The organism is Bacillus sp. FSL W7-1346, from assembly GCF_038593335.1.
In the GTDB taxonomy this organism is placed as follows: domain Bacteria; phylum Bacillota; class Bacilli; order Bacillales; family Bacillaceae; genus Bacillus; species Bacillus altitudinis.
Genome location: NZ_CP151988.1, coordinates 2,651,743 through 2,709,413, shown reverse-complemented (window position 1 = coordinate 2,709,413; position 57,671 = coordinate 2,651,743). Strand labels below are relative to the sequence as shown.

57 protein-coding genes and 1 other annotated feature (1 of these 58 running past the window's edge) are annotated in these 57,671 nt (G+C 41.9%); of the genes, 39 read left to right on the top strand and 18 right to left on the bottom strand.

Features of this window, described 5'->3' with window-relative positions; translation table 11 throughout:
• On the top strand, nt 1-600 hold the 3' portion of the coding sequence (locus NST09_RS13925; RefSeq protein WP_236810031.1) for an ABC transporter ATP-binding protein. 99 nt of this gene lie to the left of the window's left edge; only the last 600 of its 699 coding nucleotides appear in the window; its start codon lies off the left edge, out of view; it ends in the stop codon at nt 598-600.
• Nucleotides 590-1,900 carry an ABC transporter permease gene (locus NST09_RS13920; protein WP_007501887.1) on the top strand — a complete coding sequence of 437 codons (1,311 nt, stop codon included), beginning with the start codon at nt 590-592 and terminating at the stop codon, nt 1,898-1,900. The genes NST09_RS13925 and NST09_RS13920 overlap by 11 nt, the downstream gene beginning before the upstream one ends.
• 60 nt (nt 1,901-1,960) lie before the next feature.
• Here NST09_RS13920 and NST09_RS13915 read toward each other — a convergent pair whose 3' ends face one another.
• Nucleotides 1,961-2,659: a m protein repeat family protein gene (locus tag NST09_RS13915; protein WP_048001445.1), complete on the bottom strand. Its 699-nt coding sequence runs from the start codon at nt 2,657-2,659 to the stop codon at nt 1,961-1,963.
• An 84-nt stretch (nt 2,660-2,743) separates the two neighbouring features.
• Nucleotides 2,744-3,547, bottom strand: coding sequence for an STAS domain-containing protein (locus NST09_RS13910; protein ID WP_050827596.1), 804 nt, complete (start codon nt 3,545-3,547; stop codon nt 2,744-2,746).
• 425 nt (nt 3,548-3,972) lie between these two features.
• Between NST09_RS13910 and NST09_RS13905 the strand changes: the two genes are divergently transcribed.
• The 6 genes from NST09_RS13905 to NST09_RS13880 all read left to right on the top strand — a co-directional run bounded on the left by NST09_RS13905 (nt 3,973) and on the right by NST09_RS13880 (nt 11,580).
• The gene (locus NST09_RS13905) at nt 3,973-4,302 is read left to right on the top strand and encodes a DUF4257 domain-containing protein (RefSeq protein ID WP_008343006.1); all 330 of its coding nucleotides are present in this window, start codon (nt 3,973-3,975) and stop codon (nt 4,300-4,302) included.
• A gap of 102 nt (nt 4,303-4,404) precedes the next feature.
• Nucleotides 4,405-4,626 (top strand) — a binding site (T-box leader).
• Between the two features lie 97 nt (nt 4,627-4,723).
• On the top strand, nt 4,724-7,138 hold the full coding sequence (gene leuS / locus NST09_RS13900) for a leucine--tRNA ligase (protein ID WP_048003423.1): 2,415 nt from the start codon (nt 4,724-4,726) through the stop codon (nt 7,136-7,138).
• Between the two features lie 130 nt (nt 7,139-7,268).
• Nucleotides 7,269-8,171: a dienelactone hydrolase family protein gene (locus NST09_RS13895; protein ID WP_007501875.1), complete on the top strand. Its 903-nt coding sequence runs from the start codon at nt 7,269-7,271 to the stop codon at nt 8,169-8,171.
• 52 nt (nt 8,172-8,223) lie between these two features.
• The gene (locus NST09_RS13890; protein WP_342493062.1) at nt 8,224-8,976 is read left to right on the top strand and encodes an NAD(P)-dependent oxidoreductase; all 753 of its coding nucleotides are present in this window, start codon (nt 8,224-8,226) and stop codon (nt 8,974-8,976) included.
• Between the two features lie 218 nt (nt 8,977-9,194).
• A complete protein-coding gene (locus NST09_RS13885; RefSeq protein WP_098680761.1) occupies nt 9,195-10,055 on the top strand; it encodes a carbohydrate ABC transporter permease in 861 nt (286 codons plus the stop codon).
• A gap of 25 nt (nt 10,056-10,080) precedes the next feature.
• A complete protein-coding gene (locus NST09_RS13880) occupies nt 10,081-11,580 on the top strand; it encodes an extracellular solute-binding protein (RefSeq protein WP_052320997.1) in 1,500 nt (499 codons plus the stop codon).
• Nucleotides 11,581-11,624: 44 nt separating this feature from the next.
• Here the strand turns inward: NST09_RS13880 and NST09_RS13875 are convergent, their stop codons facing one another.
• Together NST09_RS13875 and NST09_RS13870 are read right to left on the bottom strand one after the other, a co-directional pair.
• Nucleotides 11,625-12,464, bottom strand: a complete 840-nt coding sequence (locus NST09_RS13875) for an aldo/keto reductase (protein WP_342493061.1) — start codon at nt 12,462-12,464, stop codon at nt 11,625-11,627.
• Nucleotides 12,465-12,477: 13 nt separating this feature from the next.
• Nucleotides 12,478-13,665 carry an MFS transporter gene (locus NST09_RS13870; protein ID WP_050827584.1) on the bottom strand — a complete coding sequence of 396 codons (1,188 nt, stop codon included), beginning with the start codon at nt 13,663-13,665 and terminating at the stop codon, nt 12,478-12,480.
• Between the two features lie 154 nt (nt 13,666-13,819).
• On the opposite strand from NST09_RS13870, the gene NST09_RS13865 reads away from it, so the two are divergent.
• On the top strand, nt 13,820-14,191 hold the full coding sequence (locus NST09_RS13865) for a helix-turn-helix domain-containing protein (RefSeq protein WP_008343017.1): 372 nt from the start codon (nt 13,820-13,822) through the stop codon (nt 14,189-14,191).
• 35 nt (nt 14,192-14,226) lie between these two features.
• Here the strand turns inward: NST09_RS13865 and NST09_RS13860 are convergent, their stop codons facing one another.
• Nucleotides 14,227-16,527, bottom strand: a complete 2,301-nt coding sequence (locus NST09_RS13860; protein WP_342493060.1) for a helix-turn-helix domain-containing protein — start codon at nt 16,525-16,527, stop codon at nt 14,227-14,229.
• 232 nt (nt 16,528-16,759) lie between these two features.
• Between NST09_RS13860 and NST09_RS13855 the strand changes: the two genes are divergently transcribed.
• From NST09_RS13855 to NST09_RS13825, 7 genes are all read left to right on the top strand, one after another.
• Complete coding sequence (locus NST09_RS13855; protein WP_008343019.1) at nt 16,760-17,725, top strand: sugar ABC transporter permease; 966 nt, start codon at nt 16,760-16,762, stop codon at nt 17,723-17,725.
• A gap of 18 nt (nt 17,726-17,743) precedes the next feature.
• Nucleotides 17,744-18,856, top strand: coding sequence for a glycoside hydrolase family 105 protein (locus tag NST09_RS13850; protein ID WP_039168377.1), 1,113 nt, complete (start codon nt 17,744-17,746; stop codon nt 18,854-18,856).
• Complete coding sequence (locus NST09_RS13845) at nt 18,853-19,377, top strand: hypothetical protein (protein WP_052320999.1); 525 nt, start codon at nt 18,853-18,855, stop codon at nt 19,375-19,377. Before NST09_RS13850 ends, NST09_RS13845 begins: the two co-directional genes overlap by 4 nt.
• Nucleotides 19,378-19,394: 17 nt before the next feature.
• Nucleotides 19,395-20,684 (top strand): Gfo/Idh/MocA family oxidoreductase, encoded by a 1,290-nt coding sequence (locus NST09_RS13840; RefSeq protein WP_045034175.1) that lies wholly within the window; start codon nt 19,395-19,397, stop codon nt 20,682-20,684.
• 24 nt (nt 20,685-20,708) lie between these two features.
• A complete protein-coding gene (locus tag NST09_RS13835) occupies nt 20,709-21,392 on the top strand; it encodes a YesL family protein (protein WP_046527550.1) in 684 nt (227 codons plus the stop codon).
• Between the two features lie 54 nt (nt 21,393-21,446).
• The gene (locus NST09_RS13830) at nt 21,447-21,758 is read left to right on the top strand and encodes a rhodanese-like domain-containing protein (RefSeq protein ID WP_017358336.1); all 312 of its coding nucleotides are present in this window, start codon (nt 21,447-21,449) and stop codon (nt 21,756-21,758) included.
• Between the two features lie 101 nt (nt 21,759-21,859).
• Nucleotides 21,860-22,042 carry a sporulation protein Cse60 gene (locus NST09_RS13825; RefSeq protein ID WP_003217582.1) on the top strand — a complete coding sequence of 61 codons (183 nt, stop codon included), beginning with the start codon at nt 21,860-21,862 and terminating at the stop codon, nt 22,040-22,042.
• Nucleotides 22,043-22,073: 31 nt separating this feature from the next.
• On the opposite strand, the gene NST09_RS13820 is transcribed toward NST09_RS13825, so the two are convergent.
• The 4 genes from NST09_RS13820 to NST09_RS13805 form a co-directional block, all read right to left on the bottom strand.
• Complete coding sequence (locus NST09_RS13820) at nt 22,074-22,598, bottom strand: CbrC family protein (RefSeq protein ID WP_017358334.1); 525 nt, start codon at nt 22,596-22,598, stop codon at nt 22,074-22,076.
• 133 nt (nt 22,599-22,731) lie between these two features.
• A complete protein-coding gene (locus NST09_RS13815) occupies nt 22,732-24,264 on the bottom strand; it encodes a BCCT family transporter (protein ID WP_048002544.1) in 1,533 nt (510 codons plus the stop codon).
• 140 nt (nt 24,265-24,404) lie between these two features.
• Nucleotides 24,405-24,602, bottom strand: coding sequence for a hypothetical protein (locus tag NST09_RS13810; RefSeq protein ID WP_008343027.1), 198 nt, complete (start codon nt 24,600-24,602; stop codon nt 24,405-24,407).
• Nucleotides 24,599-25,870: an NAD(P)/FAD-dependent oxidoreductase gene (locus NST09_RS13805; protein WP_217816476.1), complete on the bottom strand. Its 1,272-nt coding sequence runs from the start codon at nt 25,868-25,870 to the stop codon at nt 24,599-24,601. Before NST09_RS13805 ends, NST09_RS13810 begins: the two co-directional genes overlap by 4 nt.
• 175 nt (nt 25,871-26,045) lie before the next feature.
• Between NST09_RS13805 and NST09_RS13800 the strand changes: the two genes are divergently transcribed.
• Nucleotides 26,046-27,668, top strand: coding sequence for a polysaccharide biosynthesis protein (locus NST09_RS13800; protein ID WP_342493059.1), 1,623 nt, complete (start codon nt 26,046-26,048; stop codon nt 27,666-27,668).
• A gap of 16 nt (nt 27,669-27,684) precedes the next feature.
• Nucleotides 27,685-28,401, top strand: coding sequence for a pseudouridine synthase (locus NST09_RS13795; protein WP_041093418.1), 717 nt, complete (start codon nt 27,685-27,687; stop codon nt 28,399-28,401).
• A gap of 121 nt (nt 28,402-28,522) precedes the next feature.
• Here NST09_RS13795 and NST09_RS13790 read toward each other — a convergent pair whose 3' ends face one another.
• Both NST09_RS13790 and NST09_RS13785 read right to left on the bottom strand, forming a co-directional pair.
• On the bottom strand, nt 28,523-28,744 hold the full coding sequence (locus NST09_RS13790; protein ID WP_008356419.1) for a DeoR family transcriptional regulator: 222 nt from the start codon (nt 28,742-28,744) through the stop codon (nt 28,523-28,525).
• 369 nt (nt 28,745-29,113) lie between these two features.
• Complete coding sequence (locus NST09_RS13785) at nt 29,114-30,412, bottom strand: NCS2 family permease (protein WP_046526516.1); 1,299 nt, start codon at nt 30,410-30,412, stop codon at nt 29,114-29,116.
• A 94-nt stretch (nt 30,413-30,506) separates the two neighbouring features.
• Here NST09_RS13785 and pepV point away from each other — a divergent pair, with 94 nt between their 5' ends.
• Nucleotides 30,507-31,907, top strand: a complete 1,401-nt coding sequence (pepV, locus tag NST09_RS13780; protein WP_144680021.1) for a dipeptidase PepV — start codon at nt 30,507-30,509, stop codon at nt 31,905-31,907.
• A 27-nt stretch (nt 31,908-31,934) separates the two neighbouring features.
• Nucleotides 31,935-32,552 (top strand): Type 1 glutamine amidotransferase-like domain-containing protein, encoded by a 618-nt coding sequence (locus tag NST09_RS13775; RefSeq protein WP_342493058.1) that lies wholly within the window; start codon nt 31,935-31,937, stop codon nt 32,550-32,552.
• A 219-nt stretch (nt 32,553-32,771) separates the two neighbouring features.
• Here NST09_RS13775 and cysK read toward each other — a convergent pair whose 3' ends face one another.
• A complete protein-coding gene (gene cysK, locus NST09_RS13770) occupies nt 32,772-33,704 on the bottom strand; it encodes a cysteine synthase A (protein ID WP_170916851.1) in 933 nt (310 codons plus the stop codon).
• Between the two features lie 90 nt (nt 33,705-33,794).
• Here cysK and thpR point away from each other — a divergent pair, with 90 nt between their 5' ends.
• The 4 genes from thpR (at nt 33,795) to NST09_RS13750 (ending at nt 37,370) form a co-directional block, all read left to right on the top strand.
• Entirely contained in the window at nt 33,795-34,346 is a 552-nt protein-coding gene (gene thpR, locus NST09_RS13765) for an RNA 2',3'-cyclic phosphodiesterase (protein ID WP_081114430.1), read from the top strand.
• Between the two features lie 25 nt (nt 34,347-34,371).
• The gene (locus NST09_RS13760; RefSeq protein ID WP_017367870.1) at nt 34,372-35,307 is read left to right on the top strand and encodes a hypothetical protein; all 936 of its coding nucleotides are present in this window, start codon (nt 34,372-34,374) and stop codon (nt 35,305-35,307) included.
• Nucleotides 35,308-35,355: 48 nt separating this feature from the next.
• On the top strand, nt 35,356-36,285 hold the full coding sequence (locus NST09_RS13755) for a YegS/Rv2252/BmrU family lipid kinase (RefSeq protein ID WP_046344241.1): 930 nt from the start codon (nt 35,356-35,358) through the stop codon (nt 36,283-36,285).
• A 284-nt stretch (nt 36,286-36,569) separates the two neighbouring features.
• Nucleotides 36,570-37,370 (top strand): phosphotransferase family protein, encoded by an 801-nt coding sequence (locus NST09_RS13750; RefSeq protein ID WP_170916852.1) that lies wholly within the window; start codon nt 36,570-36,572, stop codon nt 37,368-37,370.
• Here the strand turns inward: NST09_RS13750 and NST09_RS13745 are convergent.
• Complete coding sequence (locus NST09_RS13745; protein ID WP_017358323.1) at nt 37,367-37,642, bottom strand: YtzH-like family protein; 276 nt, start codon at nt 37,640-37,642, stop codon at nt 37,367-37,369. The two genes, NST09_RS13750 and NST09_RS13745, sit on opposite strands and share 4 nt — an antisense overlap.
• Nucleotides 37,643-37,831: 189 nt before the next feature.
• On the opposite strand from NST09_RS13745, the gene trmB reads away from it, so the two are divergent.
• The 3 genes from trmB to NST09_RS13730 all read left to right on the top strand — a co-directional run bounded on the left by trmB (nt 37,832) and on the right by NST09_RS13730 (nt 41,208).
• On the top strand, nt 37,832-38,473 hold the full coding sequence (gene trmB, locus NST09_RS13740) for a tRNA (guanosine(46)-N7)-methyltransferase TrmB (protein WP_146270750.1): 642 nt from the start codon (nt 37,832-37,834) through the stop codon (nt 38,471-38,473).
• Between the two features lie 115 nt (nt 38,474-38,588).
• Nucleotides 38,589-39,437 (top strand): MBL fold metallo-hydrolase, encoded by an 849-nt coding sequence (locus tag NST09_RS13735; RefSeq protein WP_008343041.1) that lies wholly within the window; start codon nt 38,589-38,591, stop codon nt 39,435-39,437.
• Between the two features lie 73 nt (nt 39,438-39,510).
• Entirely contained in the window at nt 39,511-41,208 is a 1,698-nt protein-coding gene (locus NST09_RS13730; protein WP_035391093.1) for an NAD-dependent malic enzyme, read from the top strand.
• A 40-nt stretch (nt 41,209-41,248) separates the two neighbouring features.
• Here NST09_RS13730 and NST09_RS13725 read toward each other — a convergent pair whose 3' ends face one another.
• Complete coding sequence (locus tag NST09_RS13725) at nt 41,249-41,563, bottom strand: PepSY domain-containing protein (protein WP_003217759.1); 315 nt, start codon at nt 41,561-41,563, stop codon at nt 41,249-41,251.
• A gap of 199 nt (nt 41,564-41,762) precedes the next feature.
• Between NST09_RS13725 and NST09_RS13720 the strand changes: the two genes are divergently transcribed.
• The gene (locus NST09_RS13720; protein ID WP_008343043.1) at nt 41,763-42,836 is read left to right on the top strand and encodes a M42 family metallopeptidase; all 1,074 of its coding nucleotides are present in this window, start codon (nt 41,763-41,765) and stop codon (nt 42,834-42,836) included.
• A 43-nt stretch (nt 42,837-42,879) separates the two neighbouring features.
• On the opposite strand, the gene NST09_RS13715 is transcribed toward NST09_RS13720, so the two are convergent.
• The gene (locus NST09_RS13715; protein ID WP_007501817.1) at nt 42,880-43,326 is read right to left on the bottom strand and encodes a YtoQ family protein; all 447 of its coding nucleotides are present in this window, start codon (nt 43,324-43,326) and stop codon (nt 42,880-42,882) included.
• Nucleotides 43,327-43,526: 200 nt separating this feature from the next.
• Here NST09_RS13715 and NST09_RS13710 point away from each other — a divergent pair, with 200 nt between their 5' ends.
• The 11 genes from NST09_RS13710 (at nt 43,527) to ccpA (ending at nt 55,118) form a co-directional block, all read left to right on the top strand.
• Nucleotides 43,527-44,555, top strand: a complete 1,029-nt coding sequence (locus tag NST09_RS13710) for a PTS sugar transporter subunit IIC (protein ID WP_019743715.1) — start codon at nt 43,527-43,529, stop codon at nt 44,553-44,555.
• The gene (locus NST09_RS13705; protein ID WP_003217665.1) at nt 44,542-44,862 is read left to right on the top strand and encodes a thioredoxin family protein; all 321 of its coding nucleotides are present in this window, start codon (nt 44,542-44,544) and stop codon (nt 44,860-44,862) included. Before NST09_RS13710 ends, NST09_RS13705 begins: the two co-directional genes overlap by 14 nt.
• Nucleotides 44,863-44,880: 18 nt before the next feature.
• On the top strand, nt 44,881-45,693 hold the full coding sequence (locus NST09_RS13700) for a DUF1444 domain-containing protein (protein WP_008343044.1): 813 nt from the start codon (nt 44,881-44,883) through the stop codon (nt 45,691-45,693).
• 16 nt (nt 45,694-45,709) lie between these two features.
• Nucleotides 45,710-46,315 carry a YtpR family tRNA-binding protein gene (gene ytpR, locus NST09_RS13695; protein ID WP_035702057.1) on the top strand — a complete coding sequence of 202 codons (606 nt, stop codon included), beginning with the start codon at nt 45,710-45,712 and terminating at the stop codon, nt 46,313-46,315.
• Between the two features lie 196 nt (nt 46,316-46,511).
• Entirely contained in the window at nt 46,512-49,280 is a 2,769-nt protein-coding gene (locus NST09_RS13690; RefSeq protein WP_342493057.1) for a DNA translocase FtsK, read from the top strand.
• A gap of 302 nt (nt 49,281-49,582) precedes the next feature.
• Nucleotides 49,583-50,881 (top strand): UDP-N-acetylmuramate--L-alanine ligase, encoded by a 1,299-nt coding sequence (gene murC, locus NST09_RS13685; RefSeq protein WP_008343047.1) that lies wholly within the window; start codon nt 49,583-49,585, stop codon nt 50,879-50,881.
• A 223-nt stretch (nt 50,882-51,104) separates the two neighbouring features.
• Nucleotides 51,105-51,521, top strand: coding sequence for a DUF948 domain-containing protein (locus NST09_RS13680; protein WP_017367864.1), 417 nt, complete (start codon nt 51,105-51,107; stop codon nt 51,519-51,521).
• A 29-nt stretch (nt 51,522-51,550) separates the two neighbouring features.
• Nucleotides 51,551-52,021 (top strand): YtxH domain-containing protein, encoded by a 471-nt coding sequence (locus tag NST09_RS13675; protein WP_007501807.1) that lies wholly within the window; start codon nt 51,551-51,553, stop codon nt 52,019-52,021.
• 30 nt (nt 52,022-52,051) lie between these two features.
• The gene (gene ytxJ / locus NST09_RS13670; RefSeq protein ID WP_007501805.1) at nt 52,052-52,375 is read left to right on the top strand and encodes a bacillithiol system redox-active protein YtxJ; all 324 of its coding nucleotides are present in this window, start codon (nt 52,052-52,054) and stop codon (nt 52,373-52,375) included.
• 214 nt (nt 52,376-52,589) lie between these two features.
• Nucleotides 52,590-53,666, top strand: a complete 1,077-nt coding sequence (locus NST09_RS13665; protein WP_017358315.1) for a bifunctional 3-deoxy-7-phosphoheptulonate synthase/chorismate mutase — start codon at nt 52,590-52,592, stop codon at nt 53,664-53,666.
• 450 nt (nt 53,667-54,116) lie between these two features.
• Nucleotides 54,117-55,118 carry a catabolite control protein A gene (gene ccpA, locus NST09_RS13660; RefSeq protein WP_008343056.1) on the top strand — a complete coding sequence of 334 codons (1,002 nt, stop codon included), beginning with the start codon at nt 54,117-54,119 and terminating at the stop codon, nt 55,116-55,118.
• A gap of 43 nt (nt 55,119-55,161) precedes the next feature.
• Here the strand turns inward: ccpA and NST09_RS13655 are convergent, their stop codons facing one another.
• From NST09_RS13655 to NST09_RS13645, 3 genes are read right to left on the bottom strand one after another with little or no spacing between them, the layout of a single operon-like run.
• Nucleotides 55,162-56,322, bottom strand: a complete 1,161-nt coding sequence (locus tag NST09_RS13655) for an acetoin utilization protein AcuC (RefSeq protein ID WP_024718705.1) — start codon at nt 56,320-56,322, stop codon at nt 55,162-55,164.
• Nucleotides 56,319-56,960 (bottom strand): CBS and ACT domain-containing protein, encoded by a 642-nt coding sequence (locus NST09_RS13650; RefSeq protein ID WP_008343059.1) that lies wholly within the window; start codon nt 56,958-56,960, stop codon nt 56,319-56,321. Before NST09_RS13650 ends, NST09_RS13655 begins: the two co-directional genes overlap by 4 nt.
• 38 nt (nt 56,961-56,998) lie before the next feature.
• A complete protein-coding gene (locus NST09_RS13645; RefSeq protein ID WP_008343062.1) occupies nt 56,999-57,631 on the bottom strand; it encodes a GNAT family N-acetyltransferase in 633 nt (210 codons plus the stop codon).
• Between the last annotated feature and the right edge of the window lie 40 nt (nt 57,632-57,671).

The window sequence follows — 57,671 nt, the reverse complement described above, 5'->3', positions numbered from 1 at the left end:
AGAGGCGAAATTGCATGTATCGTCGGACGAAGCGGTTCGGGGAAATCAACTTTACTGAATTTAATATCGGGATATATTACGCCAACAAGCGGACAAATTATGGTTGATGGCACCAATGTGACTGGCTTTAATGAGAAAGAATGGGCAGACTTTCGGTTAGATCATTTTGGCTTTATCTTTCAAAGCTTTCAATTGATCGGGAGTTTAACAACATATGAGAACGTTGAACTTCCGCTCACTTTAAAAGGTGTGAAACCGTCTGAGCGAAAAGTGAAAGTAAAGGAAATGCTGAAACGAGTTGGTCTTGAACATCACGCAGGACATTATCCTAATGAACTGTCAGGTGGACAGCAGCAGCGTGTGAGTATTGCAAGAGCCTTGATCCTTAATCCGTCTATTATTTTAGCGGATGAGCCAACAGGCAGTCTGGATTCAGAAACTGAAGGCGAAATTCTAGCCTTTATCCAGCAGCTTAATCGTGAAAAAGGAATTACATTTGTCATCATTACACATGACGATGAAGTCGCTTTAATCGCAGACACAACGTTCCAGCTTCATGATGGTGTATTAAAGAAAGGGGATCAGTCCATTGAAATTTAGAGATCAGGTCAAATTCATCAGAAGAAATATGAAGAAAAATAGATTGCGTGTGTTTATGACCATACTTGCAACGACAATGGCATGCTCTTTCTTAATCGTTCTAGCGTCGGTTGGTTTTGGTCTGCAAAAATCGGCTCAAGATGAAATCATGAAACAACAAATCATCACAGAAATTAAAGTGTTAGGCAAAGAAAAAGGGGACGTCAAGGTCGACGATCTAAAGAAATATGATCATGCGAAATCTGTCGTTGCAAGAACGTCAATCATTCCATCGGTTCACGTCGAGCTCGATAATCGCTCAAGTGATACGCAGGCTGTACTGACAGATATGAAAGAAGAAAAAGAGGCAGGCCTTGAACTAGACCGTGGAAAAGTCCCAACATCGGCGAATGAAATTGTGGTTGGGTATCATATGGCAGAACAACTTTGGACGGAAAAAGAACGAAAAGACTATGAAAAAGAAATGAATCAGACATCAAATGGTGAGGAGACACCGGAAGAGCCAAAAGGCTATACGAAGGAAATTTTAAACAAAGTCATTCAAATCAAGGTGCCAAAACTGAATGAAGAAAATGAAGTGGTGAAAGAAAAGACGTTCGATTTCCGTGTCGTCGGTGTATTGAAGAAACCGAATTTGGAGTGGCAGCAGGATCATAAAATTCTTATTCCGAATGCTTATGAAAAAGAATTTAGTCAAGTGCTCGATCTGTCTCCTGATGCTGGAAATGTCGAAAAAATGACGTCTGTCTATGCTGATAAGTTCGACAATGTCGGTGCGCTCACAGATAAGCTGACAGATGACGGCTATCAAGTCATCTCTGTGACGAATCAGCTTGAAGGAATGGATATGTTCTTTACAGTCTTTAAAATTGGACTCATCTTTGTTGGATGTATTGCGGTCATTATTTCGGCGATCGGCATTTTCAATACGATGACAATGGCCGTAACAGAGCGGACACAAGAGATTGGGATCATGAAAGCCATTGGTGCGAATCCTTCCATTATTAAGCGAATGTTCCTCATGGAAAGTGCTTATATTGGAGTGATTGGATCGATCATCGGGATCATCATCTCGTACATCGTTAGTTTTGCAGTGAATTTAATCATTCCAGCGATTTTGTCTTCCATGTCTGAGGGAGCATCAAGCGATCAATTCTCGATCACCTTCTCCTATATACCGCTAAGCCTTGTGGTCACAGCAACAGTGATTAGTGCAGGAGTTGCCATTATTTCTGGACTCAATCCAGCACGTAAGGCGACAAAAACGAATGTATTAACAGCATTAAGAAGAGAAATTTAAAGAAGAACCTCCTGTACCTATATTGGGCTGACAGGAGGTTTTTTTATCGTCAAAAGATGTCTATTGCTTTGGTGCCCGGTACCCTGCACGCTCAGCTTCTTCTACGGAGCAGAACATTTTGGTCACGTTTTTTGTCCGTGAGTAGTATCTGCTGCTCGGTGTGTGATAGATGCCGTTGACACTTCCTTTAATATTACAGGCGGCAGATTCTTTTTTTGTTTCTTTTTGTGACTCATGACCGCCAGTATTCGCCCCATCATCTTTAGGAGCAGATCGCTGGGCCGATGACGTGGTGTCTTTGTTTACTTTCTGGTGTTCTTTTTTGAGTGTTTCGTTTGTAGAGGTGAGCTTGTCTATTTTCTCTTCAAGCTCATGGATGGTTTTTTCTTGCTGTTTGACTGTCTTCTTTTCGGAGGTGATGTTTTCTAATTTCTTGGATAGCTTTTCTTTTTCTTTGGTCACGTCTTCTAAAGAGGCCGTCAGCGTTTCTTTGTCTTCCTTTAGACGAGAAATGTCAGATGCTAATTGTTTTTGCTCTTTCAGCAGCTGTTCAGAAGATGGATCTGCTTGTGCCTTCGGAGCACCTGTGCCGGCAAACGGTAATGACATAATAGAAAAAACAAGACCAATGGTCAAAAAAGGATAGAAGAGTTTTTTTGAAAAGATTTGTTGATTTTGGTGTTTAAGTAATAAGAAATTGACGGCATATCCTATGGCGAAACAAATACATAAAAGACCTATGATGAGTAACATCATCATCTGGCAGCCCCCCTATATCGCTATTTATACCTATCATACCTCATTTTTCCATTTTGGGGAGCGGTTCAATTAAAAAAACCCTGTTTAAACAGGGTTTTCAGCTAATGGCAATCCTTTGATTGCTTCTTTTACTGTTAAATAAGTGATCGTATTCTGGAAGTCTGTATCTAAGTCTTTCATTTTCATCGCAAGCTGTGGTTTGATCCCAGTGATGATGAGTTCAGTTCCAGTTAAGTTCAGCAGGTGATGCAGTTTGAAAATTCGCGCTGCAACGGAATCATCGACATCAATTAAACCAGAAAGATCGACAATTAAATAATCATCCTTTGAATCTTCTAATATACAAGTTAACTTCGCGACGATGGCATCAAAGCGTTCTTCTGATAATTTTCCGATGAGTGGAAGAGCGGAAACACCATTTTTGATTGGGACAATTGGCGTCGACAGAGAGGTGACTTCCTGTAAGGAATCTTCTAGGAGTTGTTCATATTCTTTCTGCTTTGTAATGTCCTTTTGAAAGCCAATAAAAAATGTTTTGTCATCTTGTTCAATGTATAGAGGATCTATATTGAGTTCATTCCAAAAAAAAGTACCGTCTTTTTTATAATTTTTGAGCTGTGTGGTAATAGGTGTTTTGTGTTGAATTCCGTGACGTATTAAGTCAAGTTGCTCTTGATTTGTGTCTTTTCCTTGGAGGAATCGACAATTACGTCCAAGAATCTCATCTGGTTTGTATCCAGTCATTTGTGTAAAGCCATGATTCACATAAACAATAGGGTTATCCTCTAAAGAAGGGTCTGTAATGACAACACCAATCCGCGCATGATCCAGCGCTTTTTTTATGAGTTCAAGCTGTTTTTGCAAGCCGAAGATGTTCGAGCTGACCATATTACCCTCCTTTGCTGCTACTATCAGACATTTAAGATGGTTTTTTTAAAACCAAATGAATTCTTTTTAAACGTAACATAACATATGTTCTGTTTCAATGATTGCAATCGTTTTGTTAAATTTGTCATCATAGTTTGTCCTCCATTAGAATAGAGTAAGTAAGGAGACTTTTCATTAGAAAAAGAAGGGATCATTTGAGGAAAATTCATAAAATGACAAAAATAGTTAATATGGATTAGGTAAAAATGATTCCAATGCATCAAGATTGTTTTTGGGTCATTCACATATAATGGAAGAAACAAGCTTTTTTTCTTCGTTAGAGAGAATAGACCTTTTACATGGATTATGACGGAACAGCAGAATGGCATTACAGGGGGCTGGACAGCCTGAAGTCGCTTTACTATTCTAAGGGCTTTAGGAAGGTGATGAAAATGCTGCAACAAGTCATTATTGCTTGCGCCATTGGAGGGGTCATGGGCATTCTCGGTCACGTAAAGAAAAAAGGCAGGCTAGAGAAGCCCAGAATGACAAAGAAGTTTATTTATCTAGGGTTTATTGAAGATTGGCTCGTTGGGATGATTGCTGCTACACTGCTTGTCTTATCCTCAAATCCCGAATCTAGTCTGCACTTGATCATCTTATCCATTATTTCAGGTTACGGAGGAGAAGCAGTTCTGCGAAGCTTCGATTTTGTGAGAGAAGAACGTTCACAGGATGCAGGCTCCAACCGTCATAACCGATCTCCACACGAATAATATCCTCACTTTACCCTAGTCTAGGGTACATTCCCATTGTATACAAACCTGCTTGCACTTATGATCATAATTCTATAAAATACTACTTAGATGACGGTTACGATAAGAACAGTGAAGAGGAGTAGTAGGAAAGCAGCATTTGTCTTTAGAGAATTGACGGCTGGTGAAAGTCAATCAAATCTGCTTCTGAACTCGCCTCAGAGTTGCAGTTGCGTTAAAGCTTCTGTCGCATGTCTGCGTTAAAGATATTAAGTGAGCGTATGAACAGTTCATGACGCTAACAAGGGTGGTACCGCGGGAACCAAAAAATCTCTCGTCCCTTTCCAGGGATGAGGGTTTTTTGTTGATTTTAGAAAAATCTGAATTCTTGCAGTGGTCATCTGAGCAGATAAAGCCGTACATATTAAAGGAGGTTTTCACATTGAGTTTTCAGCATCGGGAAATTGAAAAGAAGTGGCAGGATTATTGGCTGACACATAAAACATTCGCCACATCTGACTCGGAAGATAAACCAAAGTTTTATGCGCTAGATATGTTTCCTTATCCATCAGGAGCAGGGCTTCATGTAGGGCATCCTGAAGGATACACAGCAACGGATATTTTATCACGTATGAAACGTATGCAGGGATACGATGTTCTTCATCCAATGGGATGGGACGCATTTGGTCTTCCAGCGGAACAATATGCGCTGGATACAGGAAATGATCCAGCTGCATTTACAGAAGAGAACATTAATAATTTCCGCCGCCAAATTCAATCATTGGGCTTCTCGTATGATTGGGATCGAGAAATTAACACGACAGATCCGAATTATTATAAATGGACGCAGTGGATTTTCTTGAAATTGTACGAAAAAGGATTGGCGTATATTGATGAAGTACCTGTAAACTGGTGCCCAGCACTTGGTACAGTCCTTGCAAATGAAGAAGTCATTGATGGGAAAAGTGAGCGCGGAGGACATCCTGTTGAAAGACGTCCAATGAAGCAATGGATGCTAAAAATTACAGCATATGCGGACAGGCTATTAGAAGATTTAGAAGACATTGATTGGCCTGAAAGCATCAAAGACATGCAGCGCAACTGGATTGGACGTTCTGAAGGTGCACATGTTCACTTCGAAGTAGAAGGACATGACGAACAGTTTACGGTGTTTACAACACGTCCTGATACACTATTTGGTGCAACATATGCCGTTCTTGCACCAGAGCATGCACTAGTTGAAAAAATTACAACAGCTGCTCAAAAAGAAGCAGTTGAAGCATATATCAAAGAAATTCAATCTAAGAGTGACTTAGAACGAACAGATCTTGCTAAAACGAAAACGGGCATTTTCACAGGTGCTTATGCCATCAATCCATTGAATGGGGAAAAGATGCCGATCTGGATTGCAGATTATGTGTTAGCCACATATGGCACTGGAGCGATTATGGCAGTTCCTGCTCATGATGAGCGTGATTATGAATTCGCCAAAACATTCGATCTTCCAATCAAAGAGGTTGTCGAAGGTGGAGACATTGACAAAGAAGCTTACACAGGTGATGGAAAGCACATCAACTCTGATTTCTTAAACGGCTTAGGGAAAGAAGAAGCAATTGAAAAAGCGATTGCATGGCTGGAAGAACATCAAAAAGGTGAAAAGAAAGTCACTTATCGTTTAAGAGACTGGCTGTTCAGCCGTCAGCGTTACTGGGGAGAGCCAATTCCAATTATTCATTGGGAGGACGGAACATCTTCAGCTGTTTCAGAGGAAGAGCTTCCACTGATTTTGCCTAAGACGACGGAGATTAAGCCAAGTGGAACAGGTGAATCACCTTTAGCGAATATTAAAGATTGGGTAGAGGTCGTCGATCCAGTGACAGGTAAAAAAGGACGCCGTGAAACGAATACGATGCCACAATGGGCAGGTAGCTGCTGGTACTTCTTACGTTATATTGATCCACATAACACAGAAGAACTTGCATCGCCTGAAAAGCTAAAGAAATGGCTTCCGGTTGATGTGTATATTGGTGGAGCAGAACATGCTGTGCTTCATCTGCTATATGCACGATTCTGGCATAAATTCTTGTATGATATTGGTGTTGTTCCAACAAAAGAACCGTTCATGAAATTGTTCAACCAAGGAATGATTCTTGGTGAAAATAATGAAAAAATGAGTAAATCAAAAGGGAATGTTGTCAATCCAGATGATATCGTAGAATCTCATGGTGCAGATACATTAAGACTGTATGAAATGTTCATGGGGCCTTTAGATGCGTCAATTGCTTGGTCTGAAACAGGTCTTGATGGTGCTCGTCGTTTCCTAGATCGTGTATGGCGTCTGTTTACAAATGAAGATGGCTCCATCAGTGATAAAGTGACAGAGCAATCTGGCGGGCCATTAGAGCGAAGCTACCATGAAACCGTCATGAAGGTAACAGATCATTATGAAGGCTTACGTTTCAATACTGGGATTTCACAATTAATGGTGTTCATCAACGATGCATACAAGGCTGACACACTGCCGAAAGAATATGCAGAAGGCTTTGTGAAACTTCTTTCTCCAATTGCACCGCATGTAGCGGAAGAGCTTTGGAATAAACTTGGTCATGAAGGGTCTATTTCTTATGAAGCATGGCCGCAATATGATGAGTCAAAACTTGTCGATGATGAAGTGGAAATTGTCGTACAGTTAAATGGAAAAGTGAAAGCAAAATTAACGGTTCCTGCTGATGCAACAAAAGAGCAGCTAGAAGAGCTTGCGAAAAATGATGCACGGATAAAAGAACAGCTTGAAGGGAAAACAATCCGTAAAGTGATTGCGGTTCCTGGAAAACTTGTCAATATTGTCGCAAACTAATGAACGCACCCATCGGTATCAGCCGATGGGTGTTGTTTATTTCCCGGGACATAATTTTGTCGAAAACAAGGTAATTCCTCCATCAATCTCGTATTTAACAAGTTGATCAAGAAAATGAGGAGTGACGTCAATGGAAAAGGAAAGCAAACGTGAACAACTGCTCAGTTTATTAGGGGAAATGCCGGAGCGCCATCGTGTAGAGGCGTATACGTTAAAGATTGAGGAACGTGAATCGTACTTAGTAGAAACACTCATTCTCTCTATTCATGGGGTGGAGGAAGTTCCGGCTTATTTTGTGAAGCCGAAAGATACAGTGAAAAAAAGGCCTGTTGTCTTGTTCCAGCATTCTCATGGTGGGAATTATGTGGATGGGAAAGAAGAGTTATTGAAGGGGGCTCATTATTTGCAAGCGCCTTCATACGCAAAAGAATTCACTTCAAAAGGCTATAGTGTGTTGGCGATTGATCATGCGGGATTTGGTGAAAGAAGGGGGAGAACAGAAAGTGAAATTTTCAAAGAAATGCTGTTAACAGGAAAAGTGATGTGGGGCATGATGCTGTATGAGAGCATGTGTGCAATTGATTATTTGCTGTCCCGCTCTGATGTGCTTCCAGAGCGTTTAGCTGTTTTTGGGATGTCAATGGGCGGCCTTCTTTCATGGTGGACGGCAGCACTTGATGAGAGGGTCAGTGTGTGTGTGGATCTTTGCGCACAGGTTGATCATCACACATTGATTGAAAAGAATCATTTAGATAGACACGGTTTTTACTATTATGTACCGAGCTTAGCTAAGCACTTTACAGCAGCTGACATCCAAGAAATGATTTTCCCAAGACCGCATTTAAGCTTAGTTGGAAAGCATGATCAGCTTACACCTGCTGAAGGTGTTGGACGAATTCAACAGACATTAAGTCAAGCCTATCAAGCTGCTTCCTTAAAGGAACGTTATCAGCTTATAGGTCTACATGCAGGTCATTTTGAAACGGCTGCTATGCGCCACGAGGCTACACGTTTTTTGAAAAAGTGGCTGTAATCAATAGACGGCATGGACATACTACTCCGATAGAAGATGAAGGAGGAAACAGATGAAAAAAATCACCATGATTGGCGGATGTGGTGTCATCGGACGTTTATTAACTAAAGAGCTCTCTTTGGAGTATGACCTGACCATCATTGATCAAACAAGGTGTGTAGAAGAAGTCATCATGGCAAATGCGGCAATTGAAGAGGAGTTGTTTCAAGCCATTCCAAGAGATACAGATGTGATCATTCATCTTTTAAACATAGACATGACGCATGATGTGATGAATGAAAAGGAGTTTGCAAAAATGAATGAGGTGTTTTGGATAAGCACGTATAATATGTTTCGTTCAGCGACCAGGTTAAGCATTCCAAAAGTCATTTTTGCAAGCAGTAATCATGTGACAGATCGCTATGAAAAAGATGGTCACTCCTTACTAGGGCGAGAAATTACGACTGATGATGTACCAGCAACGAAAAATGTGTATGGCATTTTAAAATTTGCTTCCGAACAGCTTGGGCGTTTGTTTCACGATCAAACAGGTATGTCTGTCATCAATTTGAGAATTGGAACCGTCGTGACAGATGAGATGGAAGGATTGCACACTAAAAAAAGAACGAAACGAACGCTTTTTTCACATGAAGACCTTTTCGGCATGATCAAGGCTGCCATCGAAACGGACGTTCCATTCGGGACTTATTATGCCGTATCAGAAAACGAAGGAAAACCTTGGTCTACTGAGAAAACGAAGCTGGAGTTAGGCTACAGGCCAGATGTCAATACGGCAGAAATTCTGAAAGAAAACGATCAGGCATAGGGCATAATCATGACATTAGCTCATGATCTTTTTCTTTTCATTGATGAGGCTAAAAGCACGAATGGCATGATCATCTCTGTGGTCTGTCATGATGATTATAGACGCTTTCTTTCCCCGTTTGTTACATTTTAATCACGATATCGTCAAAGGCTGCAGCTTATGTTCAGACGAAATGATAACGCTTACAAAGAAAGGGCGTGATGAACATAGATCGTTCTATTAAAGGCCGATTGTTCAATGTATTTAATTACTCTTTTCTACTCATGTTCGCATTAATATGTGTGCTCCCGTTCATCCATGTCATTGCCGCCTCTTTTGCGACAGTAGAAGAGGTCATCTCAAAGAAGTTTATTTTGTTTCCAACGACGTTTTCTCTAGAGGCCTATCGCTATATCTTTTCTACAGATATTGTGTATCGCAGCCTGATTGTATCCATTCTTGTGACACTCGTTGGAACAGCGGTCAGCATGTTTTTGTCCTCACTTATGGCGTATGGGCTGTCTCGTCAGGAGCTAAAGGGCCGAAGAACCCTCATGTTTCTCGTTGTCTTCACGATGCTGTTTAGCGGAGGGATGATTCCGACGTTTATTGTCGTGAAAACACTTGGGCTGCTTGATACTTACTGGTCACTCATTCTGCCAGTGGCCATCAATGCATTCAATTTGATCATTTTGAAAAACTTCTTTCAAAACATTCCGGCAAGCCTTGAAGAATCAGCGAAGATGGACGGCTGTAACGACTTAGGGATCTTCTTTAAAATTGTGCTGCCACTTTCTTTGCCAGCTATTGCGACGATTTCACTTTTTTATGCCGTGACGTATTGGAATACGTACATGACAGCCATTTTATATTTAAACGATTCAGTGAAATGGCCGATTCAGGTCCTGTTAAGACAAATCGTCATTGTATCAAGCGGTATGCAGGGAGATATGTCAGATATGGGCTCATCAACACCGCCGCCAGACCAAACCATTAAAATGGCGGTCATCGTCGTGGCGACCATTCCCGTTCTGCTTGTCTATCCATTTATTCAAAAGCATTTCAACAAAGGGGCATTACTAGGTTCTGTAAAGGGTTAAAAAGATGGAATAACGGAGGGATCTTATGGGGAGAAAGAAATTATGGCTGATTGCCTTTGTTTTGTTATTTGCCGCAAGCGGTATTCTGTCAGCTTGTTCAAGTAAAGGGGCAAGCTCATCAGATGAAAAGGTTGATTTAGACAAAAAGGTGAAGCTGTCATGGATGGCGATTTTGTATCATCAGCAGCCGCCAAAAGATTCAGTGTTAGAAGAGATTGAGAAGCTTACAAATACAGAGCTTGATATTACGTGGGTGCCTGATGCGGTGAAAGAAGACCGTTTAAATTCAGCACTTGCCGCAGGGAACCTCCCGCAAATTGTGACGATTCAAGACATTAAGAATTCATCTGCTATCAATGCGTTCAGATCAGGCATGTTCTGGGAAATCGGTCCATACTTAAAGGATTATCCAAATTTAAGTAAGATGAACGAACTGATTAATAAAAATGCCTCTATCGATGGGAAGCTTTATGGCATTTATAGAGAGAGACCACTTTCAAGACAAGGGATTGTCATTCGAAAGGATTGGCTTGAAAATTTAAATTTGGATACACCAAAAACGCTAGAAGACCTTTATGAAGTAGCCAAGGCATTTACTGAAAAAGATCCGAACAAAAATGGCAAGGACGATACGATTGGTTTTACAGACCGTAACGATTTGATTTACGGTGCATTTAAAACGCTTGGTTCTTATGAAGGCATGCCAACAGATTGGAAAGAAGAAAACGGCAAATTTACGCCAGACTTTATGACGGATGAGTATATGAATACAATGAAATATATGAAAAAGCTGCGTGACAATGGTTATATAAACAAAGACTTCCCAGTCACAAGCAAAACGCAGCAGCAAGAATTGTTCTCACAAGGAAAAGCGGGTATCTATGTAGGAAATATGGTAGATGCAGTGAACTTAAGAGATGATGCAACAGATAAAAACATGGAAGTGGATATTATCAACCGAATCAAAGGCCCAGATGGAAAAGAACGTGTATGGGCATCAGGCGGCCATAATGGCATCTTCGCCTTCCCAAAAACAAGCGTCAAATCAGAAGCAGAGTTAAAGAGAATTTTGGCTTTCTTTGACCGAATTGCAGAAGAAGACGTGTATGGTCTCATGACATACGGGATTGATGGAAAGCATTATAACAAACAAGATGGAAATACATTTGTGAGGGAAGAAAGCCAAGTGAAAAGCTGGCAGACAGATGTACAGCCGCTTGTCAGCCTCGTAGGGATTGATAAACGTTACTTGAAAAATAAAGGCGATGCAGTTCGTACAAAATATGAAGAGCTGGAAGAAGACAATAAAAACATCATTGTCGCTAACCCTGCTGAAAGCCTGTATTCAGAAACAGCATCAGAGCGAGGAAATGAATTGAAGAAAATCATCGATGATGCGACCTATAAGTTCATTCTTGGTGATATTAACGAAGAACAATTTAAGAAAGATGTAGAGAAGTGGAAATCAAATGGTGGAAATAAAATCATAGAAGAATATGAAGCTTCCTTTAAAAAATCAAAATGATGAACATGAAGACCCCCGCTTAGTAAAAAGCGGGGGTGTTTTCATTAAAAATTGAAGTTGTCTGGATCAGGACCAATTCGTTTATTTTCATTTAAGTCAGAGAGGCGCTTCATATCCTCATCAGATAGGACAAAATCAAAAATATCGGCATTTTCTTTTAAACGATGGGCTTTCGTTGATTTAGGAATCGTAATGACGCCTTTTTGCACATCCCAGCGCAAAATAATTTGAGCAGGTGTTTTGCTGTATGTGCCTGCAAGCTCCATGATCAGCGGGTGATGCAGCAGCTCTCCCTGCATAAGTGGTGACCAGGCTTCCATTTGGATGCCATGTGTTTTCAAATACGTAAACAGCCTTTCCTGCGTGAGTTTTGGATGAAACTCGACTTGATTAATTGCTGGAATGATGTCCGCATCTTTCAATAATTCGTCTAGATGATGCGGCTGAAAGTTACTCACACCGATGGCTCTGACTTTTCCTTCACGGTATAGCGTTTCAAGTGCGCGCCATGCTTCCTTGTATTTCCCTTCAACTGGCCAGTGAATTAAATACAGATCAAGGTAATCAAGCTGAAGTTTTTTCAGGCTGTCTTCGTATGCTTTTAGTGTCGCTTCATATCCTAAATCGGCATTCCACACTTTGGATGTCACAAAGATGTCTTCGCGGCGAAGGCCTGTTTCTGCTAGACCAAGTTGTATGCCTCGTCCAACACCTTCTTCATTGCCGTAAATAGAAGCTGTATCAATACTGCGATATCCTAATTGAATGGCTGTTTTAACAGCTTCAATTAATTCCGTTCCCTCTTCAACCTGAAAGACCCCAAGACCAAATCCTGGCATGCGGACCCCGTTGTTTAATGTTTTTGTACTTTGTAAATTGTTCATATGAAAGACTCCTTTACATGGTTTGTTTGTATTCTTTTTGTTCGATTTGATGACTCACGATTGTGAGTAAGGCAGCCATGAGCACCATGATGCCGCCAACCCAGCCGGTATGCACAAGCCCAAGGGTATCTGTCACGATGCCGCCTAAAAATGAACCAATGGCGATACCTGCATTAAAGGCAGCGATATTCAGAGCGGAAGCAACGTCGACAGCTCCAGGTGTATACCTTTCTGCAAAATCAACGACGGCAACTTGAAGGCCGGGGACATTCATGAAAGCAAACAGTCCCATCAGCATCACAGTTCCAATCCCGACTGCCATAAATCCAGCAGTAAAGCTAAGGATAAACAAGATGAGACTTTGAATGATAAACATATAAATCAGTGCCTTCATTGGCTGTTTATTCGCTGCTTTTCCGCCAATGACATTCCCAGCGGCGATGGTCATTCCGTATAACAGCAGGATCAATGCAACTGTTCCAGGCGCAAGACCTGTCACATGCTGCAAGAGAGGGGATAAATAGGTGAAGACGACAAAAGTTCCTCCATACCCAGTAGCAGTAATGACAAATAAAAGCAACATTCTTTTCGACTTTAATAAGGCTGCTTGATCCTTAAACGTTGTTTTCACGCCCTGTTTCAATTGAGACGGAACAAGGAAATAGTTAGAAATCAGTGCGATTAGGCCAATCATAACAATCACACCAAATGACGTCCGCCAGCCGAGCTCATGACCAAGAAACGTACCGAATGGCACACCTGTCACAGTAGCGACTGTTAAACCAGTGAACATAAAGGCAATAGCGCTTGCCCGCTTTTCTTTCACCACAAGGCTTGCGGCAATGGTCGAGCCAATCGACATAAATACGCCATGTGATAGGGCTGAAATCACTCGTCCGATTAAGAGTACAGAAAAAGTCGGGGCAATCGTGGCGAGTGTATTTCCGATCAAAAAGACGAGCATAATGAGCAGAAGCAATGTCTTTTTTTTCATCGTTGACGTAAGTGAGGTTAGAATTGGTGCGCCAAAGGTAACACCGAGCGCATATAAAGAAACAGTCCAGCCGGCCTGACTGACACTCACGCCAAAGTCTTCTGAGATCATCGGCAGAAGACCTACAGAGATAAATTCAGTTGTACCTATAGCAAATGCACTAATCGCTAGTGCGAGAAGGGCAAAGTGATTTTGTTTGTTTTGCATCGTGATTCACATCCTTCTTTCATGACATTTTAATAGACGAAGCCGATCGGCAAGAGTTATTATCTAACATAGATGACAGAAAAAAAAGTACGTACTTTTTTGTAATATAGGTACTAAAAAGTGCCTGTTCAGCATCAAAAGGAGTGAAGAGACGTTGGAAAAGAAGAAATATAATATCTCTGTGGAAGCAACGCTTGAAGTGATCGGCGGGAAATGGAAGTGTGTCATTTTATGTCATTTAACACATGGGAAAAAGCGGACGAGTGAACTGAAGCGCCTCATGCCAAATATCACGCAAAAAATGCTCACACAGCAGCTGCGAGAGCTTGAAAATGACGGTGTGATTAACCGCATTGTGTATGAACAAGTGCCGCCTAAAGTGGAGTATGAATTAAGTGAATACGGACAGTCACTTGAGCGAATTTTGAATGCGTTATGTGATTGGGGGGCAGCCCATATTGAACGAGTGTATGGCGAGCCGCTTTCAGTGCTGGAAGACAGTATCCTAAATGAACAGTTTAAATAAAAAAGTCCCGCTTCTTGTGAGAGCGGGACTTTGCTTTATGTGCCTTTTTTCTGATCACGGTATTTCCCAGGTGTCGTGCCTTCCAGCTTTTTGAAGGAGCGGATGAAATTTTGCGGATTTTTGTATTTTAGCTTTTCCGAAATTTCTTTCACCGACATATCCGTCTCCACCAACCAGTTTTTGGCGACATGATGTCTGTAAGACGAGAGATATTCACTAAAGGAGATATCCATTTCTTTTCTAAAAATACTACTTAAATAATTTGGATTATAGTGCAGGCGTGTAGCGATTTCGTCCAAGGTCAGATCTGAGTCAAATTCTTGATGAATGATATGAATGATTTTCTCTGAGATATTTTTATATTGAGAGTCTTCACGTGCGCCGAGCTGATCAATGATGGGTCGAATGATCTCATGTTTCAGCCACGCTTCTGTATCTTCAAACGTTTTAAACTCAAAGATCGTATCATAGAGCATTTTATTATCTTCGACTTCAAACAATTCAATGCCTAGCAAATGCATCAGCTCGATGAGATTGTTTAAAAAACGAGCGAGAGCAATCTGGTACTCATGTGGTCCAGCATTTTTAGAAAAAATGGATTGCAGAAGCACATGTAAATAGTGATCTGCCTTGCCTTGATCGCCTGCTTTAATGGCATCAAATAAATCATGCTGCAGCTGTTTTGGGAAATGAGTCTTAAACGTCTTTCCTTGCTGAATGTGCTCGTATAAAAGAATGGATTTTTTCTCTGCCTTGAGCCTATATTTTAAGGCTTCTTTTCCCTCAATATAAGCATGTTTGGCCATAGAGAGCTCTTTAAATGAGCGACTGATCCCAATGCTGATCGACAAGCCCAGCTCTTCCTCAATCCGCAGCTGAATTGTTTCGGCTAATTGATTTAAATATTCAGTAAATTCCTCTTCTGACTTCGATTGATTGAGAACAATCGTCGTTTGATGCTGATTGACAACGGTCGGCTGAAGGTGCTCCTCTAGCGGAATAATCTGCTCAATCAGTCCATTTATCGCAAATAAAAGCAAGTCTGCATCCTTTTTTTCATAAGGCGTTCCTTTTAGTGTATCGATTTGGGTCACAAGCATGGACAAATGGGACCAGTCACGAGGAAAGCCTAGACTTTGAAATCGGTTGTGAATCTCTTCTTCCGTCAGCTTGCCAAGCAGCAGCCGCACCATAAAGTATTGCTGTAAGTGTGTCACTTGCTGCTCAATCCGTTCCTCTAGATCATTGTTTTGATCTTTCATTTGTTTAATGCTCGATTCGATAAGCTCAAATTCATTTTGGAAAGGCTGTTTATGCAAAAACGACTCATTACGTGCAAAGGATTCGTATAATAAGCGAATCGGTTTATAAAAGTGTCTAGAGCCAAACCATGAAAATAATAATGAAAGCGCTAACAAAATGAAGCAAATAATAAAGGTGATCCACCCGATTGATTTCGTTTGCTGCTTTAGTTCTGGAATGGAGACAAAGGATAAGTATGTCCATTCGTTATAATCTGATTTTTGAAACGTAATTTGATAGTTTAGTTCATCGATTTTCATATCAAATTGTCCGGATCGTTCTTCAAGTGACAGGACATGTTTGACGAAATCTTGATTTTTTAACGAGTCACCAATTTGTTCTTTTCGATTATGTAGCAGTACTTTTCCGTTTGTATCAATGACAAACATACTATCAGATTGAGAGAAGTCAGGCATGTTGTCAGCAATCACGCAGCTTGGAATGCTGGCGACGGCGATCCCCTTTTTTTGGACACTATTCATCGGAAGCTGCTTGATTAAATTCACATTGTATTTGCAAAAGGATGTCTTTCCTTCTTTTGTTGAGACAAGTGGATTATTTTCTTCAAGTGCCCAGCTGGAATGACTCGGAATATTGAGGTAAGAGGTTAACGCTTTCTCTTGATCCCCGTTTGAGACATGATAAAGACCAGAATTGTTCATATACCAATCTTCCATTTTACTAACAAGTGTAATATTGGAGAGATCGGTGTCGAAGGTTTGCAGGTAATTCAGTTCTTGCTGGACTTGATTATAAAGTTGGAATTGGTCTGGATTTAAAGGTTCTGCCAGTGTTTGAAGGAGAGGCGGCGAACTGACATAGTGAGTGAGAGAATGATCTACTGTCTTTAGAATATGCTCAATATTGGATTGCGTTTGTTTGACGCTGTCCAGCTTTTCATTTGAAATATTTTCGAGTGCAGTTTTTTGCGAATGCTGATAAGAAAAAATACCGACAATAATAACAGGAATCGTACTAAGCACGAAAAAAAACGTCACCAGCTTGTAATAAAATTTATACTGCTTTCTTTTCATAAAACCCCCCATTTCAAACGAAACAATCTTTTCCCCCTTAGTTTATTAATCCAAAAATCTGGTAGGTTTGTCAATAATCATTTTCTGAGATTAGGATCATTTTCTTATGTTTTATGTAACGTTTTGAGTAGCTTCCCCTGAGTAAATATGATCTGATGATATGATTGTAGACGGATTTTTCATCCTTAAGATACAGTTAACACATGCATCAGCATGAGGGGAGGCTTTATCTGTGAAAACACAGGATGTCACTGCCAAGGGTGTGCCTGCGGCAGCTTTGAAAAAAGAAAAGAGAAAGCGCTTACTTAACCAATTACTTAGTCAAAAATTTCTGTATTTAATGATTTTGCCAGGGCTCCTTTATTTTCTTGTCTTTAAATATGTCCCTATGTGGGGGCTGATCATTGCCTTTCAAGATTACCAGCCGTTTCTCGGGATTCTTGGCAGTGAGTGGGTTGGCTTCAAACACTTTATTCGATTATTTACAGAACCAACATTTTTCATCTTATTAAAAAATACGCTCATTTTATTTGCCATGAATGTCGTGATTTTCTTTCCGATTCCGATCTTATTAGCCCTTCTTTTAAACGAGGTCAGATTGGCACTGTTTAAGAAATTTGTTCAGACGATGATTTATATTCCTCACTTCATGTCATGGGTGATTGTCGTGTCCTTATCTTTTGTTTTGTTAACGGTAGATGGCGGGTTAATCAATGAATTGATTGCTTTCTTCGGAGGAGAAAAGATTAACTTCCTTCTTAGTCAAGAATGGTTTAGACCCATGTACATTTTGCAGGTAATCTGGAGAGAAGCGGGTTGGTCAACCATTATTTATCTTGCAGCGATTACAGCAGTAGATCCGCAGCTATATGAAGCAGCAAAAATGGATGGAGCCGGCAGACTCAGACAAATGTGGCACATCACCCTTCCTGCGATTAAAAGTGTCATTGTTGTACTGCTCATTTTAAAAATTGGTGATACATTAGAGCTTGGATTTGAGCATGTCTATTTATTACTCAATGCGACCAACAGGGAAGTTGCAGAGATTTTTGATACGTATGTGTATACAGCTGGTCTGAAGCAAGGACAATTCAGCTATAGTACCGCTGTTGGTTTATTTAAAGCAGCCGTTGGACTTATTTTGGTCATGATGGCAAACCGTTTAGCGAAGAAGTTTGGAGAAGAAGGGATTTATTAAAAGGGGAGATGATGACCAATGACATTATCGATTGAAAAGGGATCACCGCTTGAGCATGCAGAGAAATTAGCACAAACAATAATGAAAGCGTATACACCGATTGAACTTCCGCCAGCTGGAAGGTGGCACTATCATCAAGGGGTTTTCCTTTGCGGAGTGATGAAGCTTTACGAAGCAACAGAAAACGAGGCGTACTTTGATTATGTGAAAAATTATGCTGACTCACTCATTGATGACCATGGGAATCTGTTATTCCGCAGAGACGAGCTTGATGCCATTCAAGCAGGGCTCATTTTATTCCCGTTGATTGAAAGAACGGGAGAGAAGCGGTATGTGAAGGCAGCAGAAAAGCTTCGGGGGCTTTATCGGACGCTGAATCGCACGTCTGAGGGCGGTTTCTGGCATAAAGACAATTATGCTTATCAAATGTGGCTAGATGGTCTTTATATGGGTGGACCTTTTGCTTTAAAGTATGCCCAGTTGACAGGAGAATCGGAGCTGGTGGACATGGTCATCCATCAAGAGCATCTCATGAGAAAGCATACCAAAGATGAAAAAACGGGCCTTTACTATCACGCATGGGATGAGCGGAAAGTGATGCCATGGGCTGATCAACAGACGGGCTGTTCCCCAGAATTTTGGGCAAGATCCTTTGGCTGGTATGTCCTTGCGTTAGCCGATATGATCGAAGATTTACCAGAAGGACATGAAGGACGAAAAGTGTGGAAGGACACACTGACAGATATGCTGGAAAGTGTGGCAAAATATCAGGACGACGAAACGGGTCTATGGCATCAAATCATTGATAAAGGAAGTCATAGCGACAACTGGCTTGAAAGCTCAGGGTCATGTCTATTCATATATGCGATGGCAAAAGCCATGAATGAAGGATATGTCAGTCTTCGATATGTTGATCATGTGGTCAAAGCGTATCAAGGGTTGATTCAGTATAAAACGGAGGAAAAAGACAACGGCGATTTTACAGTGAACGATATTTGTATTGGAACATCTGCGGGTTTTTATGATTATTACGTTGGCAGAGAGCGGAGCACGAATGATTTGCATGGAGCAGGCGCTTTTATTATGGCGTTAACTGAACTAGAAAAGCTGTCTGTGTTTCAAAAGGTATGAGGCGGCATCAAAGGGCTGCGGCATGGCTCCTCAGCTTCATCGCTGCCTTTTATTTGTCCGCCTGTCAGGGGAAAACAGAGGGGATTGATGTCCTTATTTTTTCTGACATGTCAAAAGCAATGAAAGACCAATTAGTGGAGAAAGCTTTTCAACCAAATCAGGAGACATACGACGTTCACATCTTCCCTGCAATTCCTGAAAAACTTCTTGTTGAAATAACTGCAAAAGAGGGGGACGTGATGTTTGTCCCGGAAGAAATGTTTAGAACATATGATGATCCTGAAAGCTTTCAGCTGCTTGAAGAGATGCGGGTAGATGGCGAAGGGGAAGGACCATATACGGTGGAAGATGCAAAGACGGGAAATACAGTCGATTATGCGGTCCAAATCAAGAAAGGAACAAAGCAGCTAAATGGCTATACCTTTCGATTACACCGAGATATGGTCGCCTTCATACCTGTGTATGCGGAGAAATCTAAAGAGGCACTGTCTCTCATGAAGCAGCTTCGTGAAAACCAATAGAAAAAGGGGTGGGGAATGTGAAAAGGGTCGCCGTTTGCGGGCTCAGTCACCGTGCTTTCAATATGTTTATCAAACCGCTCACCGAGGATTTCAATGAGCATTACAGGATTACAGGGCTCCTAGATGTAGATGAGAAGCGGTATACACTTTGTCAGGAGCGTTTTCCATCACTAAGGGGCGTCTCATTTTTTCATGAGGATGCATTTGGTCAGATGGTGAAGGAAGCAAGACCAGATATCGTCATTGTGGCGGGGCGAGATGATACACATGTCACATATATCCTGCAGGCACTGGATCATGATCTGGATGTCATAACGGAAAAGCCGATGGTCACAACAGCAAAAGATGCCAAACAGGTGATGGAAAAAGAGGCAGAAAGCAAAGGGAAGGTCACCGTCACCTTTAATTATCGCTACAATCCATTCCACCGAAAGATAAAAGAGCTTATTTTAGATGGAAAGATTGGAAGGGTCACGTCTGTTGAGTTAAGCTGGCTCATTGATACGTATCACGGAGCCAGTTATTTTAAAAGGTGGAACCGCTCGCGTCAATATTCAGGCGGTCTGTCTATTCATAAATCGACCCATCACTTTGACTTGGTCAACTGGTGGATTGATCAAAAGCCGAAGCAAGTATTTGCCTATGGCGCACTGAATTATTATGGGGATGAAAGTCCTTGGAATCCTTTGCAGGGTGAAGAGAATCGATATTGTGGAACCTGTCATGTAAGAGATACCTGTCATTATGAAGCAAGGTGGAATCCGCGGGTAGAGCGCACAAAGGTGGAGGATGACCATATTGAATCAGGTGAGCAGCAGTCAAAGCAATACTCAAATTATCGCCCGGATGCCTGTATTTTTGATCAAGAAATTGATATTGAGGATACATACGTGGCGTCAGTGGCTTATGATCAGGGGGCTTTGTTAAGTTACTCGATTCAATTTTCAGCGCCATATGAAGGCTACCGGCTTGCGATTAACGGGACGAAGGGACGGATTGAAACAAATGAGTTTCATGTGCCATCGAGAATCCCTTTTCAATTCCCTGAACAGACAATTGCATACTACCCGATGTTTGGTGGAAAAGAAACGATTGAAGTTGTGAAGCAATCAGGTGGTCATGGAGGTGGAGATCCGCTATTATTAGCAGATTTATTTTTAGGAAAAGATCCGCTCATTCCTTATGACATTTCAGCAGGAGCAGAGGCGGGTGCTTATTCCATTGCACTTGGCGAAGGCATGTGGCGCTCAGTTGCAGAAAAACGCCCGATTGAAATAGAAGAATTGTTTCAAAAAGAGACGGTGTAACGAGAAAGAGAGGAGGGACGAGAGATGGATCATGATGGATCAATGAGCAGAATGCTGCGTATGTGTGAGTGGGTGATGAGACTCGCCTATACGAATTTGTTATGGCTTTTGTTCACTTTACTTGGGCTTGGAATCTTTGGCTTCATGCCTGCAACAACAGCGTTATTTTCTGTGATGAGAAAGTGGATACAAGGGCATGAGCAAGTCAGCGTCTTTCAAACCTTTTGGAAAGTATACCGCGAAGAATTTGTACGCTCTAATGTCATTGGAGTGGTGCTGGTCACCATCGGGACGATTATTTATGTAGACCTTGCTTATATTTATCCAACGAGTTGGTTTTTACACGTGCTTCGCTTTGCGATCTATATCTTTGGTTTTCTGTTTATTGTCAGCTTGTTTTATATCTTTCCGCTGCTGGCTCATTATGATTGGAAAAAGCGTCTTTATTTGAAATTTTCCCTTCTGCTTGGCATCTCGTATTTGCAATATACGCTCTCTATGCTCGTTTTCTCGGCTATTCTCTTTATCCTATTTGCTTATTTGCCAGGGATCGTGCCGTTTTTTAGCATCAGCATTCTCGCATATGGCCACATGTGGCTAGCCTATCAAGTGTTTAAAAAGATAGAGTTTGAAAGCGAACAGCCGGCAGTTGATGTGAAGAAACGATTCCCGTCTTTCCTTCAATCCAAGCGGGTGAATACGCAGTGACGTGTATGATTTGCTATAATGGTGTCACCGTGATTAAAAGGAGAGATGAGAGTCGTGTCTGTAAAAGAAATTTCAATAGAAGAATTAAAGCAAAAGCTAGAGCAAGAAGAAGCCATTCAGCTCGTCGATGTGCGTGAGGATGAAGAGGTAGCAGAAGGCATGATTCCAGAGGCAGTCCATATTCGAATGGGCGATATTCCTGAGAAGCTGGATGCGTTTGATAAGACGCAAGAGTATTATATTATTTGCCGTTCTGGTAAACGCAGTGAGAATGTCTGCTATTTCTTAGAAGACCAAGGCTATCAAGCAACCAATGTCGTTGGCGGCATGCTTGCATGGACAGGAGAAACAAAACCGAAGCTGTAAAAAGAAGTCCTTTCATCGACAAGATGGAAGGCTTTTTTTGTTCATATGTCCGTCTCTATTTGCATAAAAATAGAGTAGCAAGAGAAGGGAGAGTGACATATGTGCTGAAGGTAGCTGTATTTGATGAAGAACACGAGAAAGATTTGCAAAGCGAAATCAATCTTTTTTTAAAAGGAATGGACGACGACCAAATTATTGACATCAAATACAATGTGGCGGTGATCTGTGAGCAAGGAGGAGAGCAGCTCTACTGTTTTTCAGCGCTCATTTTATATAAAAAATAAAAGGACCTGCTGAAGGGTCCTTTTGCCATGATCAACTAGCGTCAATATGTAAACGATGCTTTTTGCAGTGAACGCATTGAAAGAGATAGCCTTGCAAGTCTCCTCCGTTCACGAGCCATTGTTTCAAGTTCTCTTTTGTGAAATGTCCACCACTGCAAATCTCTTCAATATCCTCTGAGAGTTCTTCCTCTAAATGCTCAATTTCTTTCCAACCAACATACTGCACAATCGCGCAAAAATCCCCGCAATGGCTTAACCAATATTCCTGCTGCCATCCGCGGTAACCCGGCGTTCTGTAGATCAGTTCATCTATATATTCTTCATGATCGACGTCATCACAACTCACATCGTCTTGAAACATTCCATTATATGTTTGAGCAGCTGATCCATCTTTAATGCACCAAGGACAAATGCCAGAAACGTCTTCAACAGAATAAAAAGGACCATGATATACATAATCTCGTTCTTTCTCACAAACGGGGCATATCGTCTGCTCTTTTTTAATCACATGTAATGAAACTGGGTCTGGGTTGTACTTGAACGTAGGTAACGTCATATAAACCTCCATTATGTAGAAAAGTGATGATTCAACACTATTTTATCGGAATACGCGATGTCATGACAATCTTCAATTATTTCAACGAGAAAAAAAGCCGTTCGGATGAGGAACGACTTTTCTCTTGTGATGATTATGCTTTTTTTACTCTTGGACTTCTTGGTTTATTGTACTTATTTGCTTGTTTAATCGCTCTTCGTTCTTCATTTAATGATTTGTACAGGGATACAATCATTAAAATGATGACAACAGAGAACGGTAAAGCAGCAAGTTTGGCTGTGTTTTGCAAGGCCTGAAGACCGCCTGAAAATAAGAGCACTGCCGCAACTGCTGACTGGATAATACCCCAGCTGATCTTTACACTATTGGATGGATTTAATGATCCATAGGTTGTCTGCATTCCGAGAACGAATGTAGCTGAGTCTGCTGATGTGATAAAGAATACCGCAATTAAAATAAGAGCTAGAATCGATGTGATCATTGCCAGCGGATATTCATTTAGTACACCAAAAAGCATGGTTTCCGTAGAAAGGCCTGCAACATCGACAATATTCTTTTGCTGTAAGTCCATCGCAGAAACACCGAAAATAGAGAACCAAAGAAATACAAGGATAGATGGAGCAACTAACACACCAACTAAAAACTCTCGAATGGTTCGTCCACGTGATACACGTGCAATAAAGATCCCGACAAATGGTGCCCAAGAGATCCACCATGCCCAATAAAAGATCGTCCATCCGTTAATCCATTCTCTCTTTTCAGGGTCATTTGGAGATAAGCGAAAGCTCATTTGAACGATGTTGGATAAGTATTGTCCAATAGAGTCAGTAAATGAATTTAAAATATAAACTGTTGGACCTACCAAAAGTAAGAAAAACATCAGAACAGCTGCTAATACCATGTTGATATTACTTAAATATTTAATCCCTTTACCAATACCGCTAAGAGCAGATGCAAGGAAGAGCACCGTCACAATGATGATAATAATCAATTGTGTGCTAAAGGCATTTGGAATGTTAAATAGATAATCCAATCCGCCATTGATTTGTGCTGCGCCTAATCCTAAGCTCGTTGCAACACCAACAACTGTCGCAAACACAGCAATACAATCGATGGTTTTTCCGATCCATCCGTGCGTTTTATCTCCTAAAACTGGCTGCAGTGTTGCACTGATTAAGCCAGGCGCATCTTTTCTAAATTTAAAGTATGCAATGCAAAGCGCAACAATGGCATAGATCGCCCATGCATGAAGTCCCCAGTGGAAAAAAGTATAGCGAAGGGAATCACGGAAGGCTTGTGCAGTTTCAGTGTCACCCGTTGGTGATTGAATCGCATAATGACTGATCGGTTCAGCTGCTCCGTAAAAAACAAGCCCAATACCCATTCCAGCACTAAATAGCATGGCAAACCAAGAAAAAAGACCAAATTCAGGCTCTTCACCTGGCTTTCCTAACGTAATTTTTCCGATAGGGCTAAAGATAAAGAATAGACAAAAGCCGACTAGAAGCGATACGACTAATAAATAATACCAGCCAAAGTCATTTGTAATGTATGTTTGAATTTGATCTGTCACATTTTGCAGTGATTCTGGAGAAAAGGCTCCCCATAGAACGGCAATAAATGTGATTGCAATCACAATCCAAAATACACTTGATACGTTTTTCACACCATCTCACTCTCCTGTTGTTCTACACGTTTAAGCAGAGGATTTTGTTTAATATCCCCTGTCTCAACTATTTTCAAACAAAAAGAGGCGAGTTTCTCACTCGACCTCTATTTTACCGTAACATGTTTTGCTTCCATTTATCAACCATCGATATGTGAAGATGACTTTTCTTCAATTCGTTTGCGCAGACGGTAGACATATTCTTTTAAACAAACAGCGAAAATCGTAAACGCTAAAATAATGGCGATTTTTAACGGGGTAATGGACAGCTTCATAAAGAAAGCGGCTGTCAAACTAATGACAACTGCAAGGACAATCGGAAGTGCACGTCTAATCATTGAGATCTCTCCTTTACTTCTAGTGCGGCATTCATGCCAGCTAACCTGCCTGTCACAAGTGCTGACGTAATATTGTAACCGCCTGTGTAACCGTGAATATCTAAAATTTCTCCGCAGAAATAAAGACCGGCCATTTTTTTGGATGCCATTTTCTTCGGTTCAATTTCTTTGACAGAAACGCCGCCTCCTGTAACAAAGGCTTTATCTAAAGAAAGCGTCCCATTTGCATGGACGATGAAATGTTTACAATCATGCGCAAAAGCGCGCAGTTTCTCTTTAGCGAGACCAGAAAATGTCTCCTGCGGATCAATGCCATTTCGTTCTAAAAGGAACAATAAATAGCGCTCTTGCATCCAAGATTTCAGGACATTTTTAATGGCTTTTTTTGGTTCATCTTTTAAATCACGATGAAGTTTTTGGAAAAGCTCCTCGTCATTGAGCTTTGGGTATAAGTCAATTTGAAGACGGACGGCCGGTTGCTTTTTCAGTTCCTTCACAACAAATCCGCTGCATCTCAGAACGGCAGGACCTGATAAGCCAAAGTGTGTAAAGATCATATCCATGACATGAGTGACGACGGGTTTTCCTTTTTTATTTAAAACACTCACAGCCACACTTCTTAATGAAAGACCTTGAAGCACTTTGTCCTTAATAAAACGCTCGTCTGACGTGACGGGTACTTCTGTTGGGAAGAGCTCTGTAATGGTATGGCCAGCGGCTTCTGCCCATGCATAGCCATCGCCAGTAGAGCCTGTATGCGGCACACTTTTCCCGCCAACAGCAATGACAACGGCATGACTTGAAATTTTTTCATCATTATTTGTAACAATTCCAGCTGCTTGTCCGTCTTGATACAGAACGGTTTTAATCTTTTCATTCGTTCGAATGGTCACATTGAGCACGCGGAGCCTATCTAATAGGGCATCCACAACAGATTGTGCTTTGTTTGAGACAGGGAACATACGTCCATGGTCTTCTTCTTTTAGTTCAATACCTAGATTTTCAAAGAACGAAATAATATCCTCGTTATTGAACTCAGAAAATGCACTATATAGAAAACGTCCGTTTCCGGGAATATGCTTGATGATTTCTTCTACTGGAAGGCGATTGGTCACATTGCAGCGTCCACCGCCAGAAATGGCGAGCTTTCTGCCAAGTTTGTTTCCTTTGTCAATTAACAGAACCGATGCACCGTGTTCTGCCGATGCAATCGCGGCCATCAGTCCAGAAGGTCCACCGCCAATGACAATGACATCATAATGTTTCATGTTACATTCCTCTTTCTACTTTCAGTCATTTCTCTATTATAACGAAGATTGGGGAAGGCTGAAATATGAATTGATTGGTTTTGTGACTTCTGTATTGGATTTGTTACCTGTGCGATGAAATGATGTGTTAAAATAGTTAAGTTGAATATTCATTAGAAAAATGGTGGTTAAGCGCATGTCTAATAAACTGCTTCGTGGTACGTTGGTTTTAACGATAGGGACTTATCTCTCTCGTATTCTTGGTATGATTTACTTAATTCCATTTAGCGCAATGGTCGGAGCGACTGGTGGTGCGCTATTCCAATATGGATACAATCAGTATACGATCTTTTTAAGTATTGCTACGCTTGGTTTTCCAACAGCGGTATCGAAATTCGTCTCTAAATATAATGCAATCGGCGATTATGAGACAACAAGAAAAATGTTCAGGGCGGGTATGTCGGTCATGCTTGTCACCGGTATTATCGCCTTTTCTATTTTATATTTGACCGCACCGATCTTTGCCAAGATTCAGCTTGGAGGATCGAATGAAACGGGCGGTTTGACGGTCGATCAAGTGGTTTATGTGATTCGGATGGTCAGTTTGGGTCTATTGGTTGTACCCATTATGAGTCTTGTGCGAGGGTTTTTCCAAGGGCACTCGATGATGGGCCCGACAGCTGTTTCCCAAGTCATCGAACAACTTGTCAGAATCATCTTCCTATTAACAGCGACGTTTATCATTTTAAAAGTGCTTGACGGCGGTCTTGTTATTGCGGTTGGTTATGCCACATTTGCCGCACTCATTGGTGCGTTTGGCGGTCTATTTACGCTTTATTTATATTGGCTGAAGCGGAAAGATCGGCTTTTGGCAATGCAGCCGAATACAGGGGGCTATTCTGGATTATCTTATAAGCAAATGTTTACAGAGCTGTTCAGTTATGCAGCACCCTATGTGTTTGTTGGACTTGCCATTCCGATTTATTCTTATATTGATACAAATACAATTAACAGAGCGATGATTGCATCAGGACATCAGGATATTAGTACAGCGGTTCTGTCTATTGTGACGTTATATTTACCGAAGCTTGTCATGATTCCTGTGTCACTTGCAACTGCATTTGGTTTAACATTGATTCCAACCATTACGGAATCCTTTACAGCACGTAATTACAAGCTGTTGAATCGGCAAATTGATCAAACGATGCAGGTCATTCTATTCTTCGTTCTGCCTGCTTCATTTGGTATCTCGGCATTGGCTGGACCAGTTTATTGGTTTTTCTATCCGTCTGTGCACCCTGAGATTGGGACTTCTATTTTGTTTTGGTATGCACCTGTTGCGTTACTGTTTTCTTTATTCACCATTAACGCAGCGATTTTACAAGGGATTAACAAACAAAAATTTGCGATCGTCAGTCTTTTGTTAGGGATCATCATTAAAACGGTTCTCAATATCCCACTGATTAGCTGGCTGCAAGGAAACGGTTCTGTGCTTGCAACGGCATTAGGCTACAGTGCCTCGATTTTGTATATGTTCATCATGATCAAGCGCCATGCAGGCTATTCGTTCCGCAGGATTTTCAAACGGTTTATTTTAATTGGTATTTTAACGGCAATCATGGCTGTAGTGGCTTATGTGACATGTCAGCTTGTGAGTCAAGTCATTTCATATGAAGGCGGAATCATACAAGCGGGTATTGTTATTTTGATTTCAATGATCACCGGCGGCGGTGTGTATATGTTCTTATCTTATAAAGTTGGATTGTTAGAGCGTGTACTTGGCAGCCGGATGCCATCATTTTTAAGAAAAAAGAGTTAAGAAGAGGTGGAGAAGCATGAGGCTTGATAAATTGCTGGCCAATACCGGCTTTGGTTCAAGGAAAGATGTAAAGAAGCTGGTCAAGGCCCGGGCTGTCACAGTGAATGGAGAAGTGGCGAAGCAGGTGAAAGATCATGTCGATCCAACAAATGATGAAGTGCTCGTGCATGGAGAGCGTGTAGAGTATAAAGAATTCATTTATCTCATGATGAACAAGCCAGACGGTGTCATTTCAGCAACGGAGGATCTGCGAGATGAGACGGTTGTTGATCTACTAGAGCCAGAGGATATTGCAAGGGAGCCATTCCCTGTGGGGAGACTGGATAAGGATACAGTCGGTCTCCTCCTCCTTACAAATGACGGCCAGCTTGCTCATCAATTGTTATCTCCGAAAAAGCACGTCCCGAAAACGTATGAAGTTCATCTAAAATACCCGCTTGGAGATCAAGACATCACTCGTCTAGAAGAGGGAGTTGTGATTTTAGACGACTACCGAACGAAGCCGGCGCAGGTTGAAGTAGATGCCAACCAAGAGGCAGATACACGAATCCGGTTAACGATTACTGAAGGGAAGTACCATCAAGTGAAGCTGATGGCACAAGCAGTGGGCAATGAAGTGATCTTTTTAAAACGGCTCTCGATGGGGGCTGTTTCATTAGACGAAGATTTGGCGCCCGGAGAATACCGTGAATTGACGGAGGAAGAGTTAGACAGCTTAATCAATCGTGATTAATATAGAGCAAATGAAAAGAAGATAAGGGGCTAAAATCAAGTTCATTTTAGCCCTTTGTCAACAAAATGAAAAGAACCGGCGACCGCCGGTTCTTTTTGTTATATGGAAGTTCATTATTCGCTTATGATGATATTTTTACTTTTTTTCTCGTTGTTTCCCATTTGCCTCTGCTTGGACTATGAACAAGATCGTTATAGGCAAGCACGTTTAAGTCTCTTTGGATGGTTCTAGGTGTGATCCCGAATTCATCAACCAGCTCTTGTGTCGTCACAAGACCTTTCTCTTGAATGAACATATAAACTGATTTTATTCGAGTCATCATACGGTTTGTTGAAGGTTTCAAAAAACCACTCCCTATCAATAAGATCGGATGGACTTGACTAACCACAACTTACTACACTAAAACTGCGACATAAGGACATGCAACAATGGTAAATGTTCGTGTTTCTTAATGTTTTATTCTATTATACACGTTATTATGCATCTAGTTCCACCAAAAAGTCAACTTTACGTGTTTTTAAACTTGTCTTCATGAATTGAAATATGTTATATATCATGATTTGAATCCGGTTACAACCCAATAAACACAAGGCGTATAAAGAAGTTTACCACTTAAGAAAGATCAAAAAATAAACACAGAAAATTTACAAAATAAAAAATCATTCATACAAAAAAGACACATTCAAATGAGAAATGTGTCTTTTTATTTTGGTTATCCTTCTAAGAAAAAGAGCTGCACGAAAAATAAGACGGCAAAAATGAGCACAAGAATATGCACTTCTTTCCATTTTCCTTTTGCCAGCTTCACAAGTGGATATGAAATAAATCCAAGTGAAATTCCTGTAGAGATACTAGATGTCAGCGGCATGGAAAGAATCACAAGAAAAGCAGGAAATGCTTCGTCAAGCTCATTCCAGCGAATACGTGACACTGAATTCATCATCAAACAGCCGACAATGATTAAGACAGGTGAAGTGATGGACGGCAAAGACGAAATGGCTTGAACGAGTGGACCAAAAAACAAGGCCACAATAAACAATGCAGCAACGGTTAAAGAGGTCAGCCCAGTTCTTCCGCCAGCAGCAACTCCTGATGAGGATTCAATGTAAGCTGTGGTTGGGCTTGTTCCAAACATTGAGCCAATTGTCGTCGCAGCAGAGTCAGCAAGTAAGGCTCTGCGTACTTTTGGGAGCTGACCATTTTTCATTAAACCTGCTTGTTCCGCAACCCCAATCATTGTTCCTGTTGTATCAAAAATCGTCACAAGTAAAAAGGAGAAGACAACAGCATACAAGTGATGGGAAAACACATCGCCAAACGCAGCGAATGGATTTGTAATCAGCATTCCTTCAGGCAGTGCTGGGGTATCCACTAGCACTTTAGGAAAATGAAGCTGACCTGTTACAAGTGCAATTAACGTGGTTGCTAACATGCCGATAAACAGCGCTCCGTTCACTTGAAGAACCATTAATATGACAGAAATCATTAAACCAACGAGTGTCAAAATGACAACAGGTGAGCTTAAATTGCCAAGCTTCACAAGGTTTTGTGGATCAGCAGTGATGATTCCAGACTGTCTTAGCCCAATGAATGCAATAAATAATCCGATACCTGCTGTAATCCCATACTTTAAATTATCTGGAATCGCCTCAATGAGTTGTTTTCTAAGGGATGTTAACGATAAAATGATAAAGAGTATTCCAGCAACAAATACCGCACTAAATGCTGTTTGATAGCTGAGACCCCCACCACCGACAACAGTGACGGTGAAATAGACATTCAGCCCCATACCTGGTGCAATGGCAATCGGATAGTTTGCAAAGAGTGCCATCCAAAGGGTACCGACAACAGCAGCGATAATGGTTGCAGTAAAAACTTGGTCAAAAGGAATGCCTGCATCTGAAAGGATTCCTGGATTGACGGCTACAATATATACCATCGTAAAGAATGTCGTCATACCAGCGAGTAATTCTTTCTTTATGTTGGTTTGGTTCTCTTTTAACTGAAACATAAAATCCTCCATTTACGAACATTATTACAAAACACTTAATATAATATTCGTTTTAAGGGTGGATTGCAACCTTTTTTCAAGGAGGAATGGAAAAATGAATTGGGAAGCAGAAGTCATACGAAAAAAAGACAATTTGATTCAGGATACACAATCTTTTTTACAAATTGAAAGTGTCTTGGATGAAGAAGGCGGCACAGCAGGAAAACCGTTCGGTGAAAAAGTGGATGAGGCTCTTCAGTATATGCTCAAAAAAGGGCAGGACGAGGGCTTCAAAGTGAAAAATGTTGATGGCTATGCCGGTCATATTGAATATGGAGAAGGCGAAGATATCGTCGGTGTGCTATGCCATGTGGATGTCGTGCCTGCGGGAGACGACTGGACAACCCCACCATTTTCAGCGGACATAAGAGAAAATAAAATCTTTGCAAGAGGAGCCATTGATGATAAAGGGCCGACCATGGCGGCGTTTTACGCATTGAAAATGTTAAAAGATGCCGGTCTACCGCTGTCGAAAAAGATTCGAATCATCATTGGCACAGATGAAGAAAGTGATTGGAGATGCGTCGATCACTATTTCAAGCATGAGGCGATGCCGCAAATCGGGTTTGCGCCAGATGCTGATTTTCCAATTATTCATGCTGAAAAAGGGATCATAGATGCCATCGTATCCTTTACATACGAACAATCAGAAGAAAACAAGCGTTACATCCTCAAGCAATTCACATCAGGCATGAGGCTTAATATGGTCCCAGATGAGGCTCGAGCGATTGTGGCAGCAGCAAATGATCACGATGCCGAAGCCTTAAAAACGGCTTTTGCAGCCTATCTTGCAGAAAATCAGCTAACCGGTGAGACAAACCATACAGCAGATGGACTGACATTCACATTAAAAGGTGTATCAGTTCATGCAATGGAGCCGGCGAATGGCACAAATGCGGGCATTCATATGGCGAATTTCTTATGTGCGCATGAATTAGATGAAAGAGGGCTCGCTTTTACATCACAAATAAATGCTTTATTTGATCAAGACACAAGAGGACAAAAACTCGGCATCGCTTGTAAGGATGATATTAGTGGTGACTTGACCTTGAATGTTGGCACAATCCGCTATTCGCAAAACGAAGAAGCGAAGCTTGGGCTGAATGTCCGCTATCCCGTAACAGCGGACGGTGAGGAAGTCAAAAAAGGGATTGAACGAATAAAAGGGGCAGCGATTGAGAAATTTGATGACAGTCCTCCTCACCACGTCTCAAAAGACCATCCACTTGTGAAAACATTACAGCGTGTCTACGAAGAACAAACAGGAGATCCTGCCCATCTTATTGCGATTGGGGGAGGAACGTATGCAAGGTCATTAGAAGCAGGCGTTGCCTTTGGCCCTCTATTCCCTGGAAGACCTGATTGCGCACACCAAAAGGATGAATATATCGAAATCGATGATTTACTACGAGCAACTGCGCTATATGCACAAGCCATGTATGAATTGGCGAAATAAAAAAGGAAAGAGAAGAGGGGATTCACCGTGAAAAAAATGTTCTTATGCTCTTCATTCAAAGACAGCTATTCTCTCTTGTCTGACTTTGCAGGCGACACCTTAAAAGGAAAAAGTGTGACATTCATTCCGGCAGCCAGTGAAGTGGAAGAAGTCACGCACTATGTCGATGCAGCAAAAGAAGCCTTTCATCAATTAGAAATGCGTGTAGAGACTGTTCAGCTGACCGAGCAAACGGTTCAGGAGATCACACAGATCATTGGAAAGAATGATGTCATGTATGTATCTGGCGGCAATACCTTTTATTTGCTGCAAGAATTAAGAAAGCACGGGCTCGATCGTGTATTGAAAGAAGAGATCGGCAAAGGCAAGCTGTATATCGGAGAATCCGCGGGGAGTATTATCATGGCGCCAAGCATTGAATACATCTCACTGATGGATGATCAGGAGAAAGCGCTAGAGTTATCTTCCTTTGAAGGATTCAATGAGATCAGCAGCTATCCGGTACCGCATATAAACAATCCTTATTTAGGTGAAGCCGCGCAGCATATCATAGAGAACGATCAAAATACGCTCTCTTTATGCCCGCTCACTGATGAACAAGTTTTACTTGTGACAGGCGAACAGACTGAGGTCAAGACGGTCTGAGTTGTTCCTTTCAGCGTGTAGACAAACCCTCGCATTCTTTGTCAGTCCTGCGCTGTGGTGCTCACGAATGTCAAATTCGCTCCGCGCCAGTACTCGTCATTCCTAGGGCTGCAAAGGTTTTCTATCACGCTGAAAAGAAGACAAAGGGCTAAAATCAAGTTCATTTTAGCCCTTTGTCAACAATCTGAAAGGAACAGCAGCATATGCCCTGTTCCTTTTTTAATCTTGAAACACATCACTTGATAAATAACGTTCACCCGTGTCTGCTGTCATACAAATGACAATGTGATCCTTTGGCATTTGCTTGGCTGCTTCAATGGCTGCATAGCATGCCGCGCCAGATGATGGACCGACTAAAATACCTTCAAGACGGGCGAGCTTTCGTGTGATGTCGTAAGCATCTTCATCACTCACTTGCACAATCTCATCATACACCTGTTCGTTTAAAATTTGTGGGATAAATCCTGGACTTGTGCCAACAAGCTTATGTTTGCCAGGTTTCCCGCCTGATAAAACAGGAGACCCCTTTGGCTCTGCCACATGTATCGTCAATTCCGGGAATGCTTTTTTGAGTTCCTCTCCAGTGCCTGTAATGGTTCCGCCAGTTCCAGCAGTTGCGACAAAAGCGGCAAGCGGCTGCCCGATCTGTTGCACTGCATCCATAATTTCTACAGCCGTTGTCCCTCTATGAGCATCGGGGTTCGCACCGTTGTCAAATTGCATGGGAATAAAGCTGTTAGGAATTTGAGCAGCTAATTCTTCTGCCTTGCGAATACAGCCTGGCATTTTTTCCTCCCCTGGGGTTAAGACGACCTGTGCGCCGTATGCCTTTAAAATATTGATTCTTTCTTGGGTCATCGTATCAGGCATGACCAGAATGGCTTTGTAGCCTCTTGCAGCAGCGTTCATCGCTAAGCCAATTCCTGTATTCCCGCTCGTTGGTTCAATAATCGTTGCCCCTTTTGTGAGTTTTCCTTGTTTTTCTGCCTCAAGGATCATATTGTAAGCAGCCCGATCTTTTACACTTCCGCTAGGATTAAATGATTCCAGTTTTAAATAAACAGCAGCGCCATGTTTTGGCTGAAGGCGCTGTAATTTTACAAGTGGTGTATGACCTATTAATTCAGCTATATTTTGTGCAACCTTCATCATGTGACACCCTTTCTTCTCATTCCGCATTACTTTAGTTATACTATCATCAATGGGGATTCGTAAAGTTTGTTAAAAAGGACAGGTGAAAATATGGCCGAAAGCCGTCATTATTTTATCGGGATTCCAATCCCTGAACAACTCGCGTATCAAATGAAAGCGGATATAGACAAGAGGAGCGGACTTTCCTTTCAAAAATGGACAGCACCCATTGATTATCATGTCACCCTTGTGTTTTTAGGTGCGATTCCAGAGGACCGTTTAAATAAGATTTCTGAGCTACTTGCACAGCTGTCTCCTGAGGTGTCTGCTTTCCCGCTCAAGCTGAATGAAGTAGGAATATTTGGCCAAAAGGAACGGCCGAGAGTCTTTTTTGCAAAGCCTAGTGAAAGTAAGCCTTTGATGGATCTAAGAGAAAAGGTGAAAGCAGCCGTTTTGGCAGCAGGTCATCCTGTCGAAAAGAGACCCTTTCATCCACATATGACGATTGCGCGCAAATGGAATAGGGAACAGTCCTATATAGAACAAGCACCCTTACGGAAAGAACCATATTCGATGGAGGTTTCTAGTATCGCTTTATTTGAAATCCGTCTAAAAGAAACCCCGCGTTATCACGCGATCAAACAATTTACACTACATAAATGATTCTAGAGGTTGGAGTGAGCAGCAGATGGCGCAAATTATTAAAATCCAAGATTATATATCACGATATGAACAAGACCCGCATCATTACATCAATCAGTTTATTCGATTGAAAAAACAAAGATGGGACGAGTTAAAAAAGGCTTCCAAAGAGCAGGTGCAAAAGCAGGCTGACCAAGCCACCGAGCAAGCACCTGAGCAAGAGGAAGAAAAGAGAAAGAAATTCTCCTTAAAAAGAAAGCAAAAAGAAGCCGATATGAAAAAGGAACGGGACCTGAGTCTTTTTAACGAGCCAACAGATATAGAACAAGGTGTTTTTACAAACGTTCCTACCGATGAAACGAAGCTGATTCACTTTTTTAAAGATCATCTTTACGATGTTCAGTTAAAATGGGCCAGCTCGACGATCTCTCATATTTCAACTGTCTCCCATCACATTCGATATGATGAAAAGCTGCGGATGCTTGCAAGGCAGCTGCCAGATTCTTATTTTGTGATGTACAAGCCGGTGCTGCTCATTCAAAAAGCTGAGATGGAATTGTGTCCAGTGCTCATTACGCCGCTTGAAGTCATCTGTTTATCTTTCTTAGAAGCAGAGCCAGACAGCGTATATATTGGATCAAAGGAACGTTTTTGGGAAAAGCGGGCGACGGGAAAAGCTGTTCAATCCGTCTTGAACCCTTGCGCAAGTCTTCTGCGCTCTGGAACTGTTGTGTCAAAAATTTTACAGCAAAGTGGTGTAGAGCTTCCTGTGAAAAAAATCCTCATCAGTCGCACCTCGTATATTGATTTACCCGAAGTTCCATTCGGGATGGAGGTTGTCGATAAGAAGAAAGCGGAGGATTGGTTTGACAAGCAGCGGAAAAACACGGCGCCGACAAAGCACCAGCAATTCAAAGCGACAAAGGCATTGCTCGCTTATGGTGAATCAGACAGCAAAAGAAGGCAGGAATGGCTCGATTAAAGGCATATCAAGGTCACCAAAAAAATGAGACCTGAGTGGAGCTAATATATGAATGAATGGTACTTTATCGTCAATCCAGCAGCAGGACAAGGAAAAGGACTCCGCACTTGGAGAAGCATAGAGAAAGAATTACAAAAGGTAGAGATCTCCTACAGATCGTTTCTTACCCAGCATGAAGGACATGCCGAAGTTTTGGCGAGACAGATTAGCGCTATGCAAGACGACAGATTGAAACGGCTGATCGTCATTGGCGGTGACGGCACATTTCATGAAGTGCTAAATGGTTTAAAAGAAATCGATCATGTGCAGCTAAGCTTTGTCCCAGCAGGTCATTGGAATGATGCAGCGAAGGGGCTGGGCATCCAGCGTCATGATGTGATCAAAGAAGTGAAAAAACAAAAGAGGATGTTGACGAAAACATTTTCTCTCGGCTCCTTTCAAGATCATGCAGAAAGTCCGCAATCTGTTCTTTTTCTCAATCATATTGGTGTAGGGTTTGATGCACATGTCTTGAAGAGAACGGTCCATTTTAGAGGGAAAAAGTGGCTCAATCGACTCAAACTCGGGTTTATCATCTACCCGCTGTCTTTTCTACATTCTTTATGGTCATTCAAACCGTTTGACCTTGCTCTTTTTATTGAAAATGAGAGAAAAGTTTTTCGCCAAGTGTGGTTTGTGATCGTATGTAATCACCCATATTATGGAGGCGGGCTGGAAGCAGCGCCGGAAGCAAGTGCGAGGCAATCAGGATTTCAAACAATCGTTGTCACTGATTTGAATCCATTGAAAGTCCTCTTATTTTTAAGTGCAATGGTTTTTAAAAAGCACCTTGTAATGGAGGGAGTCACCCTTTTTCAGCATGAAGAAGCCTACTTGGAGGCAGATGAAAAAATCCTATTTCATGCCGATGGAGAAGTGATTGGCGCCACTCCAGTGTTTGTTAAGGCTAGTGAGCGATCGTTAAAATTACGTGGCTAAGAAGCAGCCAGTGTGCGCACGAGCAAAAGAAACATGAAAAAAGACTTCCCTTTTCATAAGGTTCTTGTCCTGTTTTTCTAGTTTTGCTTGACGAGTATAAGAAGGTAGCGATAAAATCTATAGGACGGCTATTGTTTAGCATCTCATTCTCAATAGCTGTCCTTTTTGTTTTTATGATCATATAAATAAAAAATAAACAGCCAATTGATCTCAATCGGCTGAATTTTGTCGACTAAAAAAGCATGATTTAAAATATTTTAAGAAATGATGGGTTGAAAATTGATATGAACTGGTTGGGACAAATATTAGGTAGCGAATGGCACATCTCTCCTGCTGGAGGCGCTACGGGAGATGCGTACTTCGCAACACACAATGACCAAAAGCTATTTTTAAAACGCAATACGTCACCGTTTCTTGCGGTTTTGTCAGCTGAAGGCATTGTGCCGAAGCTTGTCTGGACAAAACGGATGGAAAATGGGGATGTCATCACTGCACAGCACTGGCTGAGCGGGAGAGAGCTGAAGCCAAAGGACATGAATGACCGTCCTGTAGCAGAGCAGCTAAGAAAAATTCATACATCAAAAGAGCTGCTCGATATGCTGAAACGATTAGAAAAGCACTCGCTTGACCCGGCATCGATCTTGATGCATCTCAAGGCATCGATCTTAAAAGAGCAGATTGACTCACATGATATCACGCGTGCCATCCAGTATTTAGAGAAACATGTGGAGGCAGTTCATTACGAGGATAAGGTCGTATGCCATTGTGACCTCAACCATAATAATTGGCTGCTGACAGATGAAAACCAGCTCTATTTAATTGATTGGGACGGGGCAATGATTGCGGATCCAGCGATTGATCTTGGACCGCTCTTATACCATTATGTTGAAGAAGAGAACTGGGAAAGCTGGCTCTCTATGTATGGTGCTCCGCTGACCGACAACTTGCGAAAACGCATGGCATGGTATGTGCTGGCTGAAACCGTCTCGTTTGTCGTTTGGCATAAAAGAAAAGGAAATGAAAAGGCGCAAAAAGAAGTGCAAGCCGAGCTACATGCACTCTTAAAACGGTTAAACATCCATTAAGACAATGGAATGTTCTCGACCCAGTTAGATAGATGAGATTGATGCGCTTCGATATGTGCATCAATTGAACTGACAGAAGTGCCTTTTTGGCTGTAATCATAAATATCGGTTAGTAGCTGACGAACGTCAGCATCCAAATCTTCTTTTGCCAGCATTAATTGAATCACGCGTCCCACCTGTTCATATTCTGCAACAGTCCCGCAGCAATCCAGCTGGTGATCAGTTAAAATATCTTTGATTAATTGAAGCTGATGTTGGCGGTTTAATCCCATACGTATGCTCCTTTCAAGGCGTGTCATTTATGTGGTTAAACTGTGCATTCAGCTTTGATTTTATACATGAAGCAGACCAGCCCAATTAGCAGCTGGTCTTTTTCATATGTGCGGATAAGATGCTGTCTTGCGGCTCTTTATGTTTCATGGTATCTTGATAAAATGTAAAGAAAATAGAGGTGTATCAAATTGAGAATGCGACATAAACCGTGGGCGGATGATTATTTAGCTGAAAATGCTCATATTGCTTTAGCCAACCCTGAACAATACAAAGGGAAATGGCATGAGCTGTTTGAAAATGATCATCCAATCCATATCGAAGTCGGTACAGGAAAAGGGGGCTTTATTGCCGGAATGGGCAAGCTTCATCCTGAGATAAACTATATCGGCATTGAATTATTTAAAAGTGTCATTGTGACGGCAGTCGATAAAATCAAAGAAACAGATGTAGAAAACGTAAAGCTTCTAAACATCAACGCAGAGACACTGACAGATGTCTTTGCGGAAAATGAGATTGATCGGGTGTATTTGAACTTCTCTGATCCGTGGCCAAAATCAAGGCATGAAAAACGTAGGTTGACGTTTAAAGCCTTTTTAAAGCGATATGAACAGATCCTCCGTCCAGGCGGTGAATTACATTTCAAAACCGATAACCGCGGACTATTTGAATATTCCTTGAAAAGCTTTTCGTCTTACGGACTCCTTTTAACGTATGTGAGCCTTGATTTACATGAGGATGGTCTCGAAGGAAATGTCATGACAGAATATGAAGAGAAATTCTCTTCCATGGGACAACCGATCTATCGATCAGAAGTAAAATTCCCTGAATAACAAGCGAACAAAGCTGGCTGCAACGAACGATTGCGGTCAGCTTTTTTTGATAAAAGATTAGCACATGCGATTTTCCTTTGTATTTGCTACGATAGAAAAAGGAGGGATGACAGCAATGGAGACAATGAAAATAGGTGAAATGGAACTGTTCTGGTTAAATGGGGGAGATACACACATGGATGGCGGTGCCATGTTTGGCGTGGTGCCAAAGCCATTATGGTCAAAAAAATACCCTGTGAATGATCGAAATCAAATTGAATTACGGTGTGATCCAATGCTCATACGGTGGAACGGTCTTCATCTGTTAGTAGATTCCGGCATCGGATCAGGGAAGCTGACAGAGAAACAAAAACGCAATTATGGCGTCACAGAGGAAACGAAAATAGAAGAATCACTTGCGGCTCTCGGTTTGCGCCCATCTGATATAGATTACGTCTTAATGACTCATTTGCATTTTGATCATGCAAGCGGGCTGACAAAACGTGAAGGCGATGAGCTCGTGTCTGTTTTTCAACAGGCAAAAATCATCACGTCCAAAATTGAATGGGACGAAATGAGAGCACCGAACATCCGCTCAAGAAATACATATTGGAAAGAAAATTGGGAGCCTGTTGCCGATCAAGTCATGACATTTGAAGATAGCATCGAAGTAACAGAAGGCATCCGCCTGCATCATACAGGCGGACATAGCGATGGGCATAGCATCTTAACGCTCACAAGTCAGGGAGAAACAGCTATTCATTTAGCGGATATCATGCCGACACACGCTCATAAAAACCCGCTATGGGTCTTGGCATACGATGATTATCCAATGACCTCGATCCCGGCGAAGCAAAAATGGCAGGCATTTGCCGAAGAAAACAATGCATGGTACTTGTTTTATCATGATGCCATCTACCGTGCTGTAAAGTGGGATGAAGACGGGGCAATGACCCATGAGGTCAAAAGAGAAACCGGAAGATAAAAGATCATCTGTATGTTTTTTCGCCTTTCACACAAAATAACGACAAAATGAACTTGTGAAAGGAAGAGTGCAGGTGAATCAATTTTATCGTGTACATGGTGATGTCATCGAGACACCGTTAAGAGGGATCGAAGTCATGTCTGTCCCTTATTTAAACAAAGGAGTCGCATTTACAAAGGAAGAGCGGGAAGAGCTTGGGTTAAAGGGATTTCTGCCGCCGAAGGTGTTAACACTAGAAGATCAAGCAAAGCGTGCATATGAACAGTTCAAAGCACAGCCAGACGCACTTGGGAAAAATGTCTATTTAACTGCGCTTCATGACAGAAATGAAGTGCTCTTTTATAAATTATTAAATGAGCATTTGGCAGAAATGCTGCCGATTGTTTACACACCGACCGTAGGAACAGCGATTCAGCGTTACAGCCACGAGTATAGAAAGCCAAGAGGAATTTATTTATCCATTGATGATCTAGAAGGAATGGAAGAAATTTTTGCATCTTACGGAGTGGATGAATCAATTGATCTCATTGTCGCAACAGATGCAGAAGGAATTTTAGGCATCGGTGACTGGGGTGTTGGCGGAATCGCCATTTCAGTCGGGAAGCTGGCTGTTTATACAGCCGCAGCAGGTATTGATCCTAGCCGTGTGCTGGCAGTGGTGCTTGATGCTGGAACCAACCAGGAAAGCCTTTTAAATGATCCGCTTTATGTGGGAAATCAGCACTCCCGCGTTCGAGGAGAGCGCTATGATCAGTTTATTGATCAATATGTTGAGCTTGCCCGTGCGACTTTTCCAAATGCACTTCTTCACTGGGAAGACTTCGGTACAAAAAATGCGCGCGCCATTTTGGAAAAATATAAGGACCGTATTTGTACATTTAATGATGATATTCAAGGAACTGGAGCCGTTTCACTTGCTGCCGTTCTGGCTTGTGCAAAAGCATCGAAGGTTCCGCTGAAAGATCACCGAATCGTGATCTTTGGAGCAGGTACAGCAGGGATTGGTATAGCCGAGCAAATTCGTGATGCCATCGTGCGAGATGGTGTCAAAGAAGAGGAATCATATGATCATTTCTGGTGTATTGATAAAACGGGACTGCTCACAGATGATTCACCTGACATTCAGCCATTCCAAAAGCCGTATGCAAGACGTTCTGATGAAGTGAAGGATTATGCACGTAATGGTCCAAAGCATTCAATTGATTTGTTAGAGGTCGTGAAGCAGGCGAAACCTACGATCTTAATTGGTACCTCAACTGTAGGTGGGGCATTTACAGAGGAAATAGTGAAAGAAATGGCGTCACATGTAGAGCGGCCAGCGATTTTACCGATGTCAAACCCGACACCTCTTTCAGAGGCAAAGCCGGAAGATCTCATTGAGTGGACAGAAGGACGTGCGCTTGTCACAACGGGAAGTCCGTTTGATCCAGTTGAATATGGTGGTGTGACATATGAAATTGGGCAGGCAAATAATGCCCTTGTGTTTCCAGGGCTTGGCCTTGGAACGATTGTGTGTAAAGCCCGCCTCATGACAGACAGCATGTTTGTTGCGAGTGCTGAAGCGATTGCGAGCATGGTCAATGTCGGAAAACCGGGTGCTGCGATGCTTCCAAGTGTTGATCAGCTCAGAACGGTTTCAGCGACAGTGGCTGTCCGTGTGGCACAAGCAGCGATTGACGAAGGAATTGCGGAAGAAACCCCTGATGATCTCATTCAGGCTGTGCAAGACGCCATGTGGCACCCTGTATACAAAAAAATCAAAGCCATCTAAAAAAAGCTTCGCAAGGACTTGTCTTTGCGAAGCTTTCTTATTAAGCAACAGAATCAATGACATCAACGATCATGCCTGTTTTTGCATCAATCATGACTTCATACTGTTCCAGCTCGCCAAAGGCGGAGCGTGTAATGCCAGATTTGTACACATCAATCGTTTCACCATTTACGGTATACGGTTCTGGTACAGTATAAATCCAAGAGCCATCAATCGGGCCGCGCTGTTTAAAAGCAGATTTCACAATTTTTAACGCTTTTTCAGACGAGATATACGTCGGGAAAAAGACTTTCTTTGCAACAATTGCAGCGGCTACGCCAATACTCGCACCAATCAGAACATGTTTTAACTTCAACGTGCTGCACCTCCGTATTGCTGTTTTTTCCATTATACAAAACTTGTCCAGCGATGTTAAGAAATCCGAATACTTGAAAGCATATTCAAAATTTCTGGAGAGATACTTGGAAAACCGAAAGAATTCTTATAGTATAAAGTGAGTGTTATTTTTATAGGAATTTATATGGTCATTACATAGAAATGAGGGTAACTGTCAAATGAACGAAGAAACAATGTCGCTTTTCCGAAATTTAACAGAACTACAGGGGACTCCAGGTAATGAGCACCATGTGCGTGCTTTTATGAAAAAGGAACTTGAGAAATATTCCGATGAACTCATACAGGATCGTCTTGGCGGAGTGTTTGGCGTCCGCAAAGGTCCAGAGAACGCGCCGAAAATTATGGTGGCTGGTCATATGGATGAAGTCGGCTTTATGGTGTCATCCATTACGAAAAATGGAATGATTCGTTTTCAAACACTTGGCGGCTGGTGGAGTCAAGTGATGCTTGCGCAGCGCGTGGATGTTCATACGGATCACGGGCCAATTCCGGGAGTTGTATCGAGCACACCTCCTCACCTTCTGACACCAGAACAAAAAAGCAAACCAGTAAAACCGTCAGATATGCTTATTGATATTGGTGCAGACAGTGAAGAAGAAGCGAAAGAGCTTGGCGTTCGCCCAGGGCAGCAAATCGTTCCTGCAACGGTCTTTACCCCAATGGCCAATCCAAAAAAGATTTTAGCCAAAGCTTGGGATAACCGCTATGGGTGCGGACTTGCCATTGAATTATTGAAAGAATTAAAAGACGAAACCCTCTCATGTCAATTGTATTCAGGTGCAACCGTACAAGAGGAAGTAGGGCTCAGAGGGGCTGAGGTAGCTGCGAATATGATTCAGCCGGATCTGTTCTTTGCTCTAGATGCGAGTCCTGCAAATGATGTGACGGGAGACAAATCACAATTTGGCCAGCTTGGAAAAGGTGCACTTCTTCGTATTTATGATCGCACGATGATTACGCACCGAGGCATGAGAGAATTTGTCCTCGATACAGCCGAAACAAACAATATTCCATATCAATATTTCGTATCGCCGGGCGGTACGGATGCTGGACGTGTCCATATCTCAAATCAAGGTGTACCGTCTGCTGTTATTGGTGTATGTGCGCGTTACATTCATACAAGTCACTCTGTCTTGCATGTGGATGATTATGCAGCGGCAAAAGAATTAATTGTTCGTCTTGTGAAAAATTGTGATCAAAGCACGGTGGATTCGATTTATCAACAAGTGTAAACGATAAGAAAAAGGCTGCCTCATTAAGAGCACAGCCTTTTTCTTATTCCTGTTCAAACACGTATGACAACGCCTTAATCGCTTGATTCACTGTTTCGACAGTGATATTTGCTTTGTTTGATAATTCCTTTAGGGGATGATGTAATTCTTTAGGACGAATCAAAATAAGGGGTTTCCCTTTGGCGATGGCAGAAGAAGCATCCATTGCCGTGTTCCACTGTTTATATTTCTCACCAAAGCGGGCGATGACAACGTCTGCCTTATTTAATAATAGTTCGGTGCGGAAATTGTTCAAATCAGAAGCCGCATCGTCTTTCAAGATGGCATTTGGCTGCCCGCCTAAAATATCTTCTCCGATGTTATCTGATCGGTCATGATTCTCCATTGGACCAACAAACGTTACTGGTAGTTTCAACGACTGGCTTTTTTCCTTAATTTCATCGCGCCACTGGCTATGAATTTCTCCAGCTAAATAAACCGTTAATTGCATAACAATCTCCTCCTTGTGCACAAACTTAGTAAAGGTTTGCCCTGTTTCTTTTCATGTTACACAAGAAGTGCTTGATAAAGCAAAAAAAATATGATTATGATATTCATGGTAGAGACTATTTTTCATCGTAAGAAGACTACATATAATGGGAAGGACAGGCCTCTTCGTCTTTCCTATGAGAAAGCAGGAAGACGACGTTGATGACTTATTTAAAAAGAAAGGGTATTTCCCTTTCGCCAAAGGTGTATTTTATTGATGCACTCTCTTATATGGCTTTAGGTCTATTTGCTACATTAGTGGTAGGGCTGATTTTAAAAACAGCAGGCGGCCTGTTATCATTTCCTCTCATCGTGGAAATGGGAACGCTCGCTATGGGGCTGATGGGACCAGCAATTGGCGTAGCGGTTGCTTATCGCTTAAACGCTTCTCCTTTAATTATTTTCGCAAGTGTTGTGTCAGGTGCCGCTGGAGCAGAGCTTGGGGGACCTGCTGGAAGCTTCGTGGCTGCTCTCATTGGTGTGGAATTAGGCAAACTGATCAGTGGTGAGACAAGAATTGATATTATTTTAACGCCGCTTGTGACCATTATCACAGGTTTTCTCACCGCTGCTTTCATCGGCCCTGGGATTCAGGCGGTGATGACAGGGCTCGGCAGGCTGATTGTATGGGGGACTGATCAAAGTCCACTCATCATGGGCATGCTGGTTGCAACCATTGTTGGACTTGCTCTTAGCTCACCGATTTCAAGCGCTGCGCTTGCGCTGATGCTTGATTTAAGCGGTCTTGCTGCTGGTGCGGCAACGATTGGCTGCTGTGCGCAGATGGTCGGCTTTGCTGCTGCAGGATTTAGAGAAAATCGTTTTGGCGGTCTTGCTGCGGTAGGCATTGGAACATCAAAACTACAGCTGCCGAACATTGTGAAAAATCCACTCATTCTCATTCCGCCGACGATTGCAGGACTGATTCTTGCGCCAATTGGTATCATTGGCTTTGGGATGGTCAATAATGCGGCAGGAGCGGGTATGGGAACGAGCGGACTTGTCGGCCAGCTCATGACTCTCACAGTCATGGGATTTCATCCTTCCGTTTTCCTCGCTATTGCTCTCTTGCATATCGTTGGCCCGGCAGTGATTAGTTTGGTAGTATCAGAATGGATGAGAAAGAAAGGCTATATACAATTCGGAGATTTAAGTATACAAACTGGAGGAATCAAACATGAAAAAAATTGAATCAAACGAAGAATTACAAAAAGTGATTCAAGAAGACTTAACAGTATTACTATTTTCAGCTGACTGGTGCCCGGACTGCACATTTATTGAGCCGTTTTTGCCAGAGCTTGAAGCAAACTATCCAGAATTTGAATACTTCTATGTGGATAGAGATCAGTTCATCGACACTTGTGCAGAGTGGGAAATTTACGGAATTCCAAGCTTTTTAGTCTTTAAAAACGGACAAGAGATCAACCGTTTTGTCAGCAAAGATCGTAAGACAAAGGAAGAGATTGAAGCATTTTTAACAGATTCTCTTTCTAAATAACGAAAGGAGAGTCTTATTATGGCGAAAATGACATCAAGACAGCTTGCCAATCAATTGAAAAGCCGTCTGACGAACGACAGCTGGACCCACCAGTTTGACAGGGAAAAAGATACGCTTCGTGTAGAAGATAAACATACAGGAAAGGGCATCACGCTTGAGCTCCCGCCGATTATTGCAAAGTGGGAAGTAAAGCCTGATGAAACACTGGATGAGATCGTTTATTATGTGAAAGAAGCGCTCAGCGCTATGAAAGGTGAAGCGCAGCACATCTCAGGTAAAGAGAAGCACATTTATCCGGTCATTCGTTCAACGTCCTTTCCAGAAACATCGAGTGATGAGATTCCGCTCGTTTTTGATGAGCATACAGCAGAGACAAGAATCTACTATGCACTTGACCTTGGAAGCACCTACAGATTAATTGACGAGAAGATGCTGCAAAAGGAAAACTGGACAAAAGAACGAATCAGAGAAACCGCAAGTTTTAACGTCCGTTCACTAAAGACTGTCGTGAAGATGGATGAAGTGGCGGGCAACCGTTTTTATTTCTTCCGTGCAAACGACGGGTACGATGCAAGCAGAATATTAAATGAATCGATTTTACAAGAATACGCGCAAAAAGTAGAGGGGCAAATGGCTATTTCCGTTCCCCATCAAGATGTGTTCATCATTGCAGATGTACGCAATGAATCAGGCTATGATATTTTAGGGCAAATGTCGATGAGCTTCTTCGCCAGCGGCACGGTTCCGATTACGGCCTTGTCATTTTTATATGACGAAGGCAAGCTTGAACCGATCTTTATTCTTGCAAAAAGTAGACCAAAACAGCAGTAGAAGGGAATTTTGAAGAATGAACGTTTTTTATAATGCAGAAGGTGTCGGCGACACACTCCTTATTTCATTGAAAGATGTAACAAGAGAAGAAGTAGGTCATGAAACGTTTGGAGATGTCGTAAGAATCTTCAATCAAGACACAAAAGAAACAACAGGTTTTAATATTTTCAATGCATCTACTTACATGAAAATTGAAGAAAACGGATCTGTACCGCTTTCTGAAACGCTTGTTCAAGATATCAATGAAATTTTGAACCGCAACGGTGTCAGTGAAACATTAACAGTTGATCTATCACCTAAGTTTGTGGTCGGTTATGTGAAGGAAAAAGAAAAACATCCGAATGCAGATAAACTGAACATTTGCCAAGTAGATGTTGGCGATGAAACCTTACAAATCGTGTGCGGTGCACCAAACGTTGATCAAGGTCAATATGTTGTGGTTGCAAAGGTCGGTGCTGTGATGCCGAGCGGTTTGGTGATCAAAGATGCTGAACTGAGAGGTGTTCCTTCAAGCGGAATGATTTGTTCTGCAAAAGAATTAGATCTTCCGAATGCGCCTGCTGAAAAAGGAATCCTTGTTCTAGAAGGAAGCCACCAAGCTGGCGAGCCATTTGAAGCGTAACCTCCCATAAACGGGTACAAATGAGCGAAGAATGTGTTATACCAAAAGTCACTAAGTACGTACTTAGTGACTTTTTTTCATCTACAGACAGCATGAACAGCAAAGCGTAGCACTTTTCTCGCTTTTCTGCATGAAAAAGCAATGGTATACTAAAAATCGCCCAAGAAAACGTAAGGGGAGTTAAAGTGAGTGATAAATGATGAGTTGGTTAGATAAATTTTTTAGTGTATTTTTAGGAGAAGAAAAAAAAGAAGAAAAAGCTGAGAGGCCTGAAACAGGTCCGATTGCACCAAAGCAGCCAGCTGTTGAACAGCATAAAGAATATAAAAAAGTTGAAGATACGAAAGTGTATTATGAATATCCAAAAGGCAATTTCCGCTTTCCTCTCGTTCCAGATGAACCTGCACGTGAGGCAGCAAAGCAGCAAGAAAGAAGGCGCACGCGGTCAAGTCAGCCAAAGGCAAAGCAGACGACCTATCAGCCAAAACAAACGGTGCAGCCTGATCTCAATAAAAAGCCTTTTAAACCAGAGCAAATCCCTTCACCCATCTATGGCTACCATCAGGATATGCGTCCAAAACATGCAGCAGCCAAAGAAGACACATCTTCTGTCAAAATGAAATCGGCAGAAGAAACGTCACAGCGTGTCACACTGTTATCAGAAGAAGCAGAGCGTGAACGGAATGTAAGACAGCAAATGAACATCCCGTCTATACGAAAAGAACAACGTATGGAAGACATGATGTCAGCCCAAACAGCAGAACAAGGAGAGAAGCAACCTGTCACGAACCCGCTTACTTTGCAAGAGGAACTCGCTTATCAAGATCACGTTCAATCAACGATGGAACGTTTATATGACGAGCCTTTCAGTGAGACAGAGGATCAAGATCAAGCTTTGTCACAGACCAAAGACGATCGGGAAGCATTCTTACATATGGAGCAAGCTGAAGCATCTAACGAGCCTCTAGAGATGGAGCAAGAACAGACAGTCACCATTGAACAAGAAGAGCCGATGATTCCGCTTGAAGATGATGCTCAGAAAAAAGAGAGCTTTACATTTGAAACAGCTGAAAGCCCATCACCAGCACTCGACATGGAGATAGAAAGCCCAGTAGAAGAAACTGCGATGCTGGAAGAGAAGAACATAGAGGCTATGGAGGAAAGAGCAGAGGCTGCACGGATAGAAGAAAGTCAAGTAGACGTGTCAGCGGTAGCATTTGAACAAGAAGAACCGGTGATCATACAAGATTCGCAAGATGATGATTCCCTGCCGGAAGAAAAATTAACAGATGATGAAGTCATGCCAGTTGAAGAAGCATCAGATGAATTTGCTGACTCTGGACAAGCAAAGATCGCCGGGGATATGGCAGAAGAGCTTGAGGAAATACCTGAAGAAACGCCTGAAATAAAACGTGAAGAACCAAAACGTGAAGAACCAAAACCGTCTTCTCCACAGCCAAAGCGCTCAAGCGGTCAAACCTCCACCGTTCCTTTTAACGTCATGATGTTAAAAAGTGATCAGCGCGTGCAAGGACAGAAGAAAACGGCAGATGCACAAGGCTATGTATTTCCGAGTTTAGCTCTTCTAGACGTTCCGCCAGCACAAAAAGAAGAGGACGGAACATGGGTGAAAGAACGGGCAGAACTGCTCAATGCCACACTGAAAAACTTCAATGTCAGAGCAAGTGTTGTTCATGTGACGCAAGGTCCTTCTGTTACAAGGTTTGAAGTACATCCTGAACCAGGCGTGAAAGTGAACAAAATTACAAACCTGTCAGATGATATCAAACTTAGTTTGTCTGCAAAAGATATTCGAATCGAAGCGCCGATTCCTGGGAAGAACACGATTGGAATCGAAGTGCCGAACCTTCACAGTAAAATGGTTTTCTTAAGAGAAATGATCAGAAGCAGTGCCTTCAGAGACAATCCGTCTCCATTAACGGCGGCGCTCGGATTGGATATTTCCGGTCAGCCCGTTGTGGTTGATTTGCAAAAAATGCCGCACGGCTTAATTGCCGGAGCAACAGGTTCAGGGAAAAGTGTCTGTATTAATACCATTCTCGTAAGCCTGATGTTTAAAGCCTCACCTGATGAAGTGAAAATGCTGTTAATCGACCCTAAAATGGTCGAACTCGCGCCGTATAATCACATTCCGCATCTTGTGAGCCCAGTTATTACTGATGCCAAGACAGCAACAGCTGCCCTGAAATGGGTAGTAGATGAAATGGAAAGACGCTACGAACTGTTTGCACACTCTGGTGTGAGAGAAATCAAACGATTTAACGAACTGGTGAAAGAAAAACAATTGGGTGAAAAACTGCCATATCTCGTCGTTGTCATTGATGAGCTGGCTGATTTAATGATGGTCGCACCAAATGAAGTCGAAGAAAGCATTTGCCGAATTGCCCAAAAAGCAAGAGCATGCGGGATTCACTTACTCATTGCGACGCAAAGACCTTCTGTTGATGTCATTACAGGCCTCATTAAAGCAAACATCCCAACAAGAATTGCATTCTCTGTTTCAAGCCAAGTGGATTCAAGAACCATTATTGATATGGCAGGTGCTGAAAAGCTTCTCGGAAAAGGAGACATGCTGTTCTTAGAAAATGGCTCTGGCAAACCGACAAGGCTACAAGGGAACTTTGTATCAGATCGAGAGATTGATGAAGTGGTAGCGCATGTGAGAAAACAGCGCAAACCTGTGTTCCTTTTTGAACAGGAAGAATTGATGCTCCAAGGCTCTGCTATTACAGACGAAGATGAATTGTTTATGGACGCATGCAGGTTCGCCATCGAGCAAAATAGTGCAAGTACATCCAGTTTGCAAAGAAGATTTAGAATTGGCTACAATCGAGCAGCGAGATTGATTGATATGATGGAACGTGAAGGAATGATCTCTGGGGCAAAAGGCAGTAAGCCAAGAGAGGTCCTCATGACACTGAGTGACTTAGAACAATTGATCTAAACAAACCACTTCATTTTTTTGATAAACATGGTATGATAGCACATAGGTGCAATTTTTGAATTGGACGCTTTTCGCATGCCTGTCTGAACGCTTTTTAACGAAAATGAGCGAAAGCAGGTGTTAGAAATGGGAAAGTTGTCGGATACTAATCATAGTTAATATTGATTAGAATAGGAAGATCGGAAAAAAATCTTTATTTGGAGCTGCGATTTGTGATCAGCTAGAGACAAAAATCACAAGTTGCAAATTGAAATGAGCGTCATATACTGTAAGTCAGATAGACGTTTGTTGGAGGTACAATTATGACTGTTTATCATTTTGTTGGAATAAAAGGGACAGGTATGAGTCCACTGGCCCAAATTCTTCATGATACTGGGTATACTGTCCAAGGATCGGATATCGAAAAACATATCTTTACACAAAAAGCATTAGAAGAACGAAATATTAAAATTCTTCCATTTGACCCAGATAATATTCAGCCAGGGATGACGGTGATTGCAGGAAATGCATTCCCAGATACACACCCTGAGATTGAGCGTGCTCTTTCTGAAGGGATTCCTGTTATTCGTTATCATAAATTTCTTGGAGAATACATGGATTCATTCACAAACGTTGCAATTACTGGTGCTCATGGTAAAACATCGACAACAGGTCTGCTTGCACATGTGATGCAAGCGGCAAAACCAACTTCCTACTTAATCGGTGATGGATCTGGAATGGGGAAAGAAAACAGCGAGTATTTTGTATTTGAAGCGTGCGAATACCGCAGACATTTCCTCAGCTACCATCCAGATTATGCGATCATGACCAATATTGATTTTGATCACCCTGATTATTTCACGGATATTGATGACGTGTTTGATGCGTTTCAAAACATGGCACTTCAAGTGAAAAAAGCCATCATCGCTTGCGGTGATGACGAGCATCTTCTCAAGATCCAAGCAAAAGTACCTGTTGTGTACTACGGATTCAATGAAGAAAATGATTTCCAAGCACGAAATGTTGTGAAAAACACAGAAGGCACCACATTTGATGTATTTGTACGTAATACGTTTTATGATACCTTCTACATTCCTGCTTACGGAAACCACAATGTCCTTAACTCATTAGCGGTCATTGCATTATGCCACTATGAGGCCATTGATGTAGAGCTCATCAAAGGTGCTTTAACGACATTTGGAGGTGTGAAACGACGCTTTAATGAAAAAGTAGTCGGTGAACAAGTCTTAATTGACGATTATGCGCACCATCCGACTGAAATTGAAGTCACGATCGAAGCAGCTCGCCAGAAGTATCCAGACCGTGATATTGTAGCAGTCTTCCAGCCGCACACTTTCACTCGTACACAGCAATTTTTAAGTGAATTTGCGGACAGTCTGAAAAAAGCAGACTATGTATACCTTTGTGATATTTTCGGTTCAGCTCGTGAAAACATTGGGAAACTAAGCATTGAAGATTTGCGGGAAAAAATTCCGCAAGCCCAATTGATTGAAGAAGAAGAGACATCTGTGCTGAAAGCACATGAAAATGCGATCTTGGTCTTTATGGGAGCAGGAGATATTCAAAAGTATCTTCGTGCTTATGAGAAAGTCGCAGTATAATTGCCTGTCAAAAAGTGCCGATTCAATCGGCGCTTTTTTATTTTGAATAAAATGTGACAAAGGGGCTAAATGTGACAAGATGTGCCGCTTTTTTTCGTTCGCTGTGGACAGGAATTGGCGAATAAGTGTAGAATTATTATTCAATCGGTCATTCTAGGCGATGTTTGAATGATACAACGAGAGGGTATTGAATTGAATATGCCCGCAGCAAAGGAGGTATCAGATGATTATTATTCTCTATTTAAGCGTTGCACTCATCGCAATCGCTTTCCTCATTCTTGTCATCTACTTGTCCAAAACATTGAAATCCTTACAGCTGACATTAAAGAATGTCGCATCAACTTTAGAAGGTCTTGAAGGACAGATGCAAGGCATCACCACAGAGACAGCACAGTTGCTACATAAGACCAATCAGCTTGCTGAAGATATTCAAGACAAATCGGCAAAACTTAACACAGTTGTGGATGCGGTGCAGGGAATTGGTGGCTCGATCAACCAATTTAATACAAGCATAAAGCAGGCAGCTGGTGCGGTTTCTTCATCCGTTGAACGAAATCAAGAGAAAGTCACGGATGTGGTAAGCTGGAGTAACGCAGCACTTGAAATCTATAAAAAATGGAAACAACGTAAACAACAATAATCAACCATTTTCGCATAGGAGGAATAATCATGAGCAAAGACGGAATCAATAGCAAAGACTTTTTGATCGGAACACTTATCGGTGGCATTATCGGTGCAACAACGGCATTATTTTTAGCACCAAAGTCAGGGAAAGAGCTTCGCGATGATTTGAACACCCAAGCGAATGCCCTAAAAGAAAAAACAGATCGTCTCACAACAGATGCAAAGGAAAAGGGCACTGAATATGTGACGATTGCGAAAGACAAAACATCTGAATTGTCTCAGCTCGTAGCAGAGCAGTCAAACCAGATTTTAGACAAAGTAAAAGACATAAAAGATCGTACAGCTGGAAAAGCTAAACAAGTAAAAAGCGAAGCAGAAGATGCTGCAGCAAATATTGCAAATGAAGCTTCAGATGTAGCAGATGAAGCAAAAGTAAGAGCACAAGAAGCAAAAGCAGACATTGAAGACGGCATCAAAGATGTCAAAGAAAAAGTAGAACAATCTACGAAAGGCTAACTCGCTGCTTAAGTTAGGAAGGAGCACATCATGTCTAAACAACTCATAGAAACAGAAGAACAGTTTGATCAACTAACGAATCAAGACGGAACCTTTGTCTTTTTTAAGCACAGTTTGACATGTCCAATCAGCCAAGCTGCTTTTCAAGAGTTTGAAGCGTTTGCGTCAGAACATGAGGATGTTCCTGCTTATTTCTTGCAAATTCAAAACACAAGAGAGCTTTCATCCTATGTGACTGAAAAGTCAGGGATCAAGCACGAAAGCCCGCAGGCACTCATCTTTAGCGGTGGCAAAGTAAAGTGGCATGCTTCTCACTCAAGCATTACAAAAGAAGCGCTTGAACATAACATGTAGAAAAACGTCAGCGATTGCTGACGTTTTTTTTATAAAAAAGGTTTACTTGTATCAAAAGTATGCTATAATCTTACACATAATACTTTATCGCTTAAAAGCGTTTGGGTAATAAAGAATTTTTTCGTGACAATTCCGAAATCTTTGTTTATAATAAACCCTATTATAAGAGATCAAAAATAAAAAGCGAGAGCGGGCAGAGGAAAGGATGACAAAAATGAGCAACAATGAATTGGAACAATTGAGACAGCAAGCAGATGAACTAAATCTTCAAATCTTAAAACTGATCAATGAAAGAGGAAACATTGTAAAAGAAATTGGAAAGGCAAAAGAAGCGCAAGGTGTCAACCGTTATGACCCTGTCAGAGAGCGCACAATGCTTAATCAAATTCTTGAAGAAAATGATGGCCCATTTGAAAATTCAACGATTCAACATATTTTCAAAGAAATTTTCAAAGCAGGTTTAGAGCTTCAAGAAGATGACCACAGCAAAGCACTTCTTGTTTCTCGTAAGAAAAAACCTGAAAATACAATTGTAAATATCAATGGAGAAGCGATCGGTGACGGAAAACAACGTTTCATCGTTGGACCATGTGCCGTTGAAAGCTACGAGCAAGTTGCAGAAGTAGCGGCAGCAGCGAAACAGCAGGGACTAAAACTTCTTCGTGGCGGCGCATTTAAGCCTCGCACAAGTCCATACGACTTCCAAGGACTTGGCGTAGACGGTCTAAAAATTCTAAAACGTGTAGCAGATGAATACGGTCTTGCAGTTATTAGTGAAATTGTGAATCCTGCTCATATTGAAGAAGCGATTGAGCATATCGATGTCATCCAAATTGGAGCACGTAACATGCAGAACTTCGAGCTTTTAAAAGAAGCTGGATCAGTGAACAAACCAGTTCTTTTAAAACGCGGTCTAGCAGCAACAATTTCAGAATTCATCAATGCAGCTGAATACATCATCGCACAAGGAAATGACCAAATCATCCTTTGCGAGCGAGGCATCCGCACATACGAAACAGCCACAAGAAATACACTAGATATCTCGGCTGTGCCAATCTTGAAACAAGAGACACATTTACCAGTCTTTGTTGACGTGACACACTCAACAGGACGCAGAGATCTACTTCTTCCAACAGCTAAAGCAGCTCTTGCGATTGGAGCAGACGGTGTGATGGCAGAAGTGCATCCAGATCCATCTGTTGCCCTATCTGACTCAGCGCAGCAAATGGACATTCCACAATTCGAAAAATGGTTAGATGCGTTAAGACCACTTGTCAACATTCATGCGTAATCATAAATAGAAAAGCCGCCGGATGACAGCCCGGCGGTTTTTTCATGAAAAAATACGATCAAGATTGGCAATGAAAGGAAGAGAGCACATTGCAAGCTAAAAATATGCTTGTTCACAATGTTTTCATTTTTAAAATTCGATAGAATCTGCTAAGATCATTGTCATAGCTGACGTTCACGACGATTTTTGGTGAAATATGATTCAATTTACAGGTAACAAGCTCATTAAAGTTTGTTTAATTTAGTTATAAAAAGAAAGGGAACGTTTTCATATGAAGAAAAAACGTGTATAATTTCATAAAAGAATGTCATTTTGATGTAGATTGAAAAATTATGTGTCTCTTTTCATCGTTTTAATGACAAATAGGATATTATTTTCCTCGTATCTGACATGTCTCTATCCAATTGGTGAATGCTATAGATATGAAGTGTATTTGAAGGAGTGATTTATGTGAATAATGTTACAATATATGATGTAGCAAGAGAAGCAAACGTAAGTATGGCAACGGTATCACGTGTTGTTAATGGTAATCCAAACGTAAAACCAACAACAAGAAAAAAGGTGCTTGAAGCAATTGATCGTCTCGGCTACCGTCCGAACGCAGTCGCACGAGGTCTTGCAAGTAAAAAGACCACAACAGTCGGGGTTATCATCCCTGATATTTCAAGTATCTTCTATTCAGAGCTTGCACGAGGAATTGAAGATATTGCGACGATGTACAAGTACAACATTATTTTGAGCAACTCAGACCAAAATACTGATAAAGAACTTCATTTGTTAAACACAATGCTTGGCAAACAAGTAGATGGAATCGTTTTTATGGGCGGAAACATTACAGATGTGCATGTGGAAGAATTTAAGCGCTCTCCTGTACCCATTGTACTTGCTGCATCTGTCGAAGAGCAGGCACAAACACCATCAGTCAACATTAACTATGAACAAGCCATTTATGATTCAGTTCAGCTATTAGTTGAAAAAGGACATAAACGAATTGCGTTTGTATCTGGACCAATGTCAGAACCAATTAACTCTATGCGAAAGCTTGCTGGTTATAAGCGTGCGCTTGAAGAAGCTGGTATCGCGTTTGACGAAGCGCTTGTTGCTGAAGGAGACTACTCATATGACTCTGGTATTGAAGCGCTCGCTAATCTGCTTGAGCAATCTGACAAGCCGACGGCTGTGATTGCAGCGACTGACGAAATGGCGCTAGGTGTCATTCATGGAGCGCAGGACAGAGGCGTATCAATTCCTGAAGATTTAGAAGTGATTGGCTTTGATAACACAAGACTATCCCTCATGGTGCGCCCTCAATTGACAACAGTTGTTCAGCCGACTTACGATATTGGCGCTGTTGCGATGAGACTTTTGACAAAGCTCATGAACAAAGAACAAGTAGAAGATCAAATTGTTGAATTACCACATAGAATTGAAGAAAGACAATCGACGAAATAAAAAAGAAAGCAGGCTCACTTGATCAGTGGACGCCTGCTTTTTTTTATGCCTTTTTCTTTTCTCGTCTAACAGGCATGAGAGCTTTTTCTACCGTTTGCGCATTTTTTTCTGTAATTTCTGCTCTTCTTGGAATCGGTGGATATAAATCGTCAGGATCTAGCCATGTGGATGGAAGCGGAACAGGCGATTGTTTTTCCCATGCCCGAATCCATTCCTGAGGAAGCGCATCTGGTGGTGTAATGCCTTTCATCTCAAGCCAAATACGGCTCCATGCTCTTGGAACGACACGCCAAATATCATAGCCGCCTCCGCCCACAGCGATCCATTTTCCATCACAATATTGATGCGCCAGCTCATGGGCAATTCTAGGAATTTCCTCATATATTTTCATGGTAGCAGATAAATGCGTCAAAGGGTCATAATAGTGGGCATCTGCTCCATTTTGCGTCAAAATGACATCTGGTTTAAAAAAAGCAGCAATCTCTGTCACTGCTGTTCGATAGGCTTCTAAAAATGATTCATCTTCTGTAAATGCGTCAAGCGGGATATTATATGCATAGCCATAGCCTTTATCATGACCCCTTTCCTGTACTTGTCCAGTTCCAGGGAACAAATAGCGCCCTGTTTCATGAATGGAAACAGTACATACCTCTGGATCATCATAGAAGCTAAACTGTACACCATCGCCATGATGAGCATCGGTATCAATATATAAAATTCTAGCGCCATATGTCTTTTGAATATACTGAATGGCCACAGAGCTGTCATTATAAATACAAAAGCCAGAAGCACGCCCTTTAAATCCATGGTGAAGCCCGCCGCCAAGATTAAGCGCATGCTGCGAATGCCCAAGCATCACTTGATCAACCGCTGTTAATGTCCCGCCAACTAGGAGAGAAGCTGCCTCATGCATCCCTGCAAACATCGGGGTGTCCTCAGTGCCAAGACCATAACGTTCCCCCTCTGCGGTGGACAGTTTTCCTTCACTTGCTCGCTGTACTGCTTGAATATAGTCTGCTGTATGGACGAGCTTTAATTCCTCCAGCGTCGCCATACGAGGTGCGACAATCTCATCATCCGTTAACGCCTTCATTTTTTGAAGAAGATCATAAGTTAAGTAGACGCGAAGCTGATTGAAGGGATGATCTTGGTGAAACTGGTACGTTTGAAAAGATGGTGAAAAAACAAAGGTCGCTTCCTTCATTTGATCGTCTGCTCCATAGGCCATAGCACCTTATAGCCTTTTGCACGAATTAGCTTCGTCACATGATCAGCATGCATCGTTTGAAGGCGGAAGACGAGCACTTTAGAGGATTCATTGGCATGTGGGTACACGAGTACACTCAGCATTTGAATATGCTGCTCTTTTAAAATGGACGTAATGTCTGCAAGACCCTCTGTCACTTGCGCTACTTCAACCTCTAAATGTGATCCAGGCTGATCTGCACCTGTTAGTCTTACAAACGTACGAAGTAAATCTGTTTTTGTGATGATCCCTACAAGCTTGCCGCGTCTCACAACGGGAAGACAGCCAATTCCGTGTTCAAAAAAGACACTTGAAATCTCCTCAACGAAATCAAGCGGATGAGCGGTAATCGTCTCTAGCACCATGATGTCTTCAACCGGCCGCTGAATAAAAAGCTGCCTTTTCTCTGTTTCAAAAATACTTGGACTGGCATTTTTAATATCCCGATCTGTCACCATCCCAATGACAGATCCCTGCTCAGATACGATGGGAATATGCCGAATGTGATGTGCACTCATTTTTTGAATGGCTTCTTCAATCGTATCGGTTTTGCGCAGCGTGATCACATCACGCTCCATAATTTGTTCAATCATCATGTTTACCAATCCCCTTTGCCAAAAAAACGAATTGAACGTTAATACATAAAGCGCTGATGGAAGCGAAGACGATCGAAACGCTCGATCGAATCAGGACTTACATTTTTTCCGATCCGTGCCATTAAACAATTGGCTGGATGTGAGCTGATCTCTGGCTCGTCTGTTGCAAACCAGACAAGACCGCCTGCGTTCATCATTTTCTCCATCATTTTGCGGTACTCCCACACGTTTTTCTTCGTCCCCTTTAAATCCCAATGCCAGTAATATTCAGTTGTAATGATAATGTAATTCTCCATTTGCTCATCCATCATGCTCACATCCAGTAAATGCTTGCCAAGTGAACAGCCTCTGAATGGAGGAGCGACTTCAATGGCACCGAGCTCAATTAAATTGTCCATGTTGCCTTCTGACCAGCGTTCAAGTGGATCAGGGTACAAATACGTGACATAGCCTACGACAAGCTCATCCACCCTAGCAATGATAATACGTCCTTCAGGAAGATCTGCTATTTCAACAAGTGCTTGTTTCTGTTCCTCAGGCGTGCGAAATGCCGTTAGTCCTTCATGAAACGTATAGTTCGCAAGCTCTGATGCAGGTACCGGTCCTTCAATCAGGATGGTGCCTGTTTCTCTCGTAATTGTTTTTGAATAATAAGTTTTAGGATGCTCCACGTATCCACCGCCTCAAATTCTAGTGAGTCGTCTCTATTTT

What these genes read in the sequence shown, in the direction of transcription:
- NST09_RS13915 (WP_048001445.1), bottom strand. Translation starts at nt 2,659, where the DNA reads ATGATGATGTTACTCATCATAGGTCTTTTATGTATTTGTTTCGCCATA.
- NST09_RS13910 (WP_050827596.1), bottom strand. Translation starts at nt 3,547, where the DNA reads ATGGTCAGCTCGAACATCTTCGGCTTGCAAAAACAGCTTGAACTCATA.
- NST09_RS13905 (WP_008343006.1), top strand. Translation starts at nt 3,973, where the DNA reads ATGAAAATGCTGCAACAAGTCATTATTGCTTGCGCCATTGGAGGGGTC.
- NST09_RS13895 (WP_007501875.1), top strand. Translation starts at nt 7,269, where the DNA reads ATGGAAAAGGAAAGCAAACGTGAACAACTGCTCAGTTTATTAGGGGAA.
- NST09_RS13890 (WP_342493062.1), top strand. Translation starts at nt 8,224, where the DNA reads ATGAAAAAAATCACCATGATTGGCGGATGTGGTGTCATCGGACGTTTA.
- NST09_RS13880 (WP_052320997.1), top strand. Translation starts at nt 10,081, where the DNA reads ATGGGGAGAAAGAAATTATGGCTGATTGCCTTTGTTTTGTTATTTGCC.
- NST09_RS13875 (WP_342493061.1), bottom strand. Translation starts at nt 12,464, where the DNA reads ATGAACAATTTACAAAGTACAAAAACATTAAACAACGGGGTCCGCATG.
- NST09_RS13870 (WP_050827584.1), bottom strand. Translation starts at nt 13,665, where the DNA reads ATGCAAAACAAACAAAATCACTTTGCCCTTCTCGCACTAGCGATTAGT.
- NST09_RS13860 (WP_342493060.1), bottom strand. Translation starts at nt 16,527, where the DNA reads ATGAAAAGAAAGCAGTATAAATTTTATTACAAGCTGGTGACGTTTTTT.
- NST09_RS13850 (WP_039168377.1), top strand. Translation starts at nt 17,744, where the DNA reads ATGACATTATCGATTGAAAAGGGATCACCGCTTGAGCATGCAGAGAAA.
- NST09_RS13845 (WP_052320999.1), top strand. Translation starts at nt 18,853, where the DNA reads ATGAGGCGGCATCAAAGGGCTGCGGCATGGCTCCTCAGCTTCATCGCT.
- NST09_RS13835 (WP_046527550.1), top strand. Translation starts at nt 20,709, where the DNA reads ATGGATCATGATGGATCAATGAGCAGAATGCTGCGTATGTGTGAGTGG.
- NST09_RS13820 (WP_017358334.1), bottom strand. Translation starts at nt 22,598, where the DNA reads ATGACGTTACCTACGTTCAAGTACAACCCAGACCCAGTTTCATTACAT.
- NST09_RS13810 (WP_008343027.1), bottom strand. Translation starts at nt 24,602, where the DNA reads ATGATTAGACGTGCACTTCCGATTGTCCTTGCAGTTGTCATTAGTTTG.
- NST09_RS13805 (WP_217816476.1), bottom strand. Translation starts at nt 25,870, where the DNA reads ATGAAACATTATGATGTCATTGTCATTGGCGGTGGACCTTCTGGACTG.
- NST09_RS13800 (WP_342493059.1), top strand. Translation starts at nt 26,046, where the DNA reads ATGTCTAATAAACTGCTTCGTGGTACGTTGGTTTTAACGATAGGGACT.
- NST09_RS13795 (WP_041093418.1), top strand. Translation starts at nt 27,685, where the DNA reads ATGAGGCTTGATAAATTGCTGGCCAATACCGGCTTTGGTTCAAGGAAA.
- NST09_RS13785 (WP_046526516.1), bottom strand. Translation starts at nt 30,412, where the DNA reads ATGTTTCAGTTAAAAGAGAACCAAACCAACATAAAGAAAGAATTACTC.
- pepV (WP_144680021.1), top strand. Translation starts at nt 30,507, where the DNA reads ATGAATTGGGAAGCAGAAGTCATACGAAAAAAAGACAATTTGATTCAG.
- cysK (WP_170916851.1), bottom strand. Translation starts at nt 33,704, where the DNA reads ATGATGAAGGTTGCACAAAATATAGCTGAATTAATAGGTCATACACCA.
- thpR (WP_081114430.1), top strand. Translation starts at nt 33,795, where the DNA reads ATGGCCGAAAGCCGTCATTATTTTATCGGGATTCCAATCCCTGAACAA.
- NST09_RS13760 (WP_017367870.1), top strand. Translation starts at nt 34,372, where the DNA reads ATGGCGCAAATTATTAAAATCCAAGATTATATATCACGATATGAACAA.
- NST09_RS13755 (WP_046344241.1), top strand. Translation starts at nt 35,356, where the DNA reads ATGAATGAATGGTACTTTATCGTCAATCCAGCAGCAGGACAAGGAAAA.
- NST09_RS13750 (WP_170916852.1), top strand. Translation starts at nt 36,570, where the DNA reads ATGAACTGGTTGGGACAAATATTAGGTAGCGAATGGCACATCTCTCCT.
- NST09_RS13745 (WP_017358323.1), bottom strand. Translation starts at nt 37,642, where the DNA reads ATGGGATTAAACCGCCAACATCAGCTTCAATTAATCAAAGATATTTTA.
- NST09_RS13735 (WP_008343041.1), top strand. Translation starts at nt 38,589, where the DNA reads ATGGAGACAATGAAAATAGGTGAAATGGAACTGTTCTGGTTAAATGGG.
- NST09_RS13720 (WP_008343043.1), top strand. Translation starts at nt 41,763, where the DNA reads ATGAACGAAGAAACAATGTCGCTTTTCCGAAATTTAACAGAACTACAG.
- NST09_RS13715 (WP_007501817.1), bottom strand. Translation starts at nt 43,326, where the DNA reads ATGCAATTAACGGTTTATTTAGCTGGAGAAATTCATAGCCAGTGGCGC.
- NST09_RS13710 (WP_019743715.1), top strand. Translation starts at nt 43,527, where the DNA reads ATGACTTATTTAAAAAGAAAGGGTATTTCCCTTTCGCCAAAGGTGTAT.
- NST09_RS13705 (WP_003217665.1), top strand. Translation starts at nt 44,542, where the DNA reads ATGAAAAAAATTGAATCAAACGAAGAATTACAAAAAGTGATTCAAGAA.
- NST09_RS13700 (WP_008343044.1), top strand. Translation starts at nt 44,881, where the DNA reads ATGGCGAAAATGACATCAAGACAGCTTGCCAATCAATTGAAAAGCCGT.
- ytpR (WP_035702057.1), top strand. Translation starts at nt 45,710, where the DNA reads ATGAACGTTTTTTATAATGCAGAAGGTGTCGGCGACACACTCCTTATT.
- NST09_RS13690 (WP_342493057.1), top strand. Translation starts at nt 46,512, where the DNA reads ATGATGAGTTGGTTAGATAAATTTTTTAGTGTATTTTTAGGAGAAGAA.
- murC (WP_008343047.1), top strand. Translation starts at nt 49,583, where the DNA reads ATGACTGTTTATCATTTTGTTGGAATAAAAGGGACAGGTATGAGTCCA.
- NST09_RS13680 (WP_017367864.1), top strand. Translation starts at nt 51,105, where the DNA reads ATGATTATTATTCTCTATTTAAGCGTTGCACTCATCGCAATCGCTTTC.
- NST09_RS13675 (WP_007501807.1), top strand. Translation starts at nt 51,551, where the DNA reads ATGAGCAAAGACGGAATCAATAGCAAAGACTTTTTGATCGGAACACTT.
- ytxJ (WP_007501805.1), top strand. Translation starts at nt 52,052, where the DNA reads ATGTCTAAACAACTCATAGAAACAGAAGAACAGTTTGATCAACTAACG.
- NST09_RS13665 (WP_017358315.1), top strand. Translation starts at nt 52,590, where the DNA reads ATGAGCAACAATGAATTGGAACAATTGAGACAGCAAGCAGATGAACTA.
- NST09_RS13655 (WP_024718705.1), bottom strand. Translation starts at nt 56,322, where the DNA reads ATGAAGGAAGCGACCTTTGTTTTTTCACCATCTTTTCAAACGTACCAG.
- NST09_RS13650 (WP_008343059.1), bottom strand. Translation starts at nt 56,960, where the DNA reads ATGATGATTGAACAAATTATGGAGCGTGATGTGATCACGCTGCGCAAA.